At 69.1% G+C, this 57,247-nt stretch carries 54 protein-coding genes (1 of these 54 running past the window's edge); 45 read left to right on the plus strand and 9 right to left on the minus strand.

Translation table 11 applies throughout. The features are described from left to right. The 4 genes from HNQ61_RS22805 to alr all read right to left on the minus strand — a co-directional run. Positions 1–864: the 5' portion of a response regulator gene (locus HNQ61_RS22805; RefSeq protein WP_170040083.1), read on the minus strand. Its footprint begins 279 nt before the window's first position; 864 of the gene's 1,143 nt are visible here — the first part of the coding sequence; it begins with the start codon at positions 862–864; the stop codon falls past the left edge of the window. Beyond that, complete coding sequence (locus tag HNQ61_RS22810; RefSeq protein ID WP_170040085.1) at positions 861–2,027, minus strand: hypothetical protein; 1,167 nt, start codon at positions 2,025–2,027, stop codon at positions 861–863. Before HNQ61_RS22810 ends, HNQ61_RS22805 begins: the two co-directional genes overlap by 4 nt. Next, positions 2,024–3,283 carry a hypothetical protein gene (locus tag HNQ61_RS22815; protein WP_170040087.1) on the minus strand — a complete coding sequence of 420 codons (1,260 nt, stop codon included), beginning with the start codon at positions 3,281–3,283 and terminating at the stop codon, positions 2,024–2,026. The genes HNQ61_RS22810 and HNQ61_RS22815 overlap by 4 nt, the downstream gene beginning before the upstream one ends. A gap of 117 nt (positions 3,284–3,400) precedes the next feature. Then, the gene (gene alr, locus HNQ61_RS22820; RefSeq protein WP_170040089.1) at positions 3,401–4,561 is read right to left on the minus strand and encodes an alanine racemase; all 1,161 of its coding nucleotides are present in this window, start codon (positions 4,559–4,561) and stop codon (positions 3,401–3,403) included. Between the two features lie 23 nt (positions 4,562–4,584). Here alr and mazG point away from each other — a divergent pair, with 23 nt between their 5' ends. From mazG to HNQ61_RS22970, 30 genes are all read left to right on the plus strand, one after another. After that, positions 4,585–5,388, plus strand: a complete 804-nt coding sequence (gene mazG, locus HNQ61_RS22825; protein WP_205762245.1) for a nucleoside triphosphate pyrophosphohydrolase — start codon at positions 4,585–4,587, stop codon at positions 5,386–5,388. A 37-nt stretch (positions 5,389–5,425) separates the two neighbouring features. After that, entirely contained in the window at positions 5,426–6,919 is a 1,494-nt protein-coding gene (locus HNQ61_RS22830; RefSeq protein ID WP_170040091.1) for a sensor histidine kinase, read from the plus strand. 20 nt (positions 6,920–6,939) lie between these two features. Beyond that, positions 6,940–7,545, plus strand: a complete 606-nt coding sequence (locus tag HNQ61_RS22835; RefSeq protein WP_170040093.1) for an outer membrane protein assembly factor BamD — start codon at positions 6,940–6,942, stop codon at positions 7,543–7,545. Between the two features lie 341 nt (positions 7,546–7,886). Continuing rightward, positions 7,887–8,180, plus strand: coding sequence for an SWIM zinc finger family protein (locus tag HNQ61_RS22840; RefSeq protein WP_170040095.1), 294 nt, complete (start codon positions 7,887–7,889; stop codon positions 8,178–8,180). A 78-nt stretch (positions 8,181–8,258) separates the two neighbouring features. Continuing rightward, entirely contained in the window at positions 8,259–9,236 is a 978-nt protein-coding gene (gene nhaR, locus HNQ61_RS22845) for a transcriptional activator NhaR (RefSeq protein WP_170040097.1), read from the plus strand. Between the two features lie 435 nt (positions 9,237–9,671). Then, on the plus strand, positions 9,672–10,499 hold the full coding sequence (locus HNQ61_RS22850; protein WP_170040099.1) for a zinc metalloprotease HtpX: 828 nt from the start codon (positions 9,672–9,674) through the stop codon (positions 10,497–10,499). Between the two features lie 191 nt (positions 10,500–10,690). After that, complete coding sequence (locus HNQ61_RS22855) at positions 10,691–11,164, plus strand: PIN domain-containing protein (RefSeq protein WP_170040101.1); 474 nt, start codon at positions 10,691–10,693, stop codon at positions 11,162–11,164. Further along, entirely contained in the window at positions 11,145–11,327 is a 183-nt protein-coding gene (locus HNQ61_RS22860; protein WP_170040103.1) for a hypothetical protein, read from the plus strand. Before HNQ61_RS22855 ends, HNQ61_RS22860 begins: the two co-directional genes overlap by 20 nt. Before the next feature lie 207 nt (positions 11,328–11,534). Then, entirely contained in the window at positions 11,535–11,702 is a 168-nt protein-coding gene (locus HNQ61_RS22865) for a hypothetical protein (protein ID WP_170040105.1), read from the plus strand. Between the two features lie 254 nt (positions 11,703–11,956). Then, positions 11,957–12,898: an ATP-binding protein gene (locus tag HNQ61_RS22870; RefSeq protein WP_170040107.1), complete on the plus strand. Its 942-nt coding sequence runs from the start codon at positions 11,957–11,959 to the stop codon at positions 12,896–12,898. Between the two features lie 856 nt (positions 12,899–13,754). After that, positions 13,755–14,228: a peptidylprolyl isomerase gene (locus HNQ61_RS22875; protein WP_170040109.1), complete on the plus strand. Its 474-nt coding sequence runs from the start codon at positions 13,755–13,757 to the stop codon at positions 14,226–14,228. A gap of 4 nt (positions 14,229–14,232) precedes the next feature. Next, complete coding sequence (locus tag HNQ61_RS22880) at positions 14,233–14,835, plus strand: hypothetical protein (protein WP_170040111.1); 603 nt, start codon at positions 14,233–14,235, stop codon at positions 14,833–14,835. Further along, entirely contained in the window at positions 14,832–16,019 is a 1,188-nt protein-coding gene (locus HNQ61_RS22885) for a trans-sulfuration enzyme family protein (protein ID WP_170040113.1), read from the plus strand. Before HNQ61_RS22880 ends, HNQ61_RS22885 begins: the two co-directional genes overlap by 4 nt. A gap of 390 nt (positions 16,020–16,409) precedes the next feature. Then, positions 16,410–17,426: a YpdA family putative bacillithiol disulfide reductase gene (locus HNQ61_RS22890; RefSeq protein WP_170040115.1), complete on the plus strand. Its 1,017-nt coding sequence runs from the start codon at positions 16,410–16,412 to the stop codon at positions 17,424–17,426. Beyond that, complete coding sequence (locus HNQ61_RS22895; protein ID WP_170040117.1) at positions 17,423–17,848, plus strand: YfiM family lipoprotein; 426 nt, start codon at positions 17,423–17,425, stop codon at positions 17,846–17,848. The genes HNQ61_RS22890 and HNQ61_RS22895 overlap by 4 nt, the downstream gene beginning before the upstream one ends. Further along, a complete protein-coding gene (locus tag HNQ61_RS22900; RefSeq protein ID WP_170040119.1) occupies positions 17,845–18,246 on the plus strand; it encodes a hypothetical protein in 402 nt (133 codons plus the stop codon). The genes HNQ61_RS22895 and HNQ61_RS22900 overlap by 4 nt, the downstream gene beginning before the upstream one ends. A gap of 110 nt (positions 18,247–18,356) precedes the next feature. Further along, positions 18,357–19,235, plus strand: coding sequence for an STAS domain-containing protein (locus HNQ61_RS22905; protein WP_170040121.1), 879 nt, complete (start codon positions 18,357–18,359; stop codon positions 19,233–19,235). A gap of 3 nt (positions 19,236–19,238) precedes the next feature. Further along, complete coding sequence (locus HNQ61_RS22910; RefSeq protein ID WP_170040123.1) at positions 19,239–19,637, plus strand: STAS domain-containing protein; 399 nt, start codon at positions 19,239–19,241, stop codon at positions 19,635–19,637. Then, the gene (locus HNQ61_RS22915) at positions 19,618–20,022 is read left to right on the plus strand and encodes an anti-sigma regulatory factor (RefSeq protein WP_170040125.1); all 405 of its coding nucleotides are present in this window, start codon (positions 19,618–19,620) and stop codon (positions 20,020–20,022) included. Before HNQ61_RS22910 ends, HNQ61_RS22915 begins: the two co-directional genes overlap by 20 nt. Further along, positions 20,013–21,029: a SpoIIE family protein phosphatase gene (locus HNQ61_RS22920; RefSeq protein ID WP_170040127.1), complete on the plus strand. Its 1,017-nt coding sequence runs from the start codon at positions 20,013–20,015 to the stop codon at positions 21,027–21,029. Before HNQ61_RS22915 ends, HNQ61_RS22920 begins: the two co-directional genes overlap by 10 nt. Continuing rightward, positions 21,026–22,399 (plus strand): ATP-binding protein, encoded by a 1,374-nt coding sequence (locus HNQ61_RS22925; RefSeq protein WP_170040129.1) that lies wholly within the window; start codon positions 21,026–21,028, stop codon positions 22,397–22,399. The genes HNQ61_RS22920 and HNQ61_RS22925 overlap by 4 nt, the downstream gene beginning before the upstream one ends. Further along, positions 22,386–23,579: an ATP-binding response regulator gene (locus tag HNQ61_RS22930; protein ID WP_170040131.1), complete on the plus strand. Its 1,194-nt coding sequence runs from the start codon at positions 22,386–22,388 to the stop codon at positions 23,577–23,579. The genes HNQ61_RS22925 and HNQ61_RS22930 overlap by 14 nt, the downstream gene beginning before the upstream one ends. 193 nt (positions 23,580–23,772) lie before the next feature. Then, a complete protein-coding gene (locus HNQ61_RS22935; protein ID WP_170040133.1) occupies positions 23,773–24,195 on the plus strand; it encodes a cytochrome c maturation protein CcmE domain-containing protein in 423 nt (140 codons plus the stop codon). After that, positions 24,192–26,252: a cytochrome c-type biogenesis CcmF C-terminal domain-containing protein gene (locus HNQ61_RS22940; RefSeq protein WP_170040135.1), complete on the plus strand. Its 2,061-nt coding sequence runs from the start codon at positions 24,192–24,194 to the stop codon at positions 26,250–26,252. The genes HNQ61_RS22935 and HNQ61_RS22940 overlap by 4 nt, the downstream gene beginning before the upstream one ends. Further along, a complete protein-coding gene (locus HNQ61_RS22945) occupies positions 26,252–26,731 on the plus strand; it encodes a cytochrome c-type biogenesis protein (protein WP_170040137.1) in 480 nt (159 codons plus the stop codon). Before HNQ61_RS22940 ends, HNQ61_RS22945 begins: the two co-directional genes overlap by 1 nt. After that, positions 26,728–27,111, plus strand: a complete 384-nt coding sequence (locus HNQ61_RS22950; RefSeq protein WP_170040139.1) for a zinc ribbon domain-containing protein — start codon at positions 26,728–26,730, stop codon at positions 27,109–27,111. The genes HNQ61_RS22945 and HNQ61_RS22950 overlap by 4 nt, the downstream gene beginning before the upstream one ends. Next, the gene (gene ccmA, locus HNQ61_RS22955; protein ID WP_170040141.1) at positions 27,108–27,845 is read left to right on the plus strand and encodes a heme ABC exporter ATP-binding protein CcmA; all 738 of its coding nucleotides are present in this window, start codon (positions 27,108–27,110) and stop codon (positions 27,843–27,845) included. The genes HNQ61_RS22950 and ccmA overlap by 4 nt, the downstream gene beginning before the upstream one ends. Further along, positions 27,842–28,519: a heme exporter protein CcmB gene (locus tag HNQ61_RS22960; protein WP_170040144.1), complete on the plus strand. Its 678-nt coding sequence runs from the start codon at positions 27,842–27,844 to the stop codon at positions 28,517–28,519. The genes ccmA and HNQ61_RS22960 overlap by 4 nt, the downstream gene beginning before the upstream one ends. Beyond that, on the plus strand, positions 28,519–29,232 hold the full coding sequence (gene ccsA, locus HNQ61_RS22965) for a cytochrome c biogenesis protein CcsA (RefSeq protein ID WP_170040148.1): 714 nt from the start codon (positions 28,519–28,521) through the stop codon (positions 29,230–29,232). The genes HNQ61_RS22960 and ccsA overlap by 1 nt, the downstream gene beginning before the upstream one ends. 17 nt (positions 29,233–29,249) lie before the next feature. Then, positions 29,250–29,534 (plus strand): CcmD family protein, encoded by a 285-nt coding sequence (locus HNQ61_RS22970; RefSeq protein ID WP_170040150.1) that lies wholly within the window; start codon positions 29,250–29,252, stop codon positions 29,532–29,534. A 553-nt stretch (positions 29,535–30,087) separates the two neighbouring features. Here the strand turns inward: HNQ61_RS22970 and HNQ61_RS22975 are convergent. Then, the gene (locus HNQ61_RS22975; protein ID WP_170040152.1) at positions 30,088–30,372 is read right to left on the minus strand and encodes a GNAT family N-acetyltransferase; all 285 of its coding nucleotides are present in this window, start codon (positions 30,370–30,372) and stop codon (positions 30,088–30,090) included. A 642-nt stretch (positions 30,373–31,014) separates the two neighbouring features. Between HNQ61_RS22975 and HNQ61_RS22980 the strand changes: the two genes are divergently transcribed. From HNQ61_RS22980 to HNQ61_RS23005, 6 genes are all read left to right on the plus strand, one after another. Beyond that, a complete protein-coding gene (locus tag HNQ61_RS22980; protein ID WP_170040154.1) occupies positions 31,015–33,996 on the plus strand; it encodes a SusC/RagA family TonB-linked outer membrane protein in 2,982 nt (993 codons plus the stop codon). Between the two features lie 33 nt (positions 33,997–34,029). Beyond that, positions 34,030–35,457, plus strand: coding sequence for a RagB/SusD family nutrient uptake outer membrane protein (locus HNQ61_RS22985; RefSeq protein ID WP_170040156.1), 1,428 nt, complete (start codon positions 34,030–34,032; stop codon positions 35,455–35,457). A gap of 469 nt (positions 35,458–35,926) precedes the next feature. Beyond that, a complete protein-coding gene (locus HNQ61_RS22990; protein ID WP_170040158.1) occupies positions 35,927–36,550 on the plus strand; it encodes a superoxide dismutase in 624 nt (207 codons plus the stop codon). 175 nt (positions 36,551–36,725) lie between these two features. Continuing rightward, positions 36,726–37,058 carry a hypothetical protein gene (locus HNQ61_RS22995; protein ID WP_170040160.1) on the plus strand — a complete coding sequence of 111 codons (333 nt, stop codon included), beginning with the start codon at positions 36,726–36,728 and terminating at the stop codon, positions 37,056–37,058. 223 nt (positions 37,059–37,281) lie between these two features. Then, positions 37,282–38,211, plus strand: coding sequence for a signal recognition particle-docking protein FtsY (gene ftsY / locus HNQ61_RS23000; RefSeq protein ID WP_170040162.1), 930 nt, complete (start codon positions 37,282–37,284; stop codon positions 38,209–38,211). Positions 38,212–38,491: 280 nt separating this feature from the next. After that, positions 38,492–39,643, plus strand: a complete 1,152-nt coding sequence (locus HNQ61_RS23005) for a TonB family protein (RefSeq protein WP_170040164.1) — start codon at positions 38,492–38,494, stop codon at positions 39,641–39,643. Positions 39,644–39,793: 150 nt separating this feature from the next. On the opposite strand, the gene HNQ61_RS23010 is transcribed toward HNQ61_RS23005, so the two are convergent. Next, positions 39,794–39,964, minus strand: a complete 171-nt coding sequence (locus tag HNQ61_RS23010) for a hypothetical protein (protein ID WP_170040166.1) — start codon at positions 39,962–39,964, stop codon at positions 39,794–39,796. Positions 39,965–40,317: 353 nt separating this feature from the next. Between HNQ61_RS23010 and HNQ61_RS23015 the strand changes: the two genes are divergently transcribed. Beyond that, entirely contained in the window at positions 40,318–40,569 is a 252-nt protein-coding gene (locus tag HNQ61_RS23015) for a pinensin family lanthipeptide (protein WP_170040168.1), read from the plus strand. Between the two features lie 158 nt (positions 40,570–40,727). Then, positions 40,728–42,800 carry an ATP-dependent DNA helicase RecG gene (gene recG / locus HNQ61_RS23020; RefSeq protein WP_170040170.1) on the plus strand — a complete coding sequence of 691 codons (2,073 nt, stop codon included), beginning with the start codon at positions 40,728–40,730 and terminating at the stop codon, positions 42,798–42,800. Positions 42,801–43,648: 848 nt separating this feature from the next. On the opposite strand, the gene HNQ61_RS23025 is transcribed toward recG, so the two are convergent. Then, the gene (locus HNQ61_RS23025; protein ID WP_170040172.1) at positions 43,649–43,858 is read right to left on the minus strand and encodes a hypothetical protein; all 210 of its coding nucleotides are present in this window, start codon (positions 43,856–43,858) and stop codon (positions 43,649–43,651) included. Between the two features lie 352 nt (positions 43,859–44,210). On the opposite strand from HNQ61_RS23025, the gene HNQ61_RS23030 reads away from it, so the two are divergent. Further along, positions 44,211–44,471, plus strand: a complete 261-nt coding sequence (locus HNQ61_RS23030; protein ID WP_170040173.1) for a hypothetical protein — start codon at positions 44,211–44,213, stop codon at positions 44,469–44,471. A 690-nt stretch (positions 44,472–45,161) separates the two neighbouring features. Here the strand turns inward: HNQ61_RS23030 and HNQ61_RS23035 are convergent. Next, a complete protein-coding gene (locus tag HNQ61_RS23035; RefSeq protein ID WP_170040175.1) occupies positions 45,162–46,292 on the minus strand; it encodes a thiolase family protein in 1,131 nt (376 codons plus the stop codon). 117 nt (positions 46,293–46,409) lie between these two features. Next, positions 46,410–48,710 carry a 3-hydroxyacyl-CoA dehydrogenase/enoyl-CoA hydratase family protein gene (locus HNQ61_RS23040; RefSeq protein ID WP_170040177.1) on the minus strand — a complete coding sequence of 767 codons (2,301 nt, stop codon included), beginning with the start codon at positions 48,708–48,710 and terminating at the stop codon, positions 46,410–46,412. 782 nt (positions 48,711–49,492) lie between these two features. Here HNQ61_RS23040 and HNQ61_RS23045 point away from each other — a divergent pair. The 6 genes from HNQ61_RS23045 to HNQ61_RS23070 all read left to right on the plus strand — a co-directional run bounded on the left by HNQ61_RS23045 (position 49,493) and on the right by HNQ61_RS23070 (position 56,861). After that, positions 49,493–50,734: an acyl-CoA dehydrogenase family protein gene (locus HNQ61_RS23045; protein WP_170040179.1), complete on the plus strand. Its 1,242-nt coding sequence runs from the start codon at positions 49,493–49,495 to the stop codon at positions 50,732–50,734. Then, positions 50,731–51,552, plus strand: coding sequence for an SDR family oxidoreductase (locus tag HNQ61_RS23050; RefSeq protein WP_170040181.1), 822 nt, complete (start codon positions 50,731–50,733; stop codon positions 51,550–51,552). Before HNQ61_RS23045 ends, HNQ61_RS23050 begins: the two co-directional genes overlap by 4 nt. Continuing rightward, a complete protein-coding gene (locus HNQ61_RS23055) occupies positions 51,552–52,616 on the plus strand; it encodes a phosphotransferase family protein (RefSeq protein ID WP_170040533.1) in 1,065 nt (354 codons plus the stop codon). Before HNQ61_RS23050 ends, HNQ61_RS23055 begins: the two co-directional genes overlap by 1 nt. A gap of 258 nt (positions 52,617–52,874) precedes the next feature. After that, positions 52,875–54,101, plus strand: coding sequence for a PPC domain-containing protein (locus tag HNQ61_RS23060; RefSeq protein WP_170040183.1), 1,227 nt, complete (start codon positions 52,875–52,877; stop codon positions 54,099–54,101). Positions 54,102–54,767: 666 nt separating this feature from the next. Then, the gene (locus HNQ61_RS23065; protein ID WP_170040185.1) at positions 54,768–55,976 is read left to right on the plus strand and encodes a PPC domain-containing protein; all 1,209 of its coding nucleotides are present in this window, start codon (positions 54,768–54,770) and stop codon (positions 55,974–55,976) included. 129 nt (positions 55,977–56,105) lie between these two features. Then, positions 56,106–56,861, plus strand: a complete 756-nt coding sequence (locus HNQ61_RS23070; RefSeq protein WP_170040187.1) for an SDR family oxidoreductase — start codon at positions 56,106–56,108, stop codon at positions 56,859–56,861. Positions 56,862–57,247 lie beyond the last annotated feature (386 nt).

Below are 57,247 nucleotides of genomic sequence, written 5' to 3' on the forward strand. Positions count from 1 at the left end.
GGAGATGCGCACCTGCACCCCCGGGCCGCCGTGCCTCAGCGCGTTGCCCACCAGGTTGGCCACCACGCGGCGGACCATTCCCTCGTCCGCGCGCATCGCCACGCCGGCAGGCGCGTCCACGGTGATGCGGGCGCGGTCGCGCTCGGCGCGCACCTGCCATCCCGCCGCCACCTCGCGCAGCAGCCGCGCCGCGTCCACATGGCGCACCTGCGGCAGCACGCCGGGATCGTCCAGCCGCGCCACGTCCAGCAGGTTGTCCACCAGCCGCAGCAGGTCCGTGCCCTGGTCGCGCGCGTCGTCCAGCAGGCGGCGCTGGGGCTCGGTCAGCGGGCCGGCATCGCCGTCCACCACCATCTCCAGCCCCGCCATGATCCCGGTGAGCGGCCCCTTGAGGTCGTGCACCACCATGCGGGCCAGGTCGTCCTTGAGCGCCTCCACCTGGCGCAGGCGGCGGTAGGATTCCGCAAGCTCGTCCTGCGCCGCCTTCAGCCGCAGGAGCGCGCGGATGCGCGCCACCAGCACGGGGCGGCTGAACGGCTTGGTGAGGAAGTCGTCGCCCCCCGCGTCGATCCCGCGGACGCGGTCGTCCGCGGCGGAGAGAGCGGTGATAAACACGACGGGGATGCCGGCCGTCTCGGGGTCCGCCTTGAGCGCGCGGCACACCTCGAAGCCGTTCATCCCCGGCATCATCACGTCCAGCAGAACCAGGTCCGGCCGCCGTTCGCGGACGGCGGCCAGCGCCGCCGTCCCGCTTCCGGCGCCCAGCGTGCGGTAGTCCAGCGCTTCCAGCAGGTCGCGCAGGACTTCCACGTTCGCCGGTTCGTCGTCGACGACCAGCAGCAGCGGCGCGGCCGCCGTGCTCACCGACCCAGCAGCGACAGCGAAAAGGCCACGCGCCAGAACGACTCGTCCAGCCCGATCGAGTCTCCCCCGCGCATTCCCCGCTCGCCCGACACGTTCACCGTCGCCGCACCGCCGCCAATCACCACGCCCATCCCCGCGGTGATCGCGCGCTCGTCGGCGAACTCGCCGCTGGTGTAGCGGAAGGGAAGCTGCGTCCAGCGCCCGCCCAGCCGCAGCGGAAGCGGCCGGTTCAGAAAGCGCAGCCCGCTGAACTCGATGCCGCCGCCCGCCTGCACCACGTCGCGCGTCTGGTCCGCCGTGGCGAAGTCGTCGCCCGCCGCGGACCATCCGGACCAGCGCACCGAAGCCGCCAGACGCGTGGTCTGCGAGATCTGCGCGCTGCCGCCGCCGTCAAAGGTGAGCGGAAGCGCGTAGCCGCGCTGCGAAACCACCGAGTCCTTGGGCTCCGCCGTCAGGTCGCCCCCGCCGGTGACCGCGGCGGAAAGGGTGAACGCCGGGGCGTTGTAGCGCGCCCCCGCCGTGAACCCGATCCCCTGCCACTCGTAGTCCGTCCCGGTCGCGCTGGGAAACAGCACCCCCACCGCGTCGGGAAAGTTGCGCGTCACGCTGTCGCGCACCGCGCCGGTGTACAGGTCCACGCCCACGCCCACGTCCAGCCGCGGCCGCACGTGGTACGCCAGCCCCGCGCGAAAGCGCGAAAGGGCGCCGCGGGACAGGTACGTGTCCTCGGCGAAGCGGTTGGCGCCGGCCAGAAACACGCTGTCGCTGCGGGTGGCGGCCCAGTTCTGGTCCAGCACCGCGCCGTACCCCACCGTCACCACCGCCCGCGATCCGGCGGGAAAGGCGGCCTGGATGGAGGGAAAGCGCGTGGTGTTGAAGTCCAGGCTTTCCGCCTCACCCTCGGTGGACGCGTTCAGCACGTCCGTCTGCAGGGTGATGGAAAGGCCGGCGGCCGGCATTCCGGCGGCCTCGGCCACGTTGATCATCGACAGCGCCGGGTCCGGCAGCCCCAGCCCCGTGTACCCCAGGGCGCGGGCGCGGGCGTCGATGGGGTCCATCAGGTATCCCAGCCCGGCGGAAGAAAGCAGCGACTGCGCACTCGCGGGCGCGGCGGAAAGCGCGGCGGCCAGCACGGCCGCGCCCCCCCGGAAAAAGCGGCTCATGGAAGCACTCGGCGGGCAGGAAGCGTGTACACGACGCGCAGCATCGGGTCGGCCCGGAAGAAGCCCACCCCGAAGGTGGCGGGCGAGTTTCCGGCGCCCTCGGCCACCAGCGCAAAGGTGATGGGCAGATCGGGGTTGCGCGAACTGGCGAAGGTGAGGGTGGTGAACGACACCACGGCCAGCGAATCGCCGCCGCGGAAGCGCTCCGCCCCCTGCTCACTCACCACCGCGCCCAGCGGCGCGAAGCGGCCCAGTTCCGGCTCGCTCACGCGGCGCATGGAATACGTCACGAAGCCCAGCGGGGCGAATCCGTTGGGCACGGAAACGGGGCGCAGCAGCAGCGCCACGCTGTTCAGCTCCACCTGCGACAGCGGCACCGTTCCGCAGCTTCCTGAGGCGCACGCGGGCACCTGCTGGCGCGGGTTCAGCTCCACCAGCGTGCGGGCAGACGCGATGCCGCCGATGGCGATGGTGCCCTGCGGCGCGGCGGGCTGCCCGGGGGTAAAGATCCCCGCCTTGGGCGCGGAATTCACCGTGGTGACGATGGTGGTGTCGGCGTTGGCCGCGCTGTCCGGCTTCACCGAGGCGCGCAGCAGCAGGCTGATGAGGCGCACGCGCACCCCCGCCTCCTGCGCGGTGATGATGACGCCCGGCGACAGCGAATCGGACAGTGCCCTCACCGCGTCGGGCGACAGCGTAAAGACGAGCGAGTCGGCGCCGCCCGGCGTGCGGACGGCCTGCGCCAGCAGCGTTCCGCGCGTGCCGCCGGCCTGCGTCCACGGCGTGCGCACGCCCGACGTGTCGGCCGCGTTCTCCCACGTGGTGGAGCCCGGGTCCCACGACTGCGTGGCCGCGTACACCGACAGCGTCAGCCGGCCGGTGGTGGAGGCCAGCGTGTCGATGCGCGCCACCAGGCTGCTGGGGCGGTAGCTGAACGTGGTGTCGGTCCGCGTTCCCCCCGCGGCGCGGTACGTCACGTTGGTGGGAAAGCCGCGGAAGCGGGTCAGGGCGTGCGCGTACAGCCCCTCGTAGTTTTCGGCCACTTCCACGAACGGCGCGTCCGACGCGTCGGTGTAGCCATCATACGAGCCCAGCACCCGCAGGAACTGCGAGGCCGGAATGAGCACCTCGCGCGTCACCGGCGTGGTGCCCGGAGGGAACTGGTCGTCGCCCGAAAGCGTGGGCGTGTCGTCGGAACAGGCCGCCGCCGCGGCGAACGCGGCGAACAGGCCGGACAGCAGAATACGGCGTTGCATCCGTCTCAGGGGGTCATGCGTTTGGGCGCGGAGGCCCTCAAAAGCGCGGCGGCCGCGGGCCGATGAAGCCGGCCCAGGCCGCCGACGCGCCGTTCCAGAATGCGTGTGCTACGCGAATCAGGGGTTTCGCGTTCCGTCCGGGGGCAGGTACACCCGGGGAAGCCGGGTCCCCAGCCCCGTCAGGACTTCGTAGGCGATGGTCCCCACCCGGGAGGCCACCTCGTCCACCTTGATCGTCTCGCCGCCGTCCCGGCCGATCAGCGTGGCCACCTCGCCCGCCTCCACCGCTTCCGGCAGGTCGGTGAGGTCCACCACCGTCACGTCCATGGAGATGCGGCCGATCATGGGCACCCGGCGGCCCCGCACCAGCGCCTCGCCGCCCGCGGGCGACAGTCCCCGCGGCAGCCCGTCGCCGTAGCCGATGGCCAGCGTGCCCCACCGCTCGCGGCGGCGCGCCGTGTAGGTGGCGCCGTATCCGCACGTCGTCCCCGGCTCCACCTCGCGCACCAGCGCGATCCGCGCCCGCAGCGAGGCGACCGCCTCCGGCACCGCACCGGGACCCGCGGATCCGCCGTACAGAAAGATCCCCGGGCGTACGACGTCGCCGCCAAAACCGGCCCGCCGCACCGCCGCCGCGCTGTTGGCGCTGTGGACCACCCGCCGCGCGGGGCCGGGGGGAAGCTCGCCGAGCGCGCGCAGAAACAGGCGCTGCTGCTCGTCCGTAGGCTCCGGCGCGGGCTCGTCCGCGGAGTGGAAGTGCGTGAAACACCCCTCCCACTCCAAAAGGTCCGCCGCCGCGCGGGCCACCCGGGGGCCCCACTCGGCGGCGTCCGCCGCGGCAAAGCCGGCGCGGCCCATCCCCGTATCGATCTCCGTGTGGAACGCCAGCAGCCGTCCCGCGCCGCGCGCCGCGTCCGCCCAGCGCTGCACCGCGCCGAGGTCCGAAAGGGCCAGGGTAAGCCCGGCGCGCGCGGCGCGATCGAACTCGCCCGGAGGCGCGGGGCTGAAGACGACGACGCGGCCCTCCCATCCCAGGCGGCGCAGTTCCTCGCCTTCCGCGACGGCGGCGACGCCGATGGCCCACAGTTCGTCGGAGGACGTCTCGCGGCGCACCATCTCCAGGACGGGGCCCATCCCCAGCCCGTAGGCGTTGGCCTTGAGCATGGGCACCAGCGCCGAAGCTCCGGCCGCGTCGCGGACGCGCCGGAGGTTTCGGCGCAGGGCGCCTTCGTCCACCTCTACCCAGGCCCGGGAAACCCCGGTTGACGGATCAGACACAAGCCGCGTATTCTAGGCCCATCGTGAGTGCATCGCAAGCTGAAAACCCCGCTCCCCGGGATGAAACCGGGGTCCTGGACCGCGCCCTGGCGCTGGTTCAGTTTCTGCGCGCCCACTGCCCGTGGGACGCAGCCCAGACCCCCGCGTCGCTCACCCGCTACCTTCTGGAGGAAGCACACGAGGTGGCGGGCGCCATCGCCGGCGGCGACGCCCATGCGCTGGAAGGCGAACTGGGCGACCTGCTGCTGAACGTGGCGTTCCAGGTGGTGATCGGCGAGGAAACGGGCGCGTTCGACCGCGAAAGTGTGGTCGCGGGGCTGGAGCAAAAGATGCGCCGCCGCCATCCCCACCTGTACGGTCTGGGGCCCGAGGAACCGTGGGCCGCCATCAAGGCCCGCGAGCGCGCGGATCAGCCGGCGACGGGCATTCTGGACGACGTTCCCGGCGGGCTGGATCCCCTCCTGCGCGCTTTTCGCGTACAGGAGCGCGTGGCCCGCGTGGGCTTTGACTGGCCCGATCCCACCGGTGCGCTGGACAAGGTGGCGGAGGAAACGGACGAGGTGCGCCGCGAACTGGCGGAGGGAGACGCCGACCGGCTGGAGGACGAGCTGGGCGACCTGCTCTTTGCCGCCGTCAACGTCGTCCGGCTGGCGGGCGCCCACCCCAGCGCCGCGCTGGCCCGCGCCAACGCCAAGTTCGAGCGCCGCTTCCGCGCCCTGGAAGGCGTGGCCCGCGAGCGCGGAGTGGTGATGGAAGGCGCTTCTCTGGAAGAACTGGACGTACTGTGGGACGAAGTCAAGCGCCGCGAGCGCGAGGGGACGGCGTGAACCGCGCCGTCTTCCGCGCCTCCCTTCACGAAACGCCATGAAGCTGCGGCAGAGAATCGTCCTTGCCCTGGTCGGGATCGCGGCCATCCTCATCATCCCCGCCGCCTTTGCGCTGTGGGGATTGAACGAGCTGCACAAGATCGCGCAGACGCTGGACGCGCGCGACGTGGAGGCCACCGACGCGTACGGCGACCTGCGTGACGCGCTGGAGTCCGCCTCCGACGGGCAGACCCGCTTCGTCGCTCTCCACCAGCTGGGCGACGTCACCGAGGGGAGCGCGGGCGACACCACGGCGGCCCGCATCCGTGTGGACTCGGCGTCTGCCCGGGTGGGGCGCGCCTTCCAGAACCTGCGCGACTCGCACTACGGCGACGCCATTCCCCGCGCGGAGCAGCTGTGGCACAGGCTGTCTTCGCAGATCGACCGCGAGCGCTCCATCATCGCGGCGGGCGGCGACACGCCGGAGGACCTGCGCCGCGAAATCGCCAGCGGGTTCGCGCAGATGGAAAAGGAGGTGGTTCCCATCGGGGCCGCCATCCGCGACCGCACCGGCGACGAGGTGGACCGCGCCGAGCGGGTGGCCCGGGGCGCGGTGAGCACCACGCTCACGGCGCTCGCCATCGCCCTCGGGCTGACGGTCATCCTGGGCACCTGGCTGACGCGGACGCTGCTGCGCCCCGTCGGCGAGCTGCGCCGCGGCATGGGGACGGTGGCGGAGGGAGACCTGGATCCGCATCTCCGCATTCCCGTGGAGCGCCCGGACGAGCTGGGCGACCTGGCGCGCTCGTTCCGCACGATGACGGCGCGGCTGCGGGAACTGGACCGGCTCAAGGCGGAATTCGTGTCCGTGGCCTCGCACGAGATCAAGACGCCGCTCAGCGTCATCCGCGGCTACGTGACGCTGCTGGCGGACGGCATCTACGGCCCCGTGTCGGACAAGCAGCGCACCACGCTGGAGGCGGTCAACTCGCAGGCGGACCGGCTGACGCGCCTGGTTCACCGGCTGCTGGACGTAAGCCGGTTCGAGGCGGGCGGCGGGCGGCTGGAGTTGCGCGAGATTGACCTGCGCGCCTTTTTCCGCGAGCTCACCAGCGGCTTTCAGGTGCTGGCCACGCAGGGAGGCATCGACTTTCCCGTGCACCTGGCGCCCGACCTGCCGCAGACCATCACCGGCGACGAGGACCGGCTGAACGAGGTGCTGGGCAACCTGCTGAGCAACGCCTTCAAGTTCACCTCGCGCGGCGGCAGCATTCGCGTGGACGCGGCGCGCTGCCCCGGCGGCATCTGCGTGCGGGTGGAGGATTCCGGCGTGGGCATTCCGGCGGACAAGCTGCCGCGCATCTTTGAGAAGTTCTACCAGGTGGACAACGACGTGCAGCCGCGCTCGGTGGGCTCCGGCCTGGGGCTGGCGATTTCGCGGGAAATCGTGGAGGCTCACGGGGGCACGATCAGTGCGGAAAGCGAAGAGGGCCGGGGCACGCGCTTTCGCGTGGAACTCCCGGAGCGGCCGCCCGCCCCCAAGGCGGCCTGACGCCCCTCCGCCGATTCTGGATGAGACCCGCTGTTCTTCTGCTCTGCGCCTGTGTTCTGTCGGCGTGCTCGGCCGGCCAGGGCCGCGTGCCCACGGGCCCCGACGCGCCCCGTTCCGCCGACGGGCTCTGGCGGCAGGCGCACTACGCGCTCCGTCAGGACTCCGGCCGCGTGGCCGTCGCCGCCTTTCAGCGGCTGGCGAACGAACACCCGCGCTCCCGCGAGGGGCGCGAGGCCCGCTACTATCTGGGCACGCTGTATCTGAACCCGGACGGACCCACGTTCAATCCGGGGCTCGCGGCGCAGAACCTGGACGTGTTCGTGGCCGCGGACTCCGCGGGCGGCGCCCTGCCCCGCCGGCCCGAGGCGGCGATGCTGCTGGACCTGGCCCGGCAGCTTTCCCTGCCGTGCGAGCAGCGCCAGGGCGAACTGCGCTGTGATCCCAACGTCATCGTGCGGCCCCGCGGAACGGGAACGGACACGGTGGTGGTGCCGCGCGGCAACGCCGAAGGGAGCGCCGAGGCGGCCCGCCTGCGCCGCGAGGTGGCCGAGCGAGACGCCACTATCCGCAGCCTGCGCGAGGAACTGCAGCGCATTCGCAACACGCTGGCGCCCCGGCCCGAGTAGCTTTCCGGGACGACCGGTGGCGCGCCGCCGGTTCCAGTTTCCACCTGATCGACCAGGCCCCGAACGAGATGCCGCCGCGCTCTCGTCCGGGGCTTTTTCACGTTCGTCGTCCAGGTCCGCCAACGGCTCTCACGCGGAGGTCGCGGGGGTCGCGGAGGTCGCGGGGAAGCTTCGCGGGAGAGACACTCGAAGCGCTGATTGCGCTCTCCGCGCTCCCCCTCCGTACCCGCCGTACTCGTTGCGTTTCCGGGTCGAAAACCCGAACAAAAGGCGAACACTGGAGTTGCTGCGGGGTATCATCTCAGACGGGAAAGGAACGGAATCACTCGGAAAGGACGACCATGGAGATGATCGATTTCGAGGGTGCGGGCGGGGTGGAGACCGGCCGGCTGGAACGCTGCCTGGGGCTCACGGCCGTGCGCGTGGGGCTGGGCCGCTACCGCGTCACGGGCGGCGATGAGCCGCACTGGGTGGATCTGCGTTCGCAGCTGGTTCCCCGCTGCGACTGCGGAGACCACCTGTGGCGCGAACGGGTGTGCAAGCACATTCTCGCCGCGCTGCTGCGCGAAGGCGACCCGCGGGTGATTCGCGAAGTGGGCGGTCTGGTGCGGCAGCTGCGGGGCCCGCGCCGATAGCTTTCCGTTATGCATCTTGCCCGGCGGTGTGCGTGGGGTGTATGACTCAGGGGAGCCATCCACACGCGGACACCGCCCATGACACAGCTGAACTACAAGCACCTGCTCTACTTCTGGACGGTGGCGCGCGAAGGAAGCGTCACGCGCGCCTGCACCATGCTTCACCTCACGCAGCCGGCCATCAGCGCGCAGATCCACAAGCTGGAGCGGTCGCTGGGGGAAAAGCTGTTCCAGAAGAGCGGCCGCAACCTGGTGCTCACCGAGGCGGGACAGGTGGCCTTCCGCTACGCGGACGACATCTTCCGCACCGGGCACGAGATGGTGGACGTGCTCAAGGGGCGCCCCACCGGCCGGCCGCTGCGCCTGGCCGTGGGGATCGCGGATTCCATCCCCAAGCTGGTGGCCTACCGGCTGCTGGAGCCCGCTCTCTCCCTTGGCGATCCGGTGGAACTGGTGCTGGTGGACGACCGGCCGGACCGCCTGCTCGCTGAACTTTCCATCCACGCGCTGGACCTCGTCCTTACCGACAGCCCGCTTCCGCCCACTTCCAGCGTCAAGGCGTACAACCACCTGCTGGGGGAGTGCGGTGTCACCCTGTTCGCCACCTCCGAGCAGGCCGCGGAACTGCGCGAGCAGTGGCCGCGCTCACTGAACGGCGCCCCCTTCCTGATGCCGACGGAGAACACCACGCTGCGGCGGTCGCTGGAACTGTGGCTGGACCAGGAGGAGATCCGCCCCCGCACCGTGGCCCACATCGCCGACAGCGCGCTGATGATGGCATTCGGCCAGGCCGGCGTGGGCGTGTTCGCGTCGCCCTCCGTGATTGACGCGGAGGTGCGGCGGCAGTTTCGCGTGGAGGCCATCGGCGCGATGGACACCATCCGCGAGCGCTTCTACGCCATCAGCGTGGAGCGCAAGCTCAAGCATCCCGCCGTGGTGGCCATCTGCGAATCCGCGCGCCAGCACCTGTTCGAGCCCGCCCGTCCCCACACCCGCAAGCCGCGCCAGCCATCCCGCGCGGCAACCATGAACCCGCCGCCGGCTGCCGGCGCGTAGCCGCGCTCCCGCGCTTCGTGGATGCACAGTTCTGCTAATCCACATATAATTTTATTATGCTTACGGGATGCCTAGGAAGCGTATATCCTTGTTACGTGGGTATTTGCGCTGGAGATGCGCGGATCGGTCCCGCCGGGCGAGGTCGGAATTCGCTTCGGGAATGAATAGGTGGGCTTGAACGGCGGTGGCGTGATTGCGATTTTTCATCGTCGCCGGCCGCGGCCAGAAATCTGCCTGCGGCACGCACTCCGGCCTGATGTGGAGTCCCTGAACCGGGATGGAACCGATGATGGCATTGTGGATCTGGAGCATGGTGGCGGCGCTTCTGGGCGCGGGAATGATCCGGTGCGGAGAGCGCGCCCCGAAACCCGCCCCGGTGCGGGTGCGGGCCCGCAACGGCCGCTGACGGGGGATGTCACGCAAGGGAGGGATGGGATGAACAACGCCAAGGTTTTCGTGCTGATGGCCGGGCTGACCGCCCTGTTCGGCGGCGTGGGCGCGCTGCTGGGCGGCCAGTCCGGAATGGTGATGGCGCTGGTGTTTGCCGCGGTGATGAACGTGGCGATGTACTGGGGATCGTCCACCATGGTGCTGCGGATGTACGGCGCCCGGGTGGTGACCGCGGCCGAGGCGCCGGAGTTGTACGAGATGGTGGACCGCCTTCGCCAGCGCGCCGGGCTGCCCATGCCGGTGGTGGCCATTGCGCCGCACGCCCAGCCCAACGCCTTTGCCACGGGGCGCAACCCGGAGCACGCCGTGGTGTGCGTGACGGCGGGGCTGATGGACCTGGTGTCGCGCGAGGAGCTGGAAGGCGTGGTGGCGCACGAGCTTGCGCACATCAGGAACCGCGACATGCTGCTGCAGACGGTGACGGCCACCATGGCCGGCGCCATCAGCAACCTGGCGCACTTCGGCCTCTTCTTCGGCGGCCGCGACGACGAGGACGGAAGCCCGGCCGCGGCCCTGATGATGGCGATTCTGGCGCCCATCGCGGCGATGCTGATTCAGTTTGCCATCAGCCGCCAGCGCGAGTTCAAGGCCGACCAGGTGGGCGCGCAGATTTCCGGGCGCCCCCTGGCGCTGGCGAGCGCGCTGGCCCGGCTGGAAAACGGCGCGCGGCGCATTCCCATGGACGTGGCGCCCGCGGTGGCGCCGCTGGCCCAGGTGAACCCGCTGGCGGGAATGGGGGGCGTGTCCAAGCTGTTCAGCACGCACCCGCCCACCGAAGAGCGCATCGCGAGGCTGCAGGCCCTCGCCGCCTGATCGCCGGACACGGCAGATCATCACTCGCTCACAAAGTACCGTGCCTCCACGCCAATCGGTGTGGAGGCACACTCGTTTCAAGCCACCCGCGTAGCAATAAATGGACACTGTTGACAATCACCCCTGAACCCGCGATCTTTGAGGCTGTCCATAGTGGCTGGGTTGGTCTGAGATGATGGAGGGCAAGCCGGGTGAGCGGGCAGCGGATCTACATCGATACCTCAGTGATCGGGGGATGCTTCGACTCTGAGTTTGCGCCCTGGTCCACGGGCCTGTTCACGGATTTTCGGCTCGGGATCTATCGTCCGGTGGTTTCCGAGGTGGTCGAGGCGGAACTGGTCGGTGCGCCAACACCTGTGAAGGAGTTGTGGATCGAGCTTCTGGACTTGCATGCAGAAATGCTGTTCGTCGGCGACGAGGTTGACACACTCGCGAAGATGTACGAGGCGCGGGAAATTCTCTCACCCAAGTACTTCAACGACGGCCTGCATATCGCACTCGCGACAGTTGCGGAAGTAGATTCCATCGTGAGTTGGAACTTCAAGCACATCGTGAACTACAGAAGAATGCAGCTGTTTAACGCGGCCAATCGCGACTGTGGATACTCTCCCGTACATATTCGCACTCCAAGAGAGGTGACGCGCCATGGACGAACTGAGGATTGACGCTGTTGCGATGGTTCGCGCCATCCGCGATGCCCATTACGAGATGCTGAAGGATGCGACTCAGGAAGAGCGGATCAGGTTCTTTCATGAGGAATCCGCGAAGTTCAGAGCAGAAATGGCGGAGCGTCGGTTGGCTGGGCGCCATGCCCGAGATGGTAACTGAACAGCGCTGGGCAAATGGATAAGCTTTCCGTTGACGCGCTTGCGATGGTGCGACGGATCCGGGATGATCACACCCGGCGGTTGAAGGGCGCGACGCCGGACGAGGTCATCCGCTTCCACGCGGAACGGGCCGATCGACTGCATGCGCAGTTCGCACGTGACCGCGCGGCGCGGCAAGGAGGCGGGAGTGACATGGACGATCTGACGATTGACGATCGACGCTGTCGCGATGGTGCGGGCGATCCGCGATGCCCACCACGAACTGCTGAAAGATGCGACTCAGGAGGAGCGGATCAGGTTCTTCGAGGAGGAATCCGCCAAGTTCAGAGCGGAAACGGAGGAACGGCGGCTAGCCGGACATCAGCGCCGCGACTGATCGTACGCTCCGCGACAACGCCCCCGCGCCCGAAATCGGCGCGGGGGCGTTTTGCATCCTGCTGGCAGAGGGGTCAGGGCACGCCGCAGGGCGATTGCGAGACCCGCCGCGATTGTGGCGGCGGGGTACAGGGCGGACTCCGATCCGCAGATGAGAGCGGGCCCAATCCGCGCACAGTGGACGAGGGGCGGACTTTCTCGCCGGTGCGGCGGGTGATACGTTGTGGGGATGATGAACCCCGCTTTCGGCCGTCCATGACGCACGTCATCTCCGTACCTCCCACGCTGGACTCCGACGCCTTCGACGCCATGGTCGATGAAGCGTCGCGGGCCGGGGACGCGCGCCTGCTGTTTGACGCGCGCCACGTCCGCTTCGCCGATCCGTACGGCATGACGGGGCTGCTGGCGCTGGGCGAGCACTTCACGCGAGACGGCGTAAAGCCGATCCTGCAGTTTCCGCAGGCGTCGGATGTGGGGGGCTACTTCACGCGCATGGGCTTCGTGGGCGCGGCGGGCGCGGCGTTCGAGATGCACGACGCGCCGCGGCCGCGCATCGGCGAGTCCGGGGTGATGCTGCCCATCACCGCGATCAACTCGCACGAGGACGTGCACGGGGTCATCGACGAGCTGAACGAGAACCGCATCAGCACGCTGCTGGCGGAGCAGCTGGGCTACTCGCGGGCGGACGCCATCGCGTTCAGCATGCTGCTGAGCGAGGTGTCGCAGAACATCATCGAGCACGCGGACGCGCCCGGGTGGGTGGGCATTCAGACGTACCGCCGCTGGCGCCGCATCGACAAGCGCGTGGTGGTGATCGCGGTGATGGACCTGGGTATCGGCTTTCGCGGATCGCTGGACCGGGAGCATTCCGGCCGCTTTGGCGAGCGCTGGGGCGACGCCACGGCGCTGGAAGCGGCGTTCATCCACGGAGTGACGCGCTTTCGCGATCCGGGACGCGGGCAGGGGCTCAAGCAGATCCGCAAGAAGGTGGGGCGCTGGGGGGGAAAGATCGCCATCCGCAGCGGCACCGCGCGCATCGCGGACGTGCCGGACTGGGACGACGGCGTGCCGATGGTGACGGACCTGGCGAACTTTCCCGGGTCACAGATCCTGATCATCCTTCCTGCAAAGTCGGAAACGCCGCCCGCGGAGCCTGCCGCCCGCGCCGCCGCGCCGGCCCGGCCCGTCCGCCGGTAAGGCGGCTCCGCTTCGCGCGGTCGATGAGGTGGCGTCGGCAGCCGGTGCGTCATCTCCCGCGCGGTGTCATCCTGAGGGAGCGCAAGCCGCACCATCCGCCGCGACGATGCTTGGCGCGACCGAAGGATCTGGCCTGGACACGAGCCAAGCGCGCGTAACGCACCGAGATGGCCCACCGCAGTCCGCGAAGGCGGACTTCGTGCCTCACCAGCGGCGAACTCATTCGCTCGCGGACGCCCGTGCGACTATCGAGGGGACCGGCTTCGCCCGCCCCTCCGGCATGCCGGGCGAGGGCGGCGCGGGGCGGATGGTTGGCTTGGCGGACGGTAGATCCTTCGTCGGCACCAAGGTTCGGCGCCGCTGACGGCGCGGCCGGTGCCTCCTCAGGATGACATGGATAGGGGACCGCGATCGGGGTGGCGGACTGGTCGGTCCCGGTGAGATGCGCCGGTGCGGGCCGGATGGTTGGCTCGGCGGATGGTAGATCCTTCGTCGGCACCACGGTTCGGCGCCGCTGACGGCGCGGGCGGTGCCTCCTCAGGATGACGCCCGTTCGGCGCGTTCGGCGCCTCTGACGGCCCGGTCGTGCCTCCTGAGGATGACGCCCGTTGGGCGCGTTCCGCGCCTTTCACAGCCCGGTCGGGGCCTCCTGAGGATGATGCCCGTTGGGCGCGTACAGGGCCGCTGACGTGCGGCCGGTGCCTCCTCAGGATCACGCCCGTTGGGCAGATTCCGGCATCCGCGTCACGTCCGGCATCCGCGTCACTGTCCGGCACTCGCGTGAGTGCAGGTTCCGGGTGGGGTCCAATCGAACGAGATCGTTTACCTGTTTCACTTCTCCACAGAGAGCACCGACATGGCGACCGTTACTTTTCAGACCAACAAGGGCACGTTCACGGCCGAGCTGTACCCCAACGAGGCGCCCGGCACCGTGGACAACTTCACCAAGCTGGTGAAGGACGGCTTCTACGACGGCATCATCTTTCATCGCGTGATTCCGGACTTCGTCGTGCAGGGCGGCGATCCCATCACCAAGGAAGCGGGCGGCCTGAACAACCCGCGCGTGGGCAGCGGCGGCCCGGGCTACAAGATCAAGTGCGAAACGGCCGGCAACCCGCACAAGCACGAACTCGGCGCGCTTTCGATGGCGCACGCCGGCAAGGACACGGGCGGCAGCCAGTTCTTCATCGTGCTGAGCGAGCAGAACACGCGGCACCTGAACGGCGTGCACACCGTGTTCGGCAAGGTGACCGAGGGCCTCGACATCATCACGCAGATCCGCGCCGGCGACAAGATGGAATCGGTGACGGTCAACGAGGCCGCGGCCTGATTCGATGCTTCAAGGGCGCAGGATCGCTCCGCTTCCCATCGACCTGTCGCACGCCGCCCGCCGTTCGGTGACCTCTCTCTTCAGCAACCTGGTTACGCGCCCCACGGGGCGCGCCATCCGGACCGGCGTGGAGAGCCAGATCGCCGAAATGGAGGACGCCGAGCGGCAGGTAACGATGAGTATCCTGGACTTTTCACAGGTCCGGGTGCTGGACTATTCCTGCGCCGACGAAATCGTCGCCAAGCTGCTGCTGCGGTACCTGGGCGAAGAACGACCCGCCGAGGCGTTCTTCGTGGTCCGCAACCTTCAGGAGCACCACGTGGAGGCCATCGAGGCCGTGCTGGAGCGGCACGGCCTGCTGGTGGTGGCGGTGGACGATGACGGCCCCGTTCTTCTGCTGGGCGAAACGGACCCCGTGCAGCGCGCCGTGTGGGATGCCCTGGTTCGCCGCGGCCGCGCCTCGCGCGCGGAGCTGGCGGAGGAAACGGGGCTGGCGCGCGAAGCGGTGACCGGCGCGCTGACGCACTTCTATCTGAAGCGGGTGGCCGCCGTGCACGTGGACGGCACCGTGTCGCCGCTTTCCGCACTTCTACTGCAGGACGCATGATGGCCAGCCACGGCGGGTTGGGTACGCGCGCGGTTCACGCCGGAGACCCGGAGCCCCGGCCCAACGCGCCGGTGGTGAACCCGATCGTCCCGAGCACCACGTTCTACATGGACCCCGACGGCGGGGGCGACCTGCTGTACTCCCGCTACGGAAACGGGCCCAACCACACGGTGGTGGAGGCGCGGCTGGCGGCGCTGGACGGCGGCGACGACGCGCTGGTGCTGGGAAGCGGGATGGCGGCGATGGCGTGCGCGATGCTTTCGCTGCTGCAGGCCGGCGACCACGTGGTGGCCACGGACGCCATCTACGGCGGAACCCGCGCCCTGCTGAGCACCGAACTGACGCGGCTGGGGATCACCACGACGTACGTGGACTTCTTTTCCCCCGGATGGCGGGAAGCGATCCGTCCGGAAACGCGCGTCGTCCTGGGCGAGTTTCCGTCCAATCCGCTGCTGCGCGTGGCGGACCTGCGCCCCATCGCCGACGCGGCGCACGAGCACGGCGCGGCGCTGGTGGTGGACGCGACCTTTGCGTCGCCCTTCAACTTCCGCCCGCTGGAGCACGGGGCGGACCTGGTGATGCACAGCGCCACCAAGTACCTGGCCGGTCACAGCGACGTGACCGCCGGCGCGCTGGTGGGGAGCCATGCGCGGGTGGGCGAGGCGCGCAAGCGGGCGCGCGTGTGGGGGCCCATGCTGGATCCGCACGCGGCGTGGCTGCTGGAGCGCGGGATGAAGACGCTGTCCGTGCGCATGGAGCGCCACAACCGCAACGGGATGGAGATTTCCCGCTGGGCGGAGGGGCGGCCGGAGATCGCGCACACCTTCTATCCCGGGCTGGCCTCGCACCCGGACCACGAGGTGGCGTCGCGCATTCTGGACGGCTTTGGCGGGATGATGGGGATTGAACTGCGCGGCGGCGGGCCCGCGGCGTCGCGCTTCGTGCGGGCGTTGCGGCTGGCCAAGGTGGCGCCCAGCCTGGGCGGCGTGGAATCGCTGGTCTCCGAGCCGCGCCACACCTCGCATGGCGCCATGACGCCGCAGGAACGGGCGGACAACGGCATCCGCGACGGCTTCATCCGCGTGTCTCTCGGCATCGAGGACGCGGCAGACCTGATCGCGGATCTGGAGCAGGCGCTCGTGGCCGCGGAAGACGGCCCGGAGCAGCGCGAAGCGGCGGAGTGACGATCGCATGCAATCGTCTTGAACTGCCGTTTCACACGGAGGGCACGGAGGGGGCACGGAGGTCACGGAGGGGATTCCCTCGGACCCGCGTGCCCCTTCCACATTCCACCATCGATCAATGATTTCGGTTTCTCCGCTCTGCTGCTCCGCTGCTCTGCTGCTCTGCTGCTCTGCGTGAGCCATTCCGTTGCGCTGTTCCTCCGTGCCCTCCGTGCATCCTCCGTGACCTCCGTGTGAAACGGCAGTTGCTGTCGTGCGAGTAGCGGCCCATCAGCACGGTCGCCAGATTGCGCGGCGGGACCGGCCCCGGCGAGGTGGTGTAAGTCATCCGGCGCGCCTCGTGCGACAGGCGGCGCGAACACCGGACGGATTGCAGAGAACGACAGCAGAATGACCGAGATCGTCGACATCGCAGTGGTGGGCGCGGGGCCGTGCGGGCTGGCCGTGGGGATCGCGGCGGAACAGGCGGGGCTGAGCTGCACGCTCTTTGACCGCGGCGCCATCACGCAGGCCATGATGGATCATCCCACGTACGTCACCTACTTCAGCGGGCCGGAAAAGCTGGAGATCGGCGGCATTCCCTTCACCACCTCCGGCGACAAGCCGTCGCGGCGCGAGGCGCTGCGCTACTACCGGAAGACGGCCGAATTCTACCGGCTGGACGTGCGGCAGTACGAAGAGGTGACGGAGGTCGCGCGCGATGGCGAACTGTTCGTGCTGCGCACCACGGCGCGGGGCGGACAGCACGAGCACCGCGCGCGCAACGTGGTGGTGGCCACCGGCTACTACGACAATCCGCGCCTGCTGAACGTGCCCGGCGCGGAACTGCCCAAGGTGCGCTACTACTTCGACGAGCCGTACCCGTACTGGAACCAGGACGTCGTCGTCATCGGCGGGGGCAACTCGTCGTCAGACGCGGCGCTGCTCTGCTGGCGCGAGGGCGCGCGGGTGACGATGGTCCACCTGTTCGAGGGGATCGACCGCGGCGTGAAGCCGTGGGTGAAGCCGGACATCGAGAACCGCATCGCCGAAGGCTCCATCCCCGCCCTGTGGCGCCACCAGCTGGTGGAGATCCGCCCGGGCGAGGTCGTGGCCGAAAGCCTGGAAACGGGCGAGCGCGTCGTGATCCCCAACGACTGGGTGCTGGCGATGACGGGATACGAGCCGGACCCGTGGCTCCTGCGCAGCCTGGGAACGACCATCGACCCCATCACCGGCGTCCCCGTGCACGACCCCGCGACGATGGAAACGGACGTGCCCGGCGTGTTCGTGGCTGGCGTCGTGGTCAGCGGGCACGACGCCAACAAGATCTTCATCGAGAACGGCAAGCTGCACGGCCCGCTGATCGCCGCCCGGGCGGCCGCGCGCCGCGTGGGCGGGCTCACCCCAGACGAGGTCCGCACGTGAATCCCTGCATCCTGATGCTGTGCCTGGCGCTGGGCGTCCCCGCCGCCCCGGGTGCGCCCGCCGCGCCGGATGCCGTCCTCGCCGCCCGCACCCGCCTGGGCGTGTACGGCGAGGCTCGCCCCGCCGCGCTGCGCCGTCCAGGGCCGCCGGACCCGCCGCGCGACAGCTGGCTGGGCGAAGACAAGCTGAAGCACTTCGCCGTTTCCTTTGTGGTCACCAGCCTGGCCGCGAGCGGCGCCCGCGCCGCGGGGCTCAGCCGCGACGCCAGCACGCTGGTGGGCGCGGGGACGGGCGTGGGCGTGGGCGCGTGGAAGGAGTGGCGCGACCGCAGCACCGCGGGGAGCACCCCGTCGTTCCGCGACTTTGCGTGGGACGCCGCGGGAGTGGGCGTGGCCGCGGCCGTTCAGCAGCAGACCAGGTGAGTACGGCGATGGAGCAGGTGCCCGAGGTGCCGGCGCGGCTGGTGTTCGCGTCGGGCGAGTGGACGGAGGCGCGGGCGCGCGTGATCGAGCGCAGCCCGGCGTGGCGGCGCAGTTCGGCGCTGGCCAACCTGTCGCTCTGGCTGCTGATCCCGCTCGTCTTCTTCATCCCGCCGCACATTCCGTGGGTGCTGCTGGTGTTCTTTCTGGGCGCGTACCGCGCGTTCAACCGCTTCCGCGAGCAGCGCACCCTTGTCAGCCTCCGGGGCAAGTGCCCCAAGTGCGGAACGGAGCAGGAGTTCAGCGAGCTGGGTCGGATGAAGTACCCCCACGTGGTGCGCTGCTCGAACTGTCAGTGGGACCTGCGGCTGGAAGCGCCGCTGGCCGGGGCGGCATCGTAGTTCCCTCCCGATGCGCCCGGGGAGCCCGCCGCGGGATGCCGGCCCGGCCCCGGCCGCGTACATTGTCCGCCGGGTGCACCCTCGCAAACGCCTGAACACCGAAATCATCCATGACGGCCACCAGCGGCGACCTGTTCGCCTCCGCCCTGTCCACCGACCGCGACGCGCTGCTGGACGCGTGGCTTCGCGAACAGGCCTCCGCGCGCAACGGGCGCGCCGGCCTCATTTCCGCGGCGGAGCTGCGGCAGCAGGGCGCCGAGTTCATTGAACTGCTGAACGCCGCCGTGGTGGCGGGCGGGGGCGAGGTCGCCGGCGCCGCCTTCAACGGCGTGCGCGACCTGCTGAGCCGCGTGTCGCGGCAGTGGGCGCTGCAGGGACTGTCGCCCACGGAAACGGCCACCTTCGTCTTTTCCCTCAAGCAGCCCGTCTTCAGCCGCATCCAGCAGGACGGCGCGGATTCCGAGGCGCGGATGGACGGGCTGTGGCGCGCCACCGCCGTGCTGGACGCGCTGGGCCTGTTCACCACCGAGGTGTACCAGCGCAGCCGCGAGGAAGTCATTCACCGGCAGCAGATGGAACTGATGGAGCTCAGCACCCCGGTGGTGAAGCTGTGGGACGGCATTCTGGCCCTGCCGCTCATCGGCACGCTGGACAGCGCCCGCACGCAGGTGGTGATGGAAAGCCTGCTGCAGCGCATCGTGGATACGGGGTGCGCGGTGGCCATCATCGACATCACCGGCGTGCCCATGGTGGACACCCTGGTGGCGCAGCACCTGATCAAGACGGTGGCGGCGGCGCGGCTGATGGGGGCGGAGTGCATCATCAGCGGCATCCGCCCGCAGATCGCGCAGACCATCGTGCACCTGGGGGTGGACCTGGGCCCCGTGGCCACCAAGGCCACCCTGGCCGACGCATTCCGCCTGGCGCTGCGGCAGACCGGCCAGTCGCTGGTGGCGGCCGCGCCGGCGCAGGCCGCGCGGCGGAGCTGACCCATGGACCGCATTCCCATTCTGCGCCTGGGGGAGCTGCTGCTGGTTTCCATCCAGGTCGACATGCACGACCGGCTGGCCCTGGCGCTGCAGGACGACCTGGCGGAGCGCATCGTCCAGACCGGGGCGCAGGGCGTGCTGATTGACATCTCCGCGCTGGAGATCGTGGATTCGTTCATCGGCCGCGTGCTGGCCAACATCGCCTCCGTGGCCCGCGTGCTGGACGCGGAAACGGTCGTGGTGGGAATGCAGCCCGCCGTCGCCATCACCCTGGTGGAGCTGGGACTCACCCTGCCCGGCATCCGCACCGCGCTGGACGTGAACCGCGGGATGGCGCTGCTGCGGGAGTCGGTGTTCGACGCCCCGGCCGCGGAGGGCATGGATGATCCCTTCGCGGAGTGAGGACCACCCGCTGCGCACCGACGAGGACGTGGTACGCATGCGGCAGGCGGTGCGCGGCCTGGCCAAGGAGATGGGATTCTCCCTCGTGGACCAGACCAAGCTGGTGACCGCCGCCTCGGAGCTGGGGCGCAACGCGGTGGTGTACGGCGGCGGCGGATCGGCCCGGCTGGACACCCTGCTGGGCGGCCCGCGCCCCGGGCTGCGGCTGCTGGTGAGCGACGACGGCCCCGGCATTCCCGACCTGGAGCTGGCGCTGCGCGATGGATACACGTCGGGAAACGGGCTGGGTCTGGGGCTGAGCGGAAGCCGCCGCCTCATGGACGAATTCCGCATCGATACGGCGCCGGGCGCCGGCACCCGGGTGGAGATCGTCAAGTGGAAGTAGACGTGGTGTGCCGCTCCATCGTGGTGATGGAGCCCTCGCAGGTGGGCGAGGCCCGGCGCGAGGTGTCGCGCCTGGCCGCGGCGCTGGGATGGACCGAGGCGGAGGCCGGGCGCGCCGCCCTGGTGGCCACCGAGGCCGCCACCAACCTGATCAAGCACACCCCCCGGGGCGGCGAGATCCTGGTGCGCCGCATCGCCGGCGGAGGCGTGACCGGGCTGGAGCTGCTGGTGCTGGACCGCGGCGCGGGAATGGCCGACATGTCGGCCGCCATGGTGGACGGCGTGTCCAGCGCGGGCACGTCCGGCACGGGGCTGGGCGCGCTGGGGCGCGTGTCCGACCACTTTGAGGGATGGAGCGCGCCCGGGGCGGGAACGGCGCTGCTGGCCCGCCTGTGGCCGCGCACCCCCGGGCCGATGGACGCGCCGGCGGTGGGCGCCGTGTGCAGCCCCTACCCCGGCGAAGAAGCGTGCGGCGACCGGTGGGCGCACGCGGAAGACGGCGGGCGCCACCTTCTGCTGGTGGTGGACGGGCTGGGGCACGGCATCGGCGCGGCGGAGGCGGCGGAATCCGCGTCCGCCGCCTTTTATCGAGCCCTTCCCCCTTCGCCCATGGCGGGGATGGAAACGCTGCACGCGGCGCTGCGCGGCACCCGCGGAGCGGCGGCGGCACTGGCCGAGGTGCGCCCGGCGGAGGGCACCGTCCGCTTCTGCGGGATCGGCAACGTGGCCGCGCACGTGGTGGCGCCCGGGCGGCGCGCCTCGCTGGTTTCGCACGCGGGGATCGTGGGCCACCAGGTGCGCAAGTTCCAGGAGTTCGAGGCCGCCTTCCCCCCCGGCGCCGTGCTGGTGATGCACACCGACGGGGTTTCGGCGCAGTGGGACGCGGACCGCTACCCGGGGCTGGCGGCGCGCGACCCGGCGCTGCTGGCCGCGGTGCTGTTCCGCGATTTCCGGCGCGGCCGCGACGACGCCACGGTGGCGGCGCTGCGGCCGGGCGCCCGCGGATGAGCGCGCTGCTCGCCGTTTCCATCGCCCGCGACACCGACGTGGTCCCCGCCCGGCAGCGGGCGCGGCAGATGGCGCTGCTGCTGGGGATGGACGCGCAGGACGCCGTCCGCATCGCCACGGCCGTGTCGGAGATCGCCCGCAACGCCTGGGAGTACGCCGGGGGCGGCCGGGTGGAGTTCGCGGTGGCGGGAGAGCCGGGGGCACAACGGCTGGAAGTCACCGTATCGGACCGCGGGCCGGGGATTCCGCACCTGGACGCGGTGCTGGCGGGTACCTGGCGCTCGGCCGGCGGGATGGGGGTGGGGCTGGCGGGGGCGCACCGGCTGGTGGACCGCGTCACCGTCGACACCGCGCCCGGCCGCGGGACGAGGGTCACGCTGGCGCGCGCCCTTCCCCCCGGCGCGCCCCTCGTGGACGCGGCCGCCGCGTCGCGCCTGGCCGAGCAGCTGGCGCGCGAGCGTCCGGCGGACCCGGCGGACGAGGTGCGCCGGCAGAACCAGGAGCTGCTGGGGGCCCTGGCCGCGCTGCGCGAGCGGCAGGAAGAGATGGAGCGGCTGAACGGCGAGCTGGAAGACACCAACCGCGGCGTGGTGGCGCTGTACACCGAGCTGGAAGAGCAGGCCGAGCAGCTGCGGCGCGCCAACCGCCTGCAGGCGCAGTTTCTGTCCTACGTGAGCCACGAGTTCCGCACCCCGCTGGACGCCATGCTGGCGCTGACCGAGCTGCTGCTGAACCGCGTGGACGGGCCGCTGACCGCCGAGCAGGAAACGCAGGTGGGCTTCGTGCGCACCTCCGCGGCCGACCTGCTGCAGATGGTGGACGAACTGCTGGACGCCGCCCGCATGGAGGCGGGACAGGTGGAGGTGCGTCCCGCGCCTTTTTCCGCCGACGACCTGTTCAGCGCCCTGCGCGCCACCTTTCGCCCGCTGCACGCCCGCAGGGAGGTGGCGCTGGTGTTCGAAGACGCCGCGGGCGTTCCCGAACTGCACACGGACGAAGGCAAGGTTTCGCAGGTGCTGCGCAATCTGATTTCCAACGCGCTCAAGTTCACCCGCGCGGGCGAGGTGCGCGTGTCGGTGCACACCTCCGAGCCGGGCTGGGCCGCGTTCCGCGTCGCCGACACGGGAATCGGCATCCCGGAAGCGGAGCGGCACCGCATCTTTCAGGATTTCGCGCAGGTGGAGTCTCCCCTGCAGCGCGGCGCGCGGGGCACGGGACTCGGCCTTGCCCTGTCGCGCCGCTTCGCCCTGCTTCTGGGCGGCACGCTGGAGGTGGACAGCACGCCGGCGGTCGGCTCCGTGTTCACTCTGCGAATCCCTCTGCGGTTCGCGGGCACCCCGCCATCCGAAGCGCCCCATGCAATCGTCTGATTCACCCGCCGTACTGCTGGTGGAGGATTATCCCCCCAGCCGCTACGCCACCGGACGCGTGCTGCGGCAGGCGGGCTTCACCGTGCGCGAGGCGGAGAACGGCATCGAAGGGCTGCGGCTGGCGCGCGACTGCCCGGACGTGATCGTGCTGGACATCAACCTGCCGGACGTGGACGGATTCGAGGTGTGCCGCCGGCTCAAGGCGGACCCCGCCACGCGCTCCATTCCGGTGCTGCAGCTGTCCGCCGCGCGGCGCGGGCTGGAAGACCGCGTGCAGGGGCTGGAGGGCGGGGCGGACGCGTACGTGGCCCAGCCGGTGGAGGCGCGCGAGCTGGTGGCCACCGTCAACGCCCTGCTGCGGATGCGCCGCGCCGAGCAGGAGGCCGTGGCGTCGCGCGACCTGGCCGAGGCGCGGGCCCGCGAGGCGCAGGCGCTGGCCGGCCGGCTGGAGGTGGCGCTGGAGGCCGCCGCGGCCGGCAACGCCGCCAAGGGCCGCTTTCTGGCCACCATGAGCCACGAGATCCGCACCCCGCTGAACGCGATCGCCGGGTACGTGGACCTGCTTCTGCTGGAGGTGCAGGGCCCGCTCACCTCCCTGCAGGCCGACCACCTGGAACGGGTGCAGCGGGCGCAGCAGCACCTGCTGGGGCTCATCAACGACGTGCTGGACTACGCCAAGCTGGAGGCGGGGTACGCGGAGCTGCAGGTGGAGGCCGTGGCCCTGGAGGGGCCCATGCGCGCCGCCGAGGCGATGGTGCGCCCGCAGGCCGAAGCCAAGGGGCTGCACCTGGAGGTGCGGTGCGGGGCCCCGCTGTACACCCTGGCCGACGCGGGGCGGCTGCGGCAGGTGCTGCTCAACCTGCTGGGGAACGCCGTCAAGTTCACCCCGGCCGGCGGACGGGTGGAGCTGTGGTGCGAGGCGGAGGACGCCTCCGTGCGGCTGCACGTGCGCGACACCGGAATGGGAATTCCCGCGGCCTTCCTGGCCGAGATCTTCGAGCCCTTCGTGCAGGTGGACGGGGCGCTCACCCGCACGCAGCAGGGCACCGGGCTGGGGCTGGCCATCAGCCGAGAGCTGGCGCGCGGGATGGGGGGCGCACTGACGGCGGTGAGCACGCCGGCGTCCGGCAGCGTCTTTACGCTCATTCTGCCCCGCGCCCCGGAAGACGGCGCGGGGTGATGGCCCCGCGCCCCTCCGCCACCCCCGCGGCCTCCGCGTGAAAGCGGTTGACGTTCCGCCGAAGAACCGGCGCGCACGTAGGGAAAAGCCCTACGGCACATGCGGTATCCCGCCACATGCAAGACCTTTCACCGCTTCTGTTTCGCTGGTATATTCCGCGCTCGGAGGCCAGCACCTTCCCCGAGGAGCACCCGTGAAGCAGCAGAGAAAGTTCCTGATCGGCGCCGTGGCGCTGGTCGGGGTTGTCGGCTATCTGGCGGCGACCGGAATGCGGGAGTCCATGATCTACTACCGGACTCCCGATGAACTCGCGGCCAGCCTGGCCGCCGATCCCACCTCGCGCGAACTCGCCGTCAAGGTGGGCGGCCGCGTGGTGCCCGGAACCGTGCACTACGATCCGCGCACCCTGGACCTGCGGTTCACCATCGTCGACATCGCCAGCGGCAGGACGCAGTTCCCGGTGCACTACAGCGGTCCGCTTCCCGACACGTTCAAGGAGGGACGCGACGTGGTGGTGACCGGCGTGTACGCGGCGGACGGAAACTTTCAGGCCACGGAGCTGCTCACCAAGTGCGGCTCCCGCTACGAAGCCTCGGCCGAGGACTTCAAGGCGTGACGCAGATTGGCGAAGTCGCCCTCTGGCTGGCGCTCATGGTGGGCGTCTGGGGCGCCGTGATGGGATTCGCGGGCGGGCGCATGGGGCGCGGCGACTGGGTGCTGAGCGCCGAGCGCTCGTCCTATGCGCTGTTCGCGCTGCTGGCCACCACGTGCGGCGCCATCATCACGTCGTTCGTACGCAACCAGTACGAGTACCAGTACGTGGCGGGGTACAGCAACCGCGAACTGTCGCTCTTCTACAAGGTTACGGGGCTGTGGGCCGGGCAGACCGGCTCGCTCGTCTTCTGGGCCACCCTGCTGGCCCTGTTCGGCTGCATCGCCGTGTTCCAGAACCGGCGCCGCAACCGCGAGTTCATGCCGTACGTGGTGGGCACGGTGCAGACCGTGCTCGTCTTCTTCATCGTGGTGGTGCTGGCGGCGTCCAACCCGTTCACGCTCATGGAATTTGCCCCCGCCGACGGGCGCGGGCTCAATCCGCAGCTGCAGAACTACTGGATGACCATCCACCCGCCCACGCTGTACCTGGGCTTCACCGCCTTCACCATCCCCTTCGCCTTTGCCGTCAGCGCGCTGCTCAGCGGCCGGCTGGACACGCGGTGGATCACCACGACGCGGCGCTGGACGCTGCTCGCGTGGTTCTTTCTGACCAACGGCATCATCTTCGGGATGATGTGGGCGTACGTGGAGCTGGGCTGGGGCGGCTACTGGTTCTGGGACCCGGTGGAGAACGCGTCGCTGCTGCCGTGGCTGACCGGCACCGCGTTTCTGCACTCGGTGATGATCCAGGAAAAGCGCGGCATGCTCAAGATGTGGAACGTGCTGCTCATCTTGGGCACCTTTCTGCTGAGCATCTTCGCCACCTTCCTCACCCGGTCGGGCTTGATCGAGTCAGTGCACTCGTTCGCCGAGAACACCACGATCGCCTGGATCTTCCTGGGCTTCCTGTCCGCGCTGATCCTGGCCAGCGCCGCGCTGGTGTGGTGGCGCCGCGACGCGTTCGCGCCGGAAAGCCGGCTGGAAAGCGTGCTCTCGCGTGAAGCGGCGTTCCTGCTGAACAACCTGGCCTTCGTGGCGGCCATGCTCAGCGTGCTGTGGGGAACCATCTTTCCGCTGGTTTCGGAAGGGTTCTCCGGGCAGAAGATCACCGTGGGACCGCCGTTCTTCAACCGCGTCAACATTCCGCTGGGGCTGATGCTGCTGGGGCTGCTGGGCATCGGCCCGGTGATCGCCTGGCGCAAGGCCAGCCCGCGCAACCTGCGCCGCAACTTCACCGCTCCGCTCTCCGCCGGCGTGCTGACCGCCGCGGTGCTGTGGATTGCCGGGGCGCGGCACACGTACGCCCTGCTGACCTTCGCGCTGGGCGCCTTTACGATGACGACGATCATCGTGGAGTTCTGGAAGGGCACCCGCGCCCGCGCGCGCATCGAGGGCGAAGGGTTCTTCCCCGCCCTGGTGCACCTGGTGGAGCGCAACCGCCGCCGCTACGGCGGATACGTGGTGCACGCCGGTTTCGTGGTGATGTTCATGGGCTTCGCGGGCGCCGCGTGGGACGTGGAAAAGCAGGTGTCGCTGCGGCCGGGGGAGACGATGGACATCGCCTCGCCGTTCGGCCACACGTACCGGCTGACGTACCAGGCGATGTCGTCGTATCCCGCCACCAACATGACCAAGGTCATCGCCTCGCTGGACGTGAGCCGCAACGGCCGCCGCGCGGGGGTGATCACGGCGGAAAAGCGCACGTACAAGCAGCGCGAGGAAGTGGTGAGCGAGGTGGGGATCCGCCGCGCGTGGAACGAGGACCTGTACCTGATCCTGGCCGGCATCGACGACCTGGACGGCGTCGTTCAGGGCACCAACCCGCGCCCGCTGGCCACCTTTCGCGTCCTCATCAACCCGCTGGTGCCGTGGATCTGGATCGGCGGGCTGATCATGGCGATCGGCACGCTGACGGCGCTGTGGCCGGGCGAAGAGCCGCGCACGCCCGCCGTCGTCCGCACGAAGGTGCGCGCGCCGCGGATGGCCGAGGTGGACGAGCCCGAACTGGTGGAGGCCTGATGACCATCATCACCCGTTCCGCCTTGGTCCTGGCGATGGTGCTCAGCGCGCACTCCGCCGCCGCGCAGGTGCCCACGCCGGAAACCGAGCGCATCGCCGTGGAGGCGATCTCCGAACTGAAGTCGCCCTTCGGCCCGCACATGCTGGACATGTGCCCCAACGAGCAGGCCGAGCCGCTGCGCCAGCGGCTGCACGCCGCCGCCGCGCAGGGCGCCACCAAGGAGCAGCTCATCGGCATCGTGGTGGGCGAGTACGGCGAAAACATGCGCGCGCTTCCGCAGCGCCGCGGCTTCGGCCTGTGGGCGTGGCTGCTTCCCCCGGCGGGGCTGGCGATGGGCGCCGCTTTTCTGTGGGGACGCATGCGGCAGATGCGCGGCACCGGCCCGTCCGTGGCCGCCGCCGGCCCCGCGCTCTCGGCGGAGGAGCAGGCGTCGCTGAACGCCGCCCTGCGCGACTTTGACCGGAACGACGACGAATGACGCTGCTGGCCCTGTCCGCGGTGATGGCCATTCTCGCCGCGGGATTCGTGATCGCGCCGGTGGTGGCGCGGCGCGACGCCCTGCTGGCGGACCTGGCGCCCGGCGCGGTGCTGGACGCTGAAGCGCGCCGCCGTGTGACGCTGACGGCGCTGCGGGAGCTGGAGTACGACTACCTGGGCGGCAAGCTGGACGAGCCGGACTACCGCGCGCAGAAGCAGCGGCTGTCGCTGGAGGCGCTGGCCGCCATGCGCGCGGCCGAAGCGCTCCGCGGTGGCCCGGCCGCGCCGGGGACCAAGGCGGTTTCCGACCGTCACGCCTGCGGGTTCCTGAACCCGCCGCGAAGCCGCTTCTGCGCGGGGTGCGGGGTGCGGCTGGGGTGAGCACGCCCCCGGCGGGCGCGGACACACCGGCGGTGGAGGCCCGGGGACTGGAAAAGCGGTACGGCGCGCTGGCGGCCGTGCGCGGCATCGACGTGGTGCTGGCCCGGGGCGAGTTTCTGGCCGTCTTCGGGCCCAATGGCGCGGGAAAGAGCACGCTGCTGCGCATGCTGTGCGGCGCCGTCGTTCCGTCCAGGGGAACCGTCCGCATCGCCGGGGAGGAGATCGGCGGCGGAGAGGATGGATGGCGGCGCCGCATCGGCCTGCTGAGCCATCAGACCTTTCTGTACCCCGGCCTGAGCGCGGCGGAAAACCTGGACTTCTACGCGCGCCTGTACGGGCTGGCGGACCGCCGGGCGCGGGTGGACGAGGCGCTGCGCGGGGTGGAGCTGTGGGACCGGCGGGCGGACGCGGCCCGCACCTTCAGCCGGGGGATGCAGCAGCGGCTGGCCCTGGCGCGCACGCTGCTGCACGATCCGGAGGTCGTGTTTCTGGACGAGCCGTATACCGGACTGGACCCCCACGCCTCCGGGCTGCTGACCGGGGTGCTGGAGCGACTGCGGGACGGGCGGCGGACCATCGTCCTCGTCACCCACAACCTGAGCCAGGGGCTGGAGCAGGCGAACCGCGTGGCCGTGCAGGTGGGCGGCCGCTGGGTGAGCGACGAGCCCGCGAGCGCCATCGACCCCGCCACGTGGGAGCGCGTGTACACCGAACGCGTGGCGGCGGCGCGGTGAGCGGCTTCCTGGCGGGCGCGTGGGCGGTGGCGCGCAAGGACCTGATGCTGGAGGCGCGCAGCCGCGAACGGTTCGTGTCGATGGCGACCTTTGCCGTCCTCGTCGCCATTGTCTTCAGCTTTGCGCTGGACGCGTCGGTGCGGGCGCGGTCCATCGCCGGCGCCATGATCTGGGTCACCATCCTCTTTTCGGGGACGCTGGGGCTGGGCCGCTCGTTCGCCGCGGAGCGCGAGGCGGAGGTGCTGACGGGAATCCTGGTATCGCCCATCCCCCGCGGCGCGCTGTTCCTGGGCAAGTTCCTGGCGAACCTGGCCGTCGTTCTGGCGGTGGAGGCGGTGATCTTTCCCGTCTACGGCATCTTCTTCGGGCTGGACTACGGCGCGGGCGCGCTGGGACTGGTCCTGACCGTCGTGCTGGGGACGATCGGCTTCATGGCGCTGGGAACGCTGTTTTCCGCCATGGCCGCGCACACGCGGATGGGCGATTCGCTGCTTCCCGTGCTGCTGCTGCCGCTGCTGATTCCCGTGGTCATCTTTGCGGCCAGCGCCACGCAGCGGCTGCTGATCGGGCGGCCGCTGGGCGAGGTGCAGGGGAGCCTGCGGATGCTGCTGGCCTTTGACCTCGTATTTCTGTTCGTGTGCACGGCGTCGTTCGGCGCCGTCGTGGAGGAATAATGGACGCGCAGATGGATACCGGGTCGCTTGCGGGCACCCGGCGCTGGTCCGTGGTGCTGGGCGTGCTGTCGGCGCTGGCGCTGCTGCCGGGGCTGTGGATGATCTTCTTCTACGTCCCCACCGAGGCGGAGATGGGCGTGGTGCAGCGCATCTTCTACGTGCACCTGCCGTCGGCGCTGGTGGCGTACCTTGCGTTCGGCATCGTGGCGCTGTGCTCGCTGGGCTACCTGTGGCTGCGCGACGAGCGGCTGGACGCCATTGCCGTGTGCGCGGCGGAACTGGGGATCGTGTTCACCACCGCCGTGCTGACGACGGGGCCGCTGTGGGGCAAGATCGCGTGGGGCGCGTGGTGGGTGTGGGACGCGCGGCTCTCGTTTACGCTGCTGCTGTGGTTCATCTACGTGGGATACTTCATCCTGCGCGGGGCGACGGAAAACCCGGAGCGCGGCAAGCGGTTCGCGGCCATTCTGGGGATCGTGGGCGCGGTGGACATTCCGCTGATCCACATGAGCGTGCAGTGGTTCCGCAGCCAGCACCCCAAGCCGGTGGTGCTCAAGCCGGAGGGGCCCACGGCCGCGCCGGAGATGGTGCAGACGCTGCTGGTGAACATGCTGGCGTTCATGCTCCTGTTCTTTTCGCTGCTTCTGGCCCGGTACGTGGTGGAGCGGCTTTCCCGCAGGATCGAAGCGGCACGAATGCTTCGCGCCGCCTGACACGGACCGGTATCCTCATGCGTCATCTTCGCACCTTCTTCGTTCTGCTCCTTGCCCTGGCCGGCGTGCCCGCCGCCCGGGTTGCGCACGCCCAGGCGGACGCGTCCACCACCATGACCGCCGCGCCCGCCACGCAGGCGCCCGAGGCCGGTGCCTTCCAGGGCCCGCCGCGGACGCTGCGGGCGTACTGGCACCTGTTCGCCGCGTTCACCATCGTGTGGCTGCTGGTGTTCGGGTACCTGGTGTCGCTGGCCCGCCGCTTTCGCCGCATGGAGGAGCAGCTGCAGGCGCTGGGGGGCTGAGCGCGGCGGGTGGATCAGGTGGATGGATGTTGGTGGATCGGCATCGGTGGATCGGCGGCGATCGGCAACGATGGATGACAAGAAGAGGACCATGCCGGAGTTGGCGTGGTCCTCTTTTTTTTCGATCGCCGAGGGCGCGGGGCACGCGACGACGGCAGAACGGTGCGGGCGATGACGTTCGGCGCGCGTCCGCGGGCGGGCCCCTCCCCCGGCCCCTCCCCGTGCAAACTGCGCACGGAGAGGGGAGAACTGCAACGACATCGCGTTCCGGATGGTGCCGGCGCATGCGGATGGGCCCCCTCTCCCCGGCCCTCTCCCCCGCTCCGCGGGAGAAAGGGAGACCTCAGCGCGAGCGCCGAAGACGGCTTGTTTCTGCTGCCTCAACGCAGTTGAAGCCCCGAACCGGATGCGCCAGCAGCCGGTGTCGGGGCTTAGCGCATTTTGAGAGGCGGATTCATCCGCTCACGAGGCCCGCGACGATCGGCAATGCTCCGCTCCCCGCATGGCCCTGCCCGCACTCACGCACTCACGCACCCAGCACTCACGCACTCCCTCACGCACTCCCCTGCGCGACGAGATCGTTGTGCTCCGGATGCTTCTGCATCCACGCCGCCACGTACGGACAGCTGGGGATGATCCGCTTTCCCTGCTGGCGCGCGTAATCCAGCGCTCCCGACACCAGAACGTCGCCCACGCCCTGCCCGCGCGCGCTGTCGGGCACAAAGGTGTGATGCAGGTTCAGCACGTCCGCGCCCTGGGCCGCGTACCCCAGTTCCGCCTCGCCCTCCGGCAGCCGCACCACGAACCGCTGGTTGTTTTCCTCGTGCTTCACTTGCATCCGCTCTCTCCGGTTCCGGTTCGGCTTCACCCCGACTGCATCCATCCGCCCCAGGTACACAGCGCGTGCCATGCCGCCGCGAAGGCCGGAATGTGACACATGGATAAAATGAGCGTCACTCATTGCAATGTCGCTCGTTCCATGGACAAGCATTGCGCGTACGGTCGGCCGGTTGACCCATGCCCGCCCTGGCACCCGACCGGAGCCTGAGTGCGTGCGGTGAGAGCAGGCGGCGGAACAGTTTTATCCACCGCGCGGCACCTGCGACGCCCGCGGCGGCCCGGGAGAGGAAAACGGAACTTTGCTCCCCGCGGGGGCGCCGTTCCGGGAGGGCGGCGGATAGGCATGTGACGGCGGCGTGATGGAATTGTTGCTCTTTGGCGCGGATGGCTCTATTGTGTGTTCAATCCCGCAGCAACTCTGCTCCAGTGTCAGGCTTTGCGGGTGTTTTGCGTGGTATCGCGGATGCGCCCCGCCCTCCGGCGCCCCGCACGAGCATCGGCCCGCCCGGGCCACCGAAAGCAGAATTCCTTCCGCGGCGAGTGCCGCTTTCCATCCAGTCCCACCCCCAGCTCAGGAGCCACACCCCCCCGTCCATCTTTCCGCAGCAGCACAATCCAATCACGCAACCCAGAACACCCCATGAGAAAACTGCTTTCGTCGTTGCTCGTGCCCCTGCTCGTGCTGGTGACGGCCGCGCAGGCCTCGGCGCAGCAGCGGCAGATTACCGGGACCGTCACCGGGCCTGACCGCCAGCCCATCGCCGCGGCCAGCGTGCGCATCGCCGGCTCGCAGCGCGGCGTGAACACCGACGCGCAGGGCCGCTTCGTGCTCCCGGCGCCCGCAGGCGACGCCTCCATCTCGGTGTCGCGCATCGGCTTCACCACGCGCACCGTGGCCGTGCCCGCCGGGCAGGGCGAGGTGGCGGTGCAGCTTCAGCAGGACATTCTGAACCTGGAAGCCGTGGTGGTGACGGGCCAGGCGACGGCCGTGCGGCGCCAGAACCTGGCCAACTCCGTGGCCGTGGTGAGCGGCGACAACCTGCAGGGCGCCCCGGCGCAGACCGTGGAGCGCGCGCTGCAGGGCAAGGTGGCCGGCGCCAACATCGCGGCCAACTCCGGCGCCCCCGGCGGCGGCCTGCAGATTTCGCTGCGCGGCATTTCGTCCATCGGCGGCAGCGCCGACCCGCTCTTCGTGGTGGACGGGGTGATCGTCAGCAACGTGTCCATCCCCTCCGGCCAGAACGCCGTGAGCCAGGCCTCGCGCGGGGTGAACTCGTCGACGCAGGACCAGCTGGTGAACCGCATCGCGGACATCAACCCCAACGACATCGAGAACATCGAGATCCTGAAGGGTGCCTCCGCGTCGGCCATCTACGGCTCCAAGGCCAGCAACGGCGTGGTGATCATCACCACCCGCCGCGGCCGCGCCGGCCGCCCGCAGCTGCGCCTTACGCAGCGCTTCGGCATGTTCGAGCAGAACCGTACGCTGGGTGCCCGCCGCTGGACGGCGGAAGCCGCGCAGGACCACTACGGCCTGAGTAACGCCGAAGTCGCGCAGTACTTCAACGCCGACGGCAGCCAGAAGCAGTTCTATGACAACGAGGAAGCCGTCTTCGGCCGCCGCGACCTGGCCCGCGAAACCTCGCTGAGCGTGAGCGGCGGCACCGAGCAGACCCGCTACTTCGTGTCCGGACTGCTGCAGGACAACCCCGGCATCGCCGAAAACACCGGGTACGAGAAGCAGGCGCTGCAGCTGAACCTGGACCAGGCGTTCGGCAGCCGCGCCACGCTGGCGGTGGGCGCCGGGATCATCCACTCGGTGGCGGCCCGCGGCCTTACCGGCAACGACAACGCCGGCGTGAGCTACTACTCGGCGCTCTCGTACACGCCCAGCTTCATCGACATCTCCGGCCACAACGGGGTGTTCGCCAACACCAGCGACTACATCGCCAGCAACCCGGCGCAGACCGCCGCGCTGTCGACCAACGACGAAGACGTGTGGCGCGCCATCGGCTCGGCCAACCTGTCCGTCAACCTGTTCAGCGGCGGGCCGCACACCCTGCGGCTGGTGGGCAACGGCGGCGTGGACTACTTCCAGCAGCGCAACGACCTGTACTTTCCGCTGGAACTGCAGTTTGAGAACGACGACGAACTGCCGGGAACCGCGGTCCTGGGCCAGGCCGCCAACGTGAACCTGAACACCGGCGTGAACCTGGTGCACGTGTTCGCGCCGGAGTCGGGCTTTCTGACCGCCACCACCTCCACCGGCATGCAGTACGAGGACCGCGACCTGAGCCTGAGCCAGATCGTGGGCCGCAACACCACCAGCCGCATTCCGGCCTTCGCGGCCAAGAAGGAGCTGGACGGCTCGCGCAGCCGCAACCGCGAGTTCGGCGTGTACCTGCAGGAAGAGCTGCTGGCGCTGGACGAGCACCTGTCGGTGACCGCCGGCCTGCGCGCGGACCGCAGCAGCGCCAACGCGGACGAAGAACAGTACTACCTGTATCCCAAGGCGGCCGCCTCGTACCGCCTGGACACCCCGTTCAACAACCTGGACGAGCTCAAGTTCCGCATCGCCTACGGCTCCAGCGGCAACCTGCCCTTCTACGGGCAGCGCTTCACCAGCGCGCTGGGCGGCACCAACCTGGAAGGCGTGCTGGGCCTGCGCGTGAACGGCGCCGTGGGCGACCCGGACCTGCACCCGGAGCGCACCACCGAGCTGGAGGGCGGCATCGACGCCGTGCTGCTGGGCGGCAACGCGCGCCTGGAGCTTACGGCCTACAACAAGACGGTGTCGGACTTCATCATCACCCCGCCGCTGGCGCCGTCCACCGGCTTCGGCGTGTACGCGGTGAACGCGGGCCGCTACCGGGTGCGCGGCGTGGAAGCCATGCTGGAGGCCACCCCCATCCACCGCAACTCCGCCACCTGGCTGAGCCGCGTGACCTTTGCGGCCGACCGCGCCAAGGTGCTGGACCTGGGCGGCGACAAGCTGTCCAGCCTGACGCAGTACAACCCGGGCAACCACTTCGGGTTCGACTACGGCGGCTACCGCATCAAGGAGGGCGAGTCGCCCACCGCCATGTGGGGCTACGACGTGGACGATGAGGGGAACCAGATCGAGGTGATCTACGGCGACGCCAACCCCGACTTCCGCGTGGGCTTCAGCAACGACATCAGCTTCGGCCCGGTGGCGTTCTACGCCCTGCTGGACTGGGCGCACGGCGGGCTGGCCGCCAACCTGACCAAGTCGTACTACGACGACTCGCAGAACGGCGAGGACTGGACCGGCTGCAACACCAGCGACACCTGCGCCGGCGCGGAGCGCGTGGCGCGCCAGGGCGACGGCGTGACGCAGTACATCGAGGACGCCGGCTACGTGAAGCTGCGCGAGGTGTCGGTGTCGTACGCCCTGCCCAGCGCCCTGCTGCAGCGCGTGGGCCGCAGCGTGAGCGGCGCCCGGCTGACCCTGAGCGGCCGCGACCTGATCACCTGGACGGACTACACCGGGCTGAACCCCGAAGTGAGCAACTTCGGCAACCGCGCGGTGGGCCGCGCCATCGACGTCACCCCGTTCCCGACCAGCCGCAGCATCTGGCTTGGCCTGGACGTGACCTTCTAACGGCAGGACATCCCCATGACGAGGTCATACTCCATGCACATTCGCAGATTTCTTCCCCTGGCGGCCGGGATGCTGGCCGTGGCGGGGTGCTCGGACCTTACCGTTCCGGACTACCAGAACCCGCCGCTGGACGACCTGCTGGTGAACCCCACGGTCTCCACGGTGCTGCAGGCGGCCACCGGGGTGCTGCAGGGGAGCCGGCAGGACGCCGACACCTACGTGCGCTTCGCGGGAATCGTGGGACGCGAGGGATACTTCCTGGACCCCAATGAGTCGCGCTACGTGACCCGGGTGTTCAACGGAAACGCCCAGGCCAGCAACTTCACGGGCAGCTCGTACTGGACCACGCCGTACCGGAACATCCGCACCGCCAACATCCTGATGGCGGCGCTGGACAACCCGGCCGTGGACCTGCCCGCCGCCGACGAGGAAGCCATCCGCGGCTTCGCGAAGACGATTCAGGCGCTGGACTACATGCAGATCCTGAACACCCGCGAAAAGATTCCGGTGCGGGTGAATTCGCCGCTGGACTCCATCACCACGCCGCCTCCCATCGCGGAGCGCGCCGAGGCCATGGCGTTCATCAGCGCGCTGCTGGACGACGGGCGCACGCACCTGGCGGCGGCGGGGCCCACCTTTCCCTTCCCCACCCCGTCGGGGCTGAACAACTTCGGCTTCAACACGCCGGCGCAGTTCATCCGCTTCAACCGCGCCCTCAAGGCGCGCATCGAGGTGTACCGCGCCCGGGTGGCCAACGACTCCACGGCGTTCGTGGCCGCCCGCTACCAGGACGCGCTCACGGCGATCGGCCAGTCGTTCATCAACGAAGACATCACCACGGGCGATCCCATGACGGACCGCACGCGGCTGAACTTCGGCGTCTACCAGACGTACAGTTCGGGCTCGGGCGACGTGGCCAACACGCTGAACGACCCCAGCGGCAAGACGGTTGCGGACAGCACGCTGGTGACGCGCGCGCAGAGCAACGGCGCGCTCAAGGACGCCCGCGTGCGCTACAAGACCGAGCGCGCCAGCGGCAGCCTGGTGGGATCGCTGGGCAGCGACCTGCGCTTCACCATCTACAGCTACCGTCCGTTCTACGGGCCGGGCGGACAGTCGTCGCCCATCCCCATGATCCGCAACGAAGAGCTGATCCTGCTGCGGGCCGAGGCCCGGTGGTTCACGGGCAACAAGGCGGGCGCGCTGGCGGACATCAACAACATCCGCCAGAACTCGGGCGGGCTGGCGGCGATCGCGGAGCCGGCCAACGACTTCGCCTTCATCAACGCGCTGCTGTACGAGCGCCGGTACTCGCTGCTGTTCGAGGGCGGGCACTCGTGGGCGGACTACCGCCGCTTCGGCATGCTTGCCAAGCTGCGGGCGCTGGGCACGCAGCGCACCGGCAGCAACGTGGCGGCGTGGTTCCCGCTGCCGGCCAACGAAACGCTTCCGCGCAGCTGAGGCGGACGGTTTCCGGGTGATGTGAGGAAGGGGCAGCGGAGATTCTCCGCTGCCCCTTCTTTTGCGCGTGCTTCAGGATCTGAACTGCCGTTTCACACGGAGGCCACGGAGGATGCACGGAGGACACGGAGGAACGGAAAAAATGAGTCTCACGCAGAGCAGCAGAGAAGCAGAGACAGAAGAACGGGGTCGTTGGTGCTTTTGTTGTTCTCTGCGTCTCTGCTGCTCTGCGTGATCCCGATCTTCTTCTCTCATGCTCTTCCTCCGTGACCTCCGTGCCGACTCCGTGTCCTCCGTGTGAAACGGCAGTTCTCATCGCCAGAGCGCGCGCCAGAACACGCCCGCGGGTGGCGGAACGGTTGTCGCATGGTAGATTGGCCGTGTTCGCGGGGCGGCGGAAACGGGCGCCCCGCACGCGCGGGGACGATGGTCTGTCCGCGGAACCGAAACCCTGAGGGAGGTGGAGGAGATGCCGTTTACACTGCCGGAGCTGCCGTACGCGCACAGCGCGCTTGAGCCTCACATCGACGCCAAGACGATGGAGATTCACCACGGCAAGCACCACAAGACGTACGTCGACAATCTGAACGCGGCGCTCGAAAAGCACCCCGAGTTCCAGGCCGGCGACGACATCGAGGCGCTCATGCGCCGCATCGACGAAGTTCCCGACGACATCCGGGGCGTGGTGCGCAACAACGGCGGCGGGCACGCCAACCACAGCCTGTTCTGGCAGGTGATGGGCCCCAACGGTGGCGGCCAGCCCACCGGCCGCGTGGGCGAAGAAATCACCCGCGTGTTCGGATCGTTCGACGCGTTCAAGGAAAAGATGGTCAACGCCGGCAAGGGCCGCTTCGGCAGCGGCTGGGCGTGGCTGGTGGTGGATGGACAGGGCGGCCTGGCGGTGACGGACACCGCCAACCAGGACAGCCCGCTGATGACCGGCCAGACGCCGCTGCTGGGCATCGACGTGTGGGAGCACGCCTACTACCTGAACTACCAGAACCGCCGTCCGGACTACCTGACGGAGTGGTTCAACACGGTGAACTGGGACTTCGTGAACCAGCGGCTCGCGTCCGCCGGCCAGCAGTCCTGATCCATCGGATCGCTTGATCCACCGCCCCCGTCCGCCACCGCGCGGACGGGGGCGGTTTTCGTTGTCGGCGGATGGCGGATGACGCGGATGAGCCGGGAAAATCACCCGCGGAGGCCGACCATCCTGGTGAGGAGAACGCCACGGTTCAGACTACGACATCAAAGCAACAGGTTGGATGATGAGAGTACCGGTCATTATTTCGTTGAGCATTGCGGCCTTTTCCGCTTGCGATTCCGGCGAGCCGGTGTATGAGGCACGCGCCACGGAACAGGCCCCGACCTCATACGTGTTGTTGCAGGCGGAGAAGATGAGCTTGGTCCAGAACACGTACAACGTCGCGTACGATATTTGTGATCATGATCGATCCGGCATCTACAAACAGGCCGGAAGCCGCGATCTGCACGAAGCCGCAGAGTGGTTCTCTCAGGGCTCCAAGGAAGGAGAGCATCGCGCAGCTTCCTACCGCGGCTGCATGGACGGGCTGCTCCGAAAGGAGAAGAAGTTCTGACCCAGATTCTCCGAGTCCCAGAGCAGGGCGGTCCGCGCCTCTGCCCGCCGACGTGAGGATCGCGCGATCATTTCTATCGACCGATAGCGGGTTGTTTGCCCGGGAACGGCGGTGCGGGCTAGATTCGGGCACGCCGGGCGCCCGCGGGGGTATGCCCGGCCTGAGTTGCCTACATTGATCGAAAGCCGCCGGCGCCGCGCCGGCTCGTTCCGGATTGCTGCTGATGGCACGTCTGTTCCGCACCAGGGAAGAGGGAAAGAAGTCGCTCTGGGACCGTATCGTCGACGTCGCGCTGACGGACGTCTCGGTGCTGGTGAAGGGGCTGGATGAAGGCTCGCTGGAAGGGCTGGAAGAACAGCTGATCGGCGCCGACTTCGGCGTGCCCGCCACGCTGCGGCTCACGGGCGTGGTGGAAACGCTGGCCGAGCGCGGCGTGGCCCGCTCGCAGCGCGACTTTCTGCGCGCGGTGCGCGAGGAGATCGTCGCCATCCTCAGCGCCGGCCGCTCGGACACGGCGCTGCGCTTCAACTACGAGGGCGGGCCCACGGTCTTCCTCATCGTCGGCGTCAACGGCGTGGGGAAGACGACGACCATCGCCAAGCTGGCGCACCGGCTGACGCGCCAGGGCCGCAGGGTGATGATCGCCGCGGGCGACACCTTTCGCGCCGGGGCCATCGAACAGCTGCGGCGCTGGGCGGAGCGCGTGGGGTGCGAGTTCGTGGGCAGCGAGCCGGGCCGCGACCCCGCCGCCGTCGCCTTCGACGCGCTGGAGCAGGCGCGCGAAAAGAACGTCGACGTCGTGATCGTGGACACGGCCGGGCGCCTGCACACGCAGGGCGACCTGATGAAGGAACTGGAAAAGGTGCACCGCGTGCTGGGCAAGAAGCTGGACGGCGCGCCGCACGAGACGCTCGCCGTGCTGGATTCCACCACGGGGCAGAACGCCATGGCGCAGATCCGCAGCTTCGGCCAGCTGGTGCCGCTTACGGGGATCGTGCTCACCAAGATGGACGGCACCGCCAAGGGCGGCATCGTGGTGGCGCTCAAGGAAGAGTTCGACCTCCCCGTAAAGTTCATCGGCGTGGGCGAAAAGATGACGGACCTGGTGCCGTTCGAGATCGAGCAGTTCGCCGAAGAGGTGATGGAAGCCTGAGGTCCCGCTTCAGGTTGATGATGGACAAGGCGCCGCCCGGATTGGTCCGGGCGGCGCCTCTCGTTCATCGCACCTCACGTGGATGCGTCTGTGGCCTGACGTCATCTCCTGTCGGTTCGCAGCGAATCCATGCCTCCGCCAGCGTCGCGATCGATCCGATCGGGACTATTGTTTTGCGCCGTCTTTCCGCATAGGATATGGACAGCCCCGTGTCCCTCCCGGCAGACCGTCTCCCCTTCCGGTTTTCATGCGATCCATCTTGAGTCATCCCGTATTCCGAATGCTCGTACCCGTCTGCCTGTGCGCCATGCCCGCCGCGGCACAGCAGGAGGAAAGGATCGGCAACGTGGACGTGTACCTGGAGGCAGGTGCATCGCCCGCGAGGGACATCAGCCACGCCCTCCTCAAGCCCGATGCGTTCGGGCGCGCTGGCACCCTGGCGTGGGCCTGCGGCGGAGATCCCGCCGGCCTCGCGGCGGGACTTCACCTCGCGGGGGATTCCAGCAAGACGCCGCCGCGCGTGGTGTGGCGCTTCGACGCGGGCGCGCCGGACACGACGGTGCTGGAGACGCGGGACGGCGTCGATGTCGCGCTCGTCGGCGCGGACAAGGCCGGCCGGATCATCCTGCGCGCACGCGCGGCGGAGCGGCTGGCCGTGCAGGTGCTTGCCGATCTGCCCGGGCGCCCCGCCGCCGGGTACACGTACACCCTGGCCGGCCTGGACTCGGCGCTCAACCGCATGGGGTGCACGGGAAAGGCGATGCCGAGCGCCCGGAACGCGGGCCTCAGGACAATGGACCGCCTGATGGAGGCAGGGGACACCGTTGCCGCGGGGGCGCCCCCGCTGGGCGTGGAAGTTTTCCCCTCCCTGCGCACGAGGGCGGACTTTGTCAGGCAACTGGAGCGCAACTACCCGCCGCTCCTGCGCGACGCCGGGGTCTCGGGCGAGGTATGGATGCGGTTCAGGGTTCTGGAGAACGGTAGGGTGGACACCACGGACGTGCACGTGGTCCGGGCCAGCCATGACGAGTTCGTGATCCCGGCGTTGCGTTCGCTGCAGGCCCTCACCTTTTACCCCGCACGGATAAACAGCCGCCCAGTCAAGGTATGGATCGAACTCCCCGTCCAGTTCGCCGTGGACAACTCGCCTGCCTATCCGACCAACTGGCAGGATCTGACGCAGTATATCCGCCGCAACTATCCGCGCGAACTGCGGCGTGAGGGGGCGCGGGGGGTAGTCACGCTGCGGTATCGCGTGCTGCCGGACGGGCAGGTGGACGCGGCCAGCATCCAGGTGGTGAGCTCCGCCGACCCGCGGCTCAACGACATCGCCATCCAGGGGGTGCAGGTGCTGCGCTATAGGCCGCGCGCCGTGGAGGGACCGGAGGGGAGCGACTGGGTGTCGATGCCCATCCTGTTCCCCCCTCCGTGATCGTCCGTACTGATTCGAGGAATTGGGGCCGGGCGTGACGTACCGGCGCGCGCCGCGCAGTTCGTGGGGAGTGACGGTGTTGCCGCGGCGACGGAAAAGGAGCGGGAGCCGGCACCCGTGAGGGCGCCGGCTCCCGGTGACCGGCGGTGATCAGCCGTTGTTCTCGCCGGCGTCTTCCAGATCCAGCGTGCACACCTGGCGCGTGCAGTAGCAGGTGATGGACACCTCGGCCGCGTCCAAGGTGCCGCGCCCGGCGATGGGCAGCTCCGTCTGGAAGCTCTCGATCCGCAGGTCATCCACCTTCATGCTCAGCTTCTTCATTGGAACTCCTCGGGTTGTGATGGTGGACGCGCGTCGTTGAACGCGCGGCCTGAACAACTTCTATCGTCAGGAAATGATAGCCTCCAATCACGCATCCGCAACCCCGGGCGACGCGCGGGGGCGCAGACGATGGTTCCGCGCGTCCCCTCCTCCGCCGTCACTCTGCAGGGATCAGGTACGCACCGTGTGCGCGTGACGTCGAGCACTCCTTGCGGTGTAATCCGGGAACTTTCGTCGATCCAGCATTTCGCCACAAGAAACTTGCGTTTGACGACAGTAAGGCAATATTCCGAAAACCCTTCCGGCGGTCTCATGCCGCTGGATCGAACCCATCCCGGACAGAATGGAACCCCATGAACAAGCTGAAGCTGACGCTGGAAGACCTGTCGGTGGAATCGTTCGGCACCACCGAGCTGAACGACGCGGATTCCGGAACGGTGCGGGGCTTCGAGAGCGATTCCACCTGCGAGGAGCGGATCTGCACCTGTGCCGAGGAAACGGAGTGGGACGTGAGCTGCGGAACGTGCGGCATTGAGAACACGTGCCAGAACACCTGTCCCACGCACTTCTTCTGCCCCACCCGCTACCCGTATCCGGGCTGCTGATCCACCGCGTCCAGAACGACGGCGCCTCCCGGGAACGCTCATCCCGGGAGGCGCTGTCCGTTGCGGCACTCGCGCGCATTCCCTCATCCGAATACATTCCGAAGCTCCCGGGAAGGGTTCCCGGCGCACTCACGCACCCAGCACTCACGCACTCCAGAGTGCCGACGTACACCGAGCTGGACCGGCCCGCGCAGTTCCTCAAGAACGTGGGTCCCAAGCGGGCGGATCTCCTGGCGAAGCTGGGGCTGCTGACCGCGCGGGACGTGCTTTACCACGTCCCGCACCGGTACGAGGACGCCTCCACCGTCACGCCCATCTCCGCGCTGGAGCCGGGGATGGACGCCACCATCATCGGCCGCGTGGTGAGCAAGGGCGTGCTCCCCACCCGCCGCGGGCTGCGCATTTTTCAGGCGGTGGTGCGCGACGGCGGCGGGCTGATCGAGTGCTCGTGGCCGGGGCAGCCGTTTCTGGACCGGCAGATCGCGCGCGGCGACCTGCTGCTGCTGCGCGGCACCTGCCGCTTCTACCACGGCCGCCAGTTTCAGCCGCGCGAGTACACCACGCTGGCGCGCGAAGGCGAGGAATCCACCGAGGAAAGCGGGACCATCTTTCCCGTCTATCCCGCCACGGAAGGGCTTACGCACCGGCAGGTGCGCACGCTGATCGCCGAAAACCTGGACGGCCTGCTGCGCCAGGCGCGCGACGACGACCGCCTGCCCCGCGACGTGCGCGAGCGTGCAGGCGTCGTCCCGCTGGCCGAGGCGCTGGAGGCCATGCACCGCCCCACCACGCTGGCGGACGCGGAGCGCGGAAGACAGCGGCTGGCGTTCGAGGAGCTCTTCTTCCTCCAGCTTCTGCACGCGCAGGCCCACCACCGCGCGGCCGCGGAGCGCCCCGGCATCGCGTTTCCGCGCCGCGACACGCTGGTGAAGCCGTTTCACAAATCCCTGCCCTTTGCCCTGACCGGCGCGCAGAAGCGCGTGCTCAAGGAGATCGGTACGGACATGGCCAGCCCGCGGCGCATGAACCGGCTGCTGCAGGGCGACGTGGGATCGGGCAAGACAGTCGTCTCCCTTTTCGCCATGCTGCGCGCGCTGGAGAACGGCTATCAGGCCGCGCTCATGGTGCCCACCGAAATCCTGGCCGAGCAGCACTCGCGCACCCTCATCAAACTGCTGGGCGACCTTCCGGTGAGCGTGGGCCTGCTGACCGGCCGATTGAAGACCAAGCAGTGGGAAGAGGTCACTTACCGCATGGCGGCGGGCGACGTGGACATCGCCGTGGGGACGCACGCGCTCATCCAGGACGGCGTAGCGTTCCACAAGCTGGGGCTGGTGGTCGTCGACGAGCAGCACCGGTTCGGCGTCAAGCAGCGGCAGGCGATTCAGGAGCGCGGCGACAACAGCGACACCTTGGTGATGAGCGCCACGCCCATCCCCCGCTCGCTCGCGCTGACGCTTTATGGCGACCTGGACATCTCGGTGCTGGACGAGCGGCCGCCCGGCCGCCAGCCCATCAAGACGGCGCTGCGCAACGAGTCCGCGCGCCCCAAGGTGCTCAAGTTCGTCGCGGAGCAGGTGGCGCTCGGCCGGCAGGCGTACATCGTCTACCCGCTGGTGGAGGAGTCGGAAAAGGTCGATCTGAAAGCGGCGACGGTGGAGTTCGAGCAGCTCAAGGAGGTGTTTCCCGAGCTGCGGCTGGCGATCATCCACGGGCAGATGCCGGGGGAAGAAAAGGATCGTGTGATGCGATCGTTTTCCGCCGGGGAGATCGACATCCTGGTGTCGACGACGGTGATCGAGGTGGGGATCGACGTGCCGAACGCCACGGTGATGGTTATCGAGCACGCGGAGCGGTTCGGGCTGTCGCAGCTGCACCAGCTTCGCGGGCGCGTAGGGCGCGGCTCGGAGGAAAGCTTCTGCATTCTGCTGCACAGCGGCGGCGAGGCGGCGCAGCGGCTGAAGATCTTTGCGTCCACGGAGGACGGGTTCGCGATCGCGGAGGCGGACCTGCGGCTGCGCGGCGCGGGCGACCTGTTCGGCGCGCGGCAGTCGGGGCTGCCGGCGTTCCGCTTCGCCGATCTGGAAAAGGACATTCAGCTTCTGTCCGCCGCGCGGGGGGAGGCGCGCGCCATCGTGGACCGCGATCCGGAACTGGCCAGCCACCCCGAACTGCGCGACGCGCTGGAATCCCGCTACGGGGACCGTGCCCGCATGTTCCACGTGGGTTGAGGCGAATGGGGCGGATTATCGACGTCGAGAGTTGGATCGACTAAATCGGGTTGATGCGGAAAGGTTGGCTCGGCGGACGGCTGGGAGGCCCCTCCCCCGGCCCCCATAGGCGTCAACTTTATTTTGCAAAGCCTATCTGCGACGGCTAATTCGACCAGATTTCGCCAGCTTTGCGCCACCGTGATTGTAAAAATACGGGGCTAAGAGGGCTCGATATGGCTTAAGTTCGCGCCTATGCCCCCGGCCCCTCCCCGTGCAAACTGCCGCCCGGAGAGGGGAGAAGGGCAACGACTTTAGGCTTCGGATGGTGCCGCGCGGTCGGAGAGGCCCGCTCTCCCCGGCCCTCTCCCCCGCTCCGCGGGAGAAAGGGAGACCTCAGTGCGAGGAGTTGGTTCGGCTCGGGCTGGCCGGTTTGGATCTGCACCGAGCCGGGAGAACGGCGGATCCGTGCACTCCGGATGGCTTGGCGCGGCCGCGGGCACCCCTCTCCCCCCGGCCCCCTCTCCCGCAAGCGGGAGAGGGGGAGACCTCAATGTCGGGGCGTACTGCGGCTTGTCCTTACCGATCCCACGCAGTTGAAGCCCCGAACCGGACGCGCCAGCGGCCGGTGTCGGGGCTTTGCGCTGTTGGAGCGGCGGATTCATTCGCTCAACACAATTTGGCGGCCGGAAGGGTTCCGGTTCAACAAAAGACCGGTGGGATTCGTATGTTCGAGGCGTGGTTTCAAACCGCCGGGCGGCCGCCGCGGACGCAAACGACGGCTTTGCGCGGCATGAGAAAAGACGGAGGCCACGGAGAATGTTCTCCGTGGCCTCCGTCTGTCTGCGTCATCGGTGGAGATGCGTCGATCAGCCGTCCTGGCCGTCGCTGCCGCGCTTGCTGTGCTCGTCGCGCGGATGGCCGTGGCCCTGGTTCATGGAGACGCCGGTAGAATCGGTGTCGTGATCGGTGCCGCTGGTAGCCGGATGCGCGTGGTGGCTGTCGGGTTCGGTGCCCGCGGGGGTGTTGCCCGTGGTGCGGCCGCCCGGCTCCTGGTACGTCGTCTTCAGCTTGGTCATGCGGTTCCTCCCACTCGGTGGCCAATGCGCCCGCGGCTGCGGGCGAGTCTGCACAGGTCGCAAGTATCGGTCCGTAAACAAGATGCAGACGATGGCGGAAGAGGTGTCTGGCAGCTCCGGAACAGATTGCGACGGCGGGTTAACGGGGCCATTGCGCACTCCGTCCACCGCGCTTACGTTCGCAGAGGAGCCCACGCACGCCCTGCGGTGCAGTACGAAAGGAGAGGTGCCGGATTGAAGATCTGCGACCTGATCCGCATCCACGACGAGCGACGCTCCACTCACCGGAACGCCCTGCAGCCCGCGCGCTGCACGGGCGTTTTTCGTTTCACCCGCCCATGGGGAGGCTGAGATGCTCGATTCGGGGATGATCAACAAGATCCACAAGGCTCGTGAGTACGCCGCGGAGCCGGGGCGCATCCACTTCAACCGGCTGGAGGTGGAGTTCGATGGAAAGAACGGGAGCCACAACGTAGGCTTCAACGAAGGACATTGGCACTGCGACTGCGACTACTTTCGCCACCACAGCACGTGCAGCCACACGATGGCGATGGAGCGGGTGCTGGGGGTGATGGCGCCCGCGGAAGCCGAGGCGATTTCCATTACGGTGTGAACGATCCCGCGCCCGCACCGGGCGCGCGCCACAACGCAGATCGCCGCGGGAGCAGGACTCCGGCGGCGATTCGCGCGTTCAGTGGGCAGGATGAGCTCTCATCCTGGATCTGTTTCGACGAGATTCGATGCGACGGTCGGGGTTCACGGGCGGGCCCCCACCCGGGCTCGTACTACTCGCCCACCCTCCCCCAAAAAAACCTGGGGGAGGGTTGTCGGGGCGGATGGTTTGGCACGCGGGGCGGACATCGTGTCGCGCCCAGACTCTCCTGAGCGAATGAATCCGCCGCTCAAACCGCGGGAACCTCCGACACGTCGCTATTCGCGCCCCGTTCGGGGCTTCAACTACCTGAAACGGCAACCGCGCCCGGCGCGTACCCCCGCCAGGTGGCCGCATGAATCTCCGCTGAAGAATCACGTAATCCGACCGCGCGACACTTGACCGGGCGACGAGAACTGCGCCGCGTCCCCCATGACCGCCCCCAGATGCAGTTGAAGCCCCGATCGTGGACGCGTCAGCGGCCTCGATCGGGGGTTCCCGCTGTCTGAGCGGCGGATTCATTCGCTCAGGATGGATGCGGCACGCGCGTGTCCCCGGGTCTCATGTTCGATCATTCGTGCGATGATCCAAACCCATGCAAAACGGCCGGCGGATAGACTCCGCCGGCCGTTTTGCTCGTTCAGGCGTGGATCAGCCGTAGACCTCGAAGATGCCCGCAGCGCCCATGCCGCCGCCGACGCACATGGTCACCAGCCCCATGCCGCCGCCGCGCCGCCGCAGTTCGTGGATCAGTTGCGCGCCCAGCTTGGCACCCGTGGCGCCAAGCGGGTGGCCCAGCGCGATGGCGCCGCCGTTGACGTTGGTCTTTTCCTCGGGCATGTCGAGATCGCGCATCACCGCCAGCACCTGCGCGGCGAAGGCCTCGTTCAGCTCGATGAGGTCGATGTCGTCCATCGTCATCCCCGTGCGCTTCAACGCGTTGGGCACGGCCAGGGCCGGCGCGATCCCCATGATCTCCGGCGCCACGCCGGACGTGCCGAATCCCACGAAGCGCGCCAGGATGGGCAGGCCGAGCGCCTCCGCCTTTTCGCGGCTGGTGAGCACCATCGCGCCCGCGCCGTCGCTGTACGGCGACGCGTTCCCCGCCGTCACCGAGCCCTTGGCCTTGAACGCCGGCCGCAGCCCCGAAAGCTTCTCCAGCGAAGTATCGGGGCGCACCAGTTCATCCACCGTGAAGTCGCCGCTGGCGGTGCGCACGGGGACGATCTCGTCGCGGAAGCGGCCCTCGGCGAGCGCGGCCGCGGCGCGCTGGTGGCTGCGCAGTGCCCAGGCGTCCTGATCTTCGCGGTTCACGCCCCAGCGCTCGGCCACGTTCTCCGCCGTGAATCCCATCCCGATGTACGCCTCGATCATCTCGGGATGAAGCTCCTTGTGATGGCCACCCATGGGGATGCGGCTCATCATCTCGATGCCGCCGGCAAGCACGGTATCCGCCATCCCCGTCATGATGCTGGCGGCCGCCATCGCCACCGTCTGCAGCCCCGACGAGCAGAAGCGGTTCACCGTCGTCCCCGACACCTCCACGGGGAATCCGGCGCGCAGCACGGCCATGCGCGCGATGTTGGTGCCCTGCGCGCCCTCGGGGCTGGCGCAGCCGAGCATCACGTCATCCACATCCTTGGGCTGCAGCCCCGACGCTTCCACCGCACCGCGGATGACGTCGGCCGCCAGGTCCACGGGATGGACGTTGAAGAGCGACCCGTCGGACTTGCCCTTTGCCACCGCGCTGCGCACGGCGCTCACGATTACTGCTTCGTGCATATGATTGCCTGCCTTGCAGGAGAAGAGTGCCCAGTTTCCAAGTGCCCAGTGCTCAGGTTCCAGTGCCCAGCCCAGAAGCCCGTGCTGGGCACTTGGCACTTGGTACTTTCTTTTTCCTCAGTTCCGCAGCGGCTTACCGGTCTTGAGCGTGTACTCGATGCGCTCCTGCGTCTTTTCCGTCCCCAGCAGGCGAAGGAATCCCTCGCGCTCCAGGTCCAGAATGTCCTGCTCGCTCACCTGGCGCGGCGCGCCTTCGCCGCCGCAGAGCACGCGGGCGATTTCGGTGGCGATCAGCACCTCGTGGTCGCTGATCTGCCCGCCCTCGTGCAGCGACCACACGCCGTAGCGCAGGTTGCCGATGGCGCGCTGGCCCAGCGCGGGGATGGTGCGCGGCGGCGGCGGCGCGTAGCCCGGCGCCAGATCCAGCACCCTCAGTTTGGCGTCCGCGATCAGGTGGTCGCGGTTCATGCTCACGCGGTCCGCCTCGCGCAGAAAGCCCAGCTTCCGCGCCTCCAGTGCGCTCGCGGAGGTCGTCGCCATGGCGATGATGCCGAACGCGCGGCGCACGCCGTCGAACAGGTCCGACTCCTCGTACGGCTGAAGCTCGGAGGTGAAGCGGAAGAGCAGTTCCTTGGTGCCGCCGCCCGCCGGAAGCAGGCCCACGCCCGTTTCAACCAGGCCGACGTACGTTTCCGCGTGCGCCTGAACGCGGTCGGCGTGCAGCGTGATTTCCGCCCCGCCGCCCAGCGTAAGCCCGAACGGCGCGACGACGACGGGGAACGGCGCCTTGCGCAGCCCGGTGACCGTGTCCTGAAAGAAGCGGACGGACTGCTCCAGTTCGTCCCAGCGCCCCTCGCGCGCGGCGGTGAGCGTGGCGACCAGATTGGCCCCCGCGCTGAACGCCCGCGGATCGTCGTGGCTGATGACGAGCCCGGCGCGTCCGTCCCGGTCCACGTGTTCGATGGCGGCGCGGATCATCCGCAGTACGCCTTCGCCCAGCGTGCCCATCTTGCTGCGGAACTCCAGCAGCGCCACGCCGTCGCCCAGATCCAGCAGCGCCGCCTCGTCGTTCTCCTCCAGCACGCCGCCCGCGCGGCGCACCGACGCGAGCGAGATCACGCCCTCGGCTTCCGGCAGCGTCTGCCGCGATCCATCGAACGCGAGGAAGGTGCGGCCGTCCTCGCTGTAGAAGCGGTCGCCGGCCTTGGTCAGCAGCTCCGGCTCATCCAGCCCCTCTTCCGCCATCGTCTGCCGGACGAGATCCAGCCCGACGGCGTCCATCTGGCGGAACGGGCCCGCCTCGAACGCGAAGCCCCACTCCAGCGCGCGGTCCACGCCCACGATGTCGTACGCCAGCTCCGGCGCCTTTTCCAGTGCGTAGTGCCAGGCGCGGGCAAACTGGGCGCGGGCGAACGCGCCGTACTTTCCTTCCAGCTGCAGCACGCCGCGGATGCGGTCGGCGAGCGGCTTCTTGGCGATTTCCGCCACGCCGGGGATTTCCGGCTTCTGCTGCGGCGCGTACTCGCCCGTCTTCCAGTCCAGCGTCTGGATCTGCTTGCCCTGCTTGCTGTAGAAGCCCGCGCCCGTCTTTTCGCCCAGCCGCCCCTGATCCACCAGGTCCAGCGCCCATTTGGGCATGGTGAAGTCCTCGCCCGTCGCTTCGGCCAGGCCGCCACGTACGTGCTTGAGGATGTCGAGGCCGGACAGGTCCGCCGTGCGGAAGGTGGCGCTCTTGGGGCGGCCGGTGAGCGGGCCGTTGATGAGGTCGACTTCGTCGATGGTAAGGTCGTGCTCCTCCATCAGCCGCATGGTCTGCACGCTGCCGAACACGCCGATGCGGTTGGCGATGAAGCCCGGGACGTCCCTGGCGAGCACGACGCCCTTGCCCAGCATCCGCTCGCCGAACGCGGTGAGCGCGGCCAGCGCCTCGGGCGAGGTTTCCGGCGTGGGGATGATCTCCAGCAGCCGCAGGTAGCGCGGCGGGTTGAAGAAGTGCGTGCCCAGAAAGCGCCTGCGGAAGCTTTCGCCGCGGCCTTCCACCAGCACCGACATGGGGATGCCGGAGGTGTTGGTGGTGATGAGGGCGTGGTCGCCGAGCAGTTCCTCCAGCCGGGCGTACAGCGCCTGCTTGGGCCCGGGCTGCTCGATGATGGCCTCCACCACCCAGTCACAGTCCGCCAGCAGGCCCAGATCGTCTTCGGTGTTGCCGGTGGTGATGAGGCTGGCGCGCGCGGGATCCATGAAGGCCGCCGGCTTGCTCTTGGCGATGCGCTCCAGTCCCTTGCGCGCCGGCCCGCCGCGGTCGCCCTCGCCGGGGATGTCCAGCAGCACCACGGGGATGCCCGCGCTCGCGGCCAGGGCGGCGATCCCCGCGCCCATGGTTCCCGCGCCCACCACGCCGATCTTTCGGATTCGCATACGCCTTCCAGTCAGGGTCCGGTACCAGGTCGCCGCGCCGGCCGCGGAGGGGGCCGGCGGCCCTTGTGTTTCCGCCACTCCGCCCGAACGTCGTTCGGAACGTGCGCGCCGGAAAGCAAGGTGTCAACTTGAGCGGGGCTCATCCAGTGGCGGGTTGCGGACGGCTGCGTTGTGCGATGATGAGGGGGTTCATGTGGGCGGGCAATCAACCCGGGACCAGAGATGGGTGCGGCGGACGGTGTGGCCCTCACCCCGCGTGCTGCGCACGACGACCCTCTCCCACGAACGGATGTGGGAGAGGGAGCACACCCCAGTGCCGTGGGGATCGGAAAGACGAGTGGAGGAGATTCGTGTGCTCCGGATGATTCGGTGCGGCCGCGGGCAGCCCTCTCCCCCCGGCCCCCTCTCCCGCAAGCGGGAGAGGGGGAGACCTCCGCGCCGGGGCTGGTTCGGCGGGCACGGCGGGAACCCGCCCGGCGGTTAAAACCGCGCCTCGAAACACACGATGTCCGCCTGCGCGGACCGCGGCCACTGCCTCTGCGCACTCCCCGATGCTGTTGAAGCCCCGAACGGCGCGCGAATAGCGCCGTGTCGGGGGTTCCCGCGGTTTGAGCGGCGGATTTATCCGCTCTCGTTGGGGGAGGGTGGGCCGGTGGTGCCGGCCCGGGTGGGGGCCCGCCGTGGAGCACGCGCATTGCACGCGTGGCTGTCCCCGCGCCCCGTGCATAGATTCGCGGGCACCCCGCGAGCCCCGCATCGCGACCGCAACCCGCAGAACCAACATGGACTTCACCCCCAGCCCCCGGACGGAGCAGTACCTGGACGCCGTCCGGCGCTTCATGACGCAGCACATCGACCCGGTGGAGCCGCGCTTCTGGGCCGAGGTGCGCGCCGCCAACCCCGACGGCGACTGGCGAAAGTGGACCATCCATCCGCTCGTGGAGGAACTCAAGGCACGCGCGCGGTCCGAAGGGCTGTGGAACCTGTTTCTCCCCGACTCGGAACTCGGCGCGGGGCTCAGCACGCTGGAGTACGCGCCCGTCGCCGAGCAGATGGGGCGCAGCTTTCTGGCCCCGGAAGTCTTCAACTGCGCCGCGCCCGACACCGGCAACATGGAAGTGCTCTGGCGATACGGATCCGCCGAGCAGAGGGAGCGCTGGCTGGCGCCGCTCCTCGCCGGGGAGATCCGCTCCGTGTTCTGCATGACCGAGCCCGACACCGCCTCGTCCGACGCCACCAACCTGCGCGCGACGGCCGTGGTGGATGGCGATGAGATCGTGCTCAACGGCACCAAGTGGTGGTCCAGCGGCATCGGCGATCCGCGCGCCCGTGTCGCGATCTTCATGGCGCGCACGCCGGACGAGGCGGCGGACCGGCACCACCTGCACAGCATGGTGCTGGTGCCGCTGGACGCACCCGGCGTGGAAATCCGCCGCATGCTCCCCGTCTTCGGCAGCTACGACGCGCCGCACGGCCACGGCGAGGTGAGCTTCACGGACGTGCGGCTCCCGCTTTCCGCCGTCGTCGGCGCACCCGGGATGGGGTTCGAGATCGCGCAGGGACGGCTGGGCCCGGGGCGCATCCACCACTGCATGCGCTGCATCGGCGCGGCGGAGCGGGCGCTGGAACTGATGGTGGACCGCGGGATGAGCCGCACCGCGTTCGGCAAGCCGCTCATGAGCCTGGGCGGCAACCGCGAACGGCTGGCGGACGCGCGCATCGCCATCGACCAGGCGCGGCTGCTGACACTGTACGCCGCGTGGAAGCTGGACGCGGTCGGCGCGATGGCCGCCATGACAGAGATTTCCGCCATCAAGGTCGCCGCCCCCAACGTCCTTCAGCGGGTGGTGGATGACGCCATGCAGATCCACGGCGGCGCGGGGATGTCGGATGACACGCCGCTGGCGGGCTTCTTTGCGCAGGCGCGCAGCCTTCGCCTGGCGGACGGGCCCGACGAGGTGCACAAGGGCGTGATCGCGCGCATCGAACTGGCGAAGCGCGGCTTTGGCGGGAGACGGTCGTGAAGCGCGTCTTTGTCACCGGCGGCGCGAGCGGGCTGGGACGCGCGCTGGCGGAGCGGTACGCCGCGGACGGCTGGCGCGTGTGCATCGCCGACGTGCACGACGCGCGCGGGGCGGAAACGCTCGCGGCGCTCCGCAACTCCGGCGCGGAAGCGGAGTTCGTCCACTGCGACGTGACGCGCGAAGAGGACCTGATCGCCGCGCGCGACTTCGTGGAGGCGCGGTGGGGCGGCGTGGACGTGGTGATCAACAACGCCGGCGTGGCGGGGGCCGGGGCCATCGACGCGGTGACCATCGATGACTGGAAGTGGATCATCGACATCAACCTGCTGGGCGTGGTGCGCGGCTGCCGCGTCTTTACGCCGCTCTTCAAGCGGCAGGGCGGCGGGCACTTCGTCAACGTCGCGTCCATGGCCGGCTTCATGGACGTGCCCATGATGAGCAGCTACAACGCCACCAAGGCCGCCGTCATCTCGCTTTCGGAGACGATGCAGGTGGAACTGGCGGAATGGAAGATCGGCGTCACCGTCGTCTGCCCGTCGTTCTTCAAGACCAATCTGACCGACAGCTTCCGCTCGCCGGAGCCGCGGCTGCGCGACATCACCCAGCGCCTGCTTGACCGCCCCGGCCCGAGCGCCGCGGACGTGGCGGAAGACGTGTTCCGTGCGGTGCACAAGGGCGGCTTCTACGTCCTGCCCCACGCGGAGGGCCGCCGCGCGCTGCTGACCAAGCGCCTGCTGCCGCGCGCGCTGTGGGCACGAATGCTGGCGAAGCAGACGCGCGCCTTTACGCGAGACAACCGTCCGGGCGGTGGCGGATGATGGAGGATCGCGCCTCCGCCGTCCGCTCCGGCGAGGAACTGGATGCCGCGGCCGTGCACGCTTGGCTGCGGACGCTCGTCCCCGGTCTGGGCGACGGGTCGCCGGAGGTGACGCAGTACGCGGGCGGCGCATCCAACTGGACGTACCGCCTCCAGTATCCCGCGCACGACCTCATCCTGCGCCGGCCGCCGGCGGGAACGCGCGCCAGGTCCGCGCACGACATGGGACGCGAGTTCACCGTGCAGCAGCGCTTGGGGCCCGTCTATCCGTACGTCCCGCGGATGGTCGGGCTGTGCGCGGACGAATCGGTGATCGGCGCGGAGTTCTACGTGATGGAGCGCATCGCGGGCCTCATCCCCCGGCGGCGGATGCCGGACGGCGTGCGGCTGGACGCGGAGCAGACGCGGCGCCTGTGCCTGTCCGTCATCGACCGGCTCATCGAGCTGCACGCGATCGATCCAGCGATGGCGGGATTGGAGTCGCTCGGGCGCGGGCCGGGGTACGCAAGGCGGCAGGTGGCGGGTTGGAGCGATCGATACGAGAAAGCGCGCACGCCCAACGTCCCCCGCTTTCGCCGCGTGCGCGACTGGCTGCGGGCCAACGCGCCGGACGACGTGGCGAGCTGCGTCATCCACAACGACTGGCGCTTCGACAACGTGGTGCTGGCCGCGGACGATCCCACGCGCGTGATCGGCGTGCTGGACTGGGAGATGGCGACGGTGGGCGATCCGCTGATGGACCTGGGCGGCGCGCTTGCCTACTGGGTGCAGGCGGACGACAACGCGCTGATGCGCACCACCCGCCGCCAGCCCACAGACCTGCCCGGCATGCTGCGCCGCGAGGAAGTGGTGGAATACTATCTCGGCCGGACGGGATTGAAGCCGGAGAACTGGGCGTTCTACGAGGTGTTCGGCCTGTTCCGGCTGGCGGTGATCGCGCAGCAGATCTACTTCCGCTACTGGCACCGGCAGACGCGGAATCCGGCGTTCCGCAACTTCTGGATCCTGGTCAACTACTTCGACTGGCGCTGCCGCGGCATCATCCGCCGCAGCGGCCGGCCGTAGGCTCCATCTCTCCATCCGCCACGCGCGAGCCACTCCGTGTCGTGGCGGCGGCCCTCGCCCGCCAGAACGCGTCACGATCCGCCGCGCGGGGCCGGAAAGCCTTGCGGCGCGGATGCAAACCGGACACGTTGCGCACGCGGCGTTCGCCTCGTTGGGGCGATCACCGCGCCGCGTTCCGGCAATCCGTTTTCCCACGCGGGCCGTCGCGTCCCCCGCATCCGCACTGGATGCGGGTCCTTTTTTCTGATCGGTCCCGCGATGACGTTCCCCAGATCCCTCGCCCGCGTGCCGCTGCTGGCGGCCGCGCTGGCGCTGGCCGCCTGCTCCGACTCCGCCAATCCGGTGCAGCCCGACTTCCGCCAGCCGGACGCGGACCTCACCGTCGCCCTCACCTGCACCGTCTCCACGCGCGGCGGCGAGGTGCGCTGCACCGACGGCGTGGCGATGGGGGGCGGCGCGCGCGGCATCATCCTGGGCGGGCAGAACACCTACATCCGCCTCGCGTCCAGCAACATCCAGGTCACGCCCGGCTCGCTTTCGTTCGACGTGACCGTCGAGAACATGATCGCGCAGCCGCTGGGCGTGGCGGCGGATGGAGAGGTCGATTCCGCCGGCGTGCGGGTGTTCTTCGTGGCAGGACCGTCCTCCACCAGCGGCGGATCGGTGACGGTGGCCAACCCCGACGGCATGGACAGCTTTACCGGGCCGGACCAGCCCTACTTTCAGTACGAGGGCGGGCTCTTCGCGTCCAGCGTCACCGACGAAGTGAGCGAGCCGAAGACCTGGACCTTCGGGTTCACGCCCGAGGTGGAGAACATCACCTTCAAGGTGCTGGTGGCCGCGCAGCTTCAGTGGCCCGACGGCTTCATCCTGAACAACCCCTGGGTGGTGACGCTGGACCCCCAGGAGGCGGTGGAATTCACGGCGTCCGTCTACAACGCGCTGGGCATGCCGCTGCCGGACGAGCCCGTCACCTGGTCCAGCGACGCGCCGGCGATCGCCTCCGTCAATGGACCGTTCATCACCGCCGGTACGTCCAACGGGTTCGCGCAGCTCACGGCGATGAGCGGGACCAGGCCGGGGCTCTACCCCACCTGGGTCTCGGTCTGCCAGTCGGCGGTGGTGGGCAATGGAACCAGCCTGCCCGCGTCCCTCACGGACAGCGACTGCTTCAGCAGCTATGGCAGCGAGACGGGCACGCCCACCACGGACTTCTACGCGGACCTGTACCGCGTCACGCTCGAGGAAGGCCAGACCGTCACCGTCACCCTGGATTCCGGCGACCAGCTGGACACGTTCCTGCTCGTGACCGTGCCCGGGCTCGGCGTGGTGACCGCCTTCAACGACGACGACGACCAGGAAACGCTGGGAGTGGGCTCGCGGGTGGTGTTCACGGCCCCGATCTCCGGCGTGTACGTGATCGAGGCGAGCACCTACAACGAGCTGGATACGGGCGACTACACGCTGGGCGTCACCATCTCCTGATCGCGTGGGTCGGGGTGGATGAACGGCGGGGCGGAGACACGGTCTCTGCCCCGCCGTTTCCCAATCCCGGCACACCCGCCGCTTCCGATCAAACCGCCGCACGCCGATCATGAGACCGGCCGATGGATTTCGCGATCCGGATCGTCGGGGTTTCCCCGCTTCCCTGCTCTTGTCCGCCGGACGAATCGAGACGACGAGGATTGGGGACAGAAAAGGATCTCTTCGGCACGACTGGATCAGACCGAACCCTGCTCCCGATACGATCGCATTGCAAAATCTTACCGCAAAGGAACGTTCTACGTGACTGCTTCAGTCCTGCGGGGACGGCGTTCCATGGAAAGTCTTCGTGCGGGATCGTACAATTTTCGTCGTCACACAGGTGCCATCCCGGCGCGGTACCTTCCCTGAGATGGCTCATTGCTTGCGGTGCAGCCGCCCGACATTCTGCCCAGGGTGATACGCGGGGTTTCCACGATAACTTCCGCGAACCTTGCGAAACATCGGTCATTCGGCCAGGTTGCGCTCGCGGCGTGAGCCCCTTATGGGGCGGCCGCGGCGTTGCGGTTCCGGCATGCGTTCGACGCACCATGGGCGGCACGTTCTCTCGTTCCGGCATTCGCTCCCGAGTGCCGGCCCTTGTTCACTGCCCCGCGACGCCAAGTATCAATGAACAACCTTTCCCGTCTGCCCCTGATCGCGGCCGCGCTGGCCCTTGCGGCGTGCTCCGACACGTCCAGCCCGGTTCAGCCGACCGAGAGCCGCGAGCCGGAAAACGCGATCACCACCGCCCTGACCTGCACCGCGTCCACGCGCACGCGCGAAGTCCGCTGCAGCGACGATGCGGCGCTCGCGGACGGGGTGCGCGGCGTCATCGTGGGCAACCAGAACGGCTACGTGCGCCTCACGTCCAGCAACGTCACCGTCGCCCTGGACACCATCTCGTTCGATGTGACCGTCGAAAACCTGATCGCGCAGCCGCTGGGCACCACCAACGGAAGCGCCCCGGAACCCGAGGGTGTGCGCGTGTTCTTCGTGGCGGGGCCGGCGTCCACCGGCGCGGGCACGGTGACGGTGGCCAACCCCGATGGGGTCGCGACCATCAACGGGCCGGACCAGCCGTACTTCCAGTACAACGGCCCCCTGTCGCAGAACACCATCAGCGAGCCCAGGCGGTGGAAGCTCCAGTTCAGCCCCGAGGTGACCAACGTCACCTTCAAGGTGCTGGTGTCGGCCGCGGTCCAGTTTCCTGACGGGTACGTCGATAACACGCCGTACGTGCTGACGCTGAACCTTGGCGAAACCCGCAATCTTCCGGGCGCCGTCTTTACGGTCGTGGGGAATCCCGTACCGGGCGCGGTGATCGACTGGTCCAGCAGCAATCCGGGCCTGGCGTCGGTGAACGGCTCGCAGGTCACGGCGGGCGGAGGACGGGGTTTCGCGACGCTGACTGCGACGAGCGGTTCGCGGCCGGCGACCTACTCCACCGTGGTGTCCGTCTGCCAGTCCACGGTGGTCAACAACGGAACCAGCCTGCCGTCGTCCATCGCGGGCACCGACTGCTTCAGCAGCTACGGTGACCCCACCGGGCGACCCACCAATACCTTCTACGCGGACCTCTACCGCGTGGCCCTCAACGCCGGCCAGACCGTCACCATCACGATGGACTCGGGCGACGATCTGGACACGTACCTGCTCCTGGCCGACCCGCGCCTCGGCTTCCTGGTGGCCGGCAACGACGACGACGACGAGGGAGTACTGGGCGTGGGCTCGCGGATCGTTTACACCGCCACGGAAACCGGCGTGTACGTGATCGAGGCCAGCACCTTCGGGAACCTGGACACGGGCAACTACACGCTGAACGTCACCATCAACTGACCCGGCGGGCATGATGGATGAAAGGCGGGGCGGATGCAGTGCATCCGCCCCGCCTTTCTGCGTCCGCCCATCCGTTCCGCGCGACGGCGTACTCGGCCGCCCGTCATCCACCGAACAACCTCCACCCGCATGCGCGCGACACGAACCAAGATCCTCATCACCGGCGCCAGCAGCGGGCTGGGCGAGGGGATGGCCCGTGCCTTTGCGGCGATGGGGCGCAACTTGGCCCTGTGCGCCCGCCGCACGGACCGGCTGCATGCGCTGCGCGATGAACTGACGGCGCGCCATCCGGGCATCCGCGTCGAAGTGCGCGCGCTGGACGTGACGGACGCGCCGCGCGTGTTCACCGTCTTCCGCGAGTTCGAGGCGGAACTGGGCGGGCTGGACCGGGTGATCGTCAACGCGGGGCTGGGCTCCGGGCGGCGGATCGGCACCGGGCACTTCGATGAGAACCGCCGCACGGCGGAAACCAACTTCGTGGCGGCGCTGGCGCAGTGCGAGGCCGCGGTGGAGATCTTTCGCGCGCAGAACCGCGGGCACCTGGTGACCATTGCGTCGGTGAGCGCCATGCGCGGGCTGCCGCGCCACCTGACCGTGTACGCCGCCAGCAAGGCAGGCCTCGCCGCGCTCACGGAGGGGATCCGCGCGGAACTGCTCGCCACGCCCATCCGCGTCACCACCGTGTTTCCCGGCTACATCCGCACGGAGATGAACCAGGACGCCCGCAGGCTCCCGTTCGAGGTGGACGAGGCCACCGGGAGCCGCGCCCTGGTGGCCGCCATTGAGCGGGAGCCGGCGCGGGCGTTCGTTCCCGGCTGGCCGTGGACGCCCATCGCCTTTGCCATGCGGCACCTTCCGCTTTCCGTCATCGCCCGGCTCACCTGATCGCGGCGGATCAGGCGCCGGGGACGAAGCCGCTCCGCGAGTTGCTTTCGCTTTTCCCCGCCGCGCCTACGGCGGACGATGCGGACCGGAGGGAGAGTCGAATCAGGCTGTGCGGCTCTCGGGCTGGAGCATCTGAAGCTGCCGCAACGACGGCGGAAAGCTCACGAACAGATGTGAGGCTTTACTTGTGAGACCGGCAGAAACCACCTATTACGACGCTTCGTGCACAGGTGACCACTGCCCCCGATCGCACGGCGCGGCGATTGCCCCGGCCTGCACCCGACCGATTCCAAGAGCCGCTCTCAATCAGACATCGCGTTCAGCGGCTGTTGGTGTAAACTGTTTCCGACATAAGACTTGGACGATATGCCGGGCAATCGTTGCCG

Source organism: Longimicrobium terrae, assembly GCF_014202995.1.
In the GTDB taxonomy this organism is placed as follows: domain Bacteria; phylum Gemmatimonadota; class Gemmatimonadetes; order Longimicrobiales; family Longimicrobiaceae; genus Longimicrobium; species Longimicrobium terrae.

Coding starts and splice junctions, on each gene's coding strand:
- HNQ61_RS22810 (WP_170040085.1), bottom strand. CDS start 2,027: ATGAGCCGCTTTTTCCGGGGGGGCGCGGCCGTGCTGGCCGCCGCGCTT.
- HNQ61_RS22815 (WP_170040087.1), bottom strand. CDS start 3,283: ATGCAACGCCGTATTCTGCTGTCCGGCCTGTTCGCCGCGTTCGCCGCG.
- HNQ61_RS22830 (WP_170040091.1), top strand. CDS start 5,426: ATGAAGCTGCGGCAGAGAATCGTCCTTGCCCTGGTCGGGATCGCGGCC.
- HNQ61_RS22835 (WP_170040093.1), top strand. CDS start 6,940: ATGAGACCCGCTGTTCTTCTGCTCTGCGCCTGTGTTCTGTCGGCGTGC.
- HNQ61_RS22840 (WP_170040095.1), top strand. CDS start 7,887: ATGGAGATGATCGATTTCGAGGGTGCGGGCGGGGTGGAGACCGGCCGG.
- nhaR (WP_170040097.1), top strand. CDS start 8,259: ATGACACAGCTGAACTACAAGCACCTGCTCTACTTCTGGACGGTGGCG.
- HNQ61_RS22850 (WP_170040099.1), top strand. CDS start 9,672: ATGAACAACGCCAAGGTTTTCGTGCTGATGGCCGGGCTGACCGCCCTG.
- HNQ61_RS22860 (WP_170040103.1), top strand. CDS start 11,145: ATGGACGAACTGAGGATTGACGCTGTTGCGATGGTTCGCGCCATCCGC.
- HNQ61_RS22870 (WP_170040107.1), top strand. CDS start 11,957: ATGACGCACGTCATCTCCGTACCTCCCACGCTGGACTCCGACGCCTTC.
- HNQ61_RS22875 (WP_170040109.1), top strand. CDS start 13,755: ATGGCGACCGTTACTTTTCAGACCAACAAGGGCACGTTCACGGCCGAG.
- HNQ61_RS22880 (WP_170040111.1), top strand. CDS start 14,233: ATGCTTCAAGGGCGCAGGATCGCTCCGCTTCCCATCGACCTGTCGCAC.
- HNQ61_RS22885 (WP_170040113.1), top strand. CDS start 14,832: ATGATGGCCAGCCACGGCGGGTTGGGTACGCGCGCGGTTCACGCCGGA.
- HNQ61_RS22890 (WP_170040115.1), top strand. CDS start 16,410: ATGACCGAGATCGTCGACATCGCAGTGGTGGGCGCGGGGCCGTGCGGG.
- HNQ61_RS22905 (WP_170040121.1), top strand. CDS start 18,357: ATGACGGCCACCAGCGGCGACCTGTTCGCCTCCGCCCTGTCCACCGAC.
- HNQ61_RS22910 (WP_170040123.1), top strand. CDS start 19,239: ATGGACCGCATTCCCATTCTGCGCCTGGGGGAGCTGCTGCTGGTTTCC.
- HNQ61_RS22915 (WP_170040125.1), top strand. CDS start 19,618: ATGATCCCTTCGCGGAGTGAGGACCACCCGCTGCGCACCGACGAGGAC.
- HNQ61_RS22925 (WP_170040129.1), top strand. CDS start 21,026: ATGAGCGCGCTGCTCGCCGTTTCCATCGCCCGCGACACCGACGTGGTC.
- HNQ61_RS22930 (WP_170040131.1), top strand. CDS start 22,386: ATGCAATCGTCTGATTCACCCGCCGTACTGCTGGTGGAGGATTATCCC.
- HNQ61_RS22945 (WP_170040137.1), top strand. CDS start 26,252: ATGACCATCATCACCCGTTCCGCCTTGGTCCTGGCGATGGTGCTCAGC.
- HNQ61_RS22950 (WP_170040139.1), top strand. CDS start 26,728: ATGACGCTGCTGGCCCTGTCCGCGGTGATGGCCATTCTCGCCGCGGGA.
- ccsA (WP_170040148.1), top strand. CDS start 28,519: ATGGACGCGCAGATGGATACCGGGTCGCTTGCGGGCACCCGGCGCTGG.
- HNQ61_RS22970 (WP_170040150.1), top strand. CDS start 29,250: ATGCGTCATCTTCGCACCTTCTTCGTTCTGCTCCTTGCCCTGGCCGGC.
- HNQ61_RS22975 (WP_170040152.1), bottom strand. CDS start 30,372: ATGCAAGTGAAGCACGAGGAAAACAACCAGCGGTTCGTGGTGCGGCTG.
- HNQ61_RS22980 (WP_170040154.1), top strand. CDS start 31,015: ATGAGAAAACTGCTTTCGTCGTTGCTCGTGCCCCTGCTCGTGCTGGTG.
- HNQ61_RS22985 (WP_170040156.1), top strand. CDS start 34,030: ATGCACATTCGCAGATTTCTTCCCCTGGCGGCCGGGATGCTGGCCGTG.
- HNQ61_RS22990 (WP_170040158.1), top strand. CDS start 35,927: ATGCCGTTTACACTGCCGGAGCTGCCGTACGCGCACAGCGCGCTTGAG.
- HNQ61_RS22995 (WP_170040160.1), top strand. CDS start 36,726: ATGATGAGAGTACCGGTCATTATTTCGTTGAGCATTGCGGCCTTTTCC.
- ftsY (WP_170040162.1), top strand. CDS start 37,282: ATGGCACGTCTGTTCCGCACCAGGGAAGAGGGAAAGAAGTCGCTCTGG.
- HNQ61_RS23005 (WP_170040164.1), top strand. CDS start 38,492: ATGCTCGTACCCGTCTGCCTGTGCGCCATGCCCGCCGCGGCACAGCAG.
- HNQ61_RS23010 (WP_170040166.1), bottom strand. CDS start 39,964: ATGAAGAAGCTGAGCATGAAGGTGGATGACCTGCGGATCGAGAGCTTC.
- HNQ61_RS23015 (WP_170040168.1), top strand. CDS start 40,318: ATGAACAAGCTGAAGCTGACGCTGGAAGACCTGTCGGTGGAATCGTTC.
- HNQ61_RS23025 (WP_170040172.1), bottom strand. CDS start 43,858: ATGACCAAGCTGAAGACGACGTACCAGGAGCCGGGCGGCCGCACCACG.
- HNQ61_RS23030 (WP_170040173.1), top strand. CDS start 44,211: ATGCTCGATTCGGGGATGATCAACAAGATCCACAAGGCTCGTGAGTAC.
- HNQ61_RS23035 (WP_170040175.1), bottom strand. CDS start 46,292: ATGCACGAAGCAGTAATCGTGAGCGCCGTGCGCAGCGCGGTGGCAAAG.
- HNQ61_RS23040 (WP_170040177.1), bottom strand. CDS start 48,710: ATGCGAATCCGAAAGATCGGCGTGGTGGGCGCGGGAACCATGGGCGCG.
- HNQ61_RS23045 (WP_170040179.1), top strand. CDS start 49,493: ATGGACTTCACCCCCAGCCCCCGGACGGAGCAGTACCTGGACGCCGTC.
- HNQ61_RS23055 (WP_170040533.1), top strand. CDS start 51,552: ATGGAGGATCGCGCCTCCGCCGTCCGCTCCGGCGAGGAACTGGATGCC.
- HNQ61_RS23060 (WP_170040183.1), top strand. CDS start 52,875: ATGACGTTCCCCAGATCCCTCGCCCGCGTGCCGCTGCTGGCGGCCGCG.
- HNQ61_RS23065 (WP_170040185.1), top strand. CDS start 54,768: ATGAACAACCTTTCCCGTCTGCCCCTGATCGCGGCCGCGCTGGCCCTT.
- HNQ61_RS23070 (WP_170040187.1), top strand. CDS start 56,106: ATGCGCGCGACACGAACCAAGATCCTCATCACCGGCGCCAGCAGCGGG.